The organism is Novosphingobium sp. BAM6, from assembly GCF_057784955.1.
On record NZ_JBYNTR010000007.1, the window covers coordinates 1 to 57671 of the forward strand.

At 64.2% G+C, this 57671-nt stretch carries 45 protein-coding genes (1 of these 45 running past the window's edge); 23 read left to right on the plus strand and 22 right to left on the minus strand.

The window, feature by feature from the left end; all coding sequences use genetic code 11:
- The first annotated feature begins 422 nt into the window (after window positions 1-422).
- Window positions 423-1730, plus strand: coding sequence for an MFS transporter (locus AC3EC3_RS15830; RefSeq protein ID WP_488490695.1), 1308 nt, complete (start codon window positions 423-425; stop codon window positions 1728-1730).
- A 321-nt stretch (window positions 1731-2051) separates the two neighbouring features.
- Entirely contained in the window at window positions 2052-2972 is a 921-nt protein-coding gene (locus tag AC3EC3_RS15835; protein WP_488490567.1) for an MlaA family lipoprotein, read from the plus strand.
- 39 nt (window positions 2973-3011) lie between these two features.
- On the opposite strand, the gene hutC is transcribed toward AC3EC3_RS15835, so the two are convergent.
- Both hutC and AC3EC3_RS15845 read right to left on the minus strand, forming a co-directional pair.
- On the minus strand, window positions 3012-3740 hold the full coding sequence (hutC, locus tag AC3EC3_RS15840) for a histidine utilization transcriptional repressor HutC (RefSeq protein ID WP_488490568.1): 729 nt from the start codon (window positions 3738-3740) through the stop codon (window positions 3012-3014).
- Window positions 3737-5116, minus strand: a complete 1380-nt coding sequence (locus tag AC3EC3_RS15845) for a formimidoylglutamate deiminase (protein WP_488490569.1) — start codon at window positions 5114-5116, stop codon at window positions 3737-3739. The genes hutC and AC3EC3_RS15845 overlap by 4 nt, the downstream gene beginning before the upstream one ends.
- 90 nt (window positions 5117-5206) lie before the next feature.
- Here AC3EC3_RS15845 and hutI point away from each other — a divergent pair, with 90 nt between their 5' ends.
- The 5 genes from hutI to AC3EC3_RS15870 all read left to right on the plus strand — a co-directional run bounded on the left by hutI (window position 5207) and on the right by AC3EC3_RS15870 (window position 10749).
- Window positions 5207-6400: an imidazolonepropionase gene (gene hutI / locus AC3EC3_RS15850; RefSeq protein WP_488490570.1), complete on the plus strand. Its 1194-nt coding sequence runs from the start codon at window positions 5207-5209 to the stop codon at window positions 6398-6400.
- Window positions 6397-7926 carry a histidine ammonia-lyase gene (hutH, locus tag AC3EC3_RS15855; RefSeq protein ID WP_488490571.1) on the plus strand — a complete coding sequence of 510 codons (1530 nt, stop codon included), beginning with the start codon at window positions 6397-6399 and terminating at the stop codon, window positions 7924-7926. The genes hutI and hutH overlap by 4 nt, the downstream gene beginning before the upstream one ends.
- A complete protein-coding gene (gene hutG / locus AC3EC3_RS15860; protein WP_488490572.1) occupies window positions 7923-8735 on the plus strand; it encodes an N-formylglutamate deformylase in 813 nt (270 codons plus the stop codon). Before hutH ends, hutG begins: the two co-directional genes overlap by 4 nt.
- Before the next feature lies 1 nt (window position 8736).
- Window positions 8737-10404 (plus strand): urocanate hydratase, encoded by a 1668-nt coding sequence (hutU, locus tag AC3EC3_RS15865; protein WP_488490573.1) that lies wholly within the window; start codon window positions 8737-8739, stop codon window positions 10402-10404.
- Window positions 10405-10566: 162 nt separating this feature from the next.
- Complete coding sequence (locus AC3EC3_RS15870; protein WP_488490574.1) at window positions 10567-10749, plus strand: hypothetical protein; 183 nt, start codon at window positions 10567-10569, stop codon at window positions 10747-10749.
- Between the two features lie 2 nt (window positions 10750-10751).
- On the opposite strand, the gene AC3EC3_RS15875 is transcribed toward AC3EC3_RS15870, so the two are convergent.
- From AC3EC3_RS15875 to AC3EC3_RS15895, 5 genes are all read right to left on the minus strand, one after another.
- Window positions 10752-12932, minus strand: coding sequence for a response regulator (locus tag AC3EC3_RS15875; protein ID WP_488490575.1), 2181 nt, complete (start codon window positions 12930-12932; stop codon window positions 10752-10754).
- Window positions 12933-13069: 137 nt separating this feature from the next.
- Complete coding sequence (locus AC3EC3_RS15880) at window positions 13070-13426, minus strand: gamma-glutamylcyclotransferase family protein (protein WP_488490576.1); 357 nt, start codon at window positions 13424-13426, stop codon at window positions 13070-13072.
- Window positions 13427-13429: 3 nt separating this feature from the next.
- Window positions 13430-14119 carry a M24 family metallopeptidase gene (locus tag AC3EC3_RS15885; protein WP_488490577.1) on the minus strand — a complete coding sequence of 230 codons (690 nt, stop codon included), beginning with the start codon at window positions 14117-14119 and terminating at the stop codon, window positions 13430-13432.
- Window positions 14120-14162: 43 nt separating this feature from the next.
- Complete coding sequence (locus AC3EC3_RS15890; RefSeq protein WP_488490578.1) at window positions 14163-15386, minus strand: molybdopterin molybdotransferase MoeA; 1224 nt, start codon at window positions 15384-15386, stop codon at window positions 14163-14165.
- Window positions 15387-15600: 214 nt separating this feature from the next.
- Complete coding sequence (locus tag AC3EC3_RS15895; protein WP_488490579.1) at window positions 15601-16518, minus strand: LysR family transcriptional regulator; 918 nt, start codon at window positions 16516-16518, stop codon at window positions 15601-15603.
- A gap of 117 nt (window positions 16519-16635) precedes the next feature.
- On the opposite strand from AC3EC3_RS15895, the gene AC3EC3_RS15900 reads away from it, so the two are divergent.
- The 8 genes from AC3EC3_RS15900 (at window position 16636) to AC3EC3_RS15935 (ending at window position 26781) form a co-directional block, all read left to right on the plus strand.
- Entirely contained in the window at window positions 16636-17748 is a 1113-nt protein-coding gene (locus AC3EC3_RS15900) for an alkene reductase (RefSeq protein ID WP_488490580.1), read from the plus strand.
- Window positions 17711-18790, plus strand: a complete 1080-nt coding sequence (locus tag AC3EC3_RS15905) for an alpha/beta fold hydrolase (RefSeq protein ID WP_488490581.1) — start codon at window positions 17711-17713, stop codon at window positions 18788-18790. Before AC3EC3_RS15900 ends, AC3EC3_RS15905 begins: the two co-directional genes overlap by 38 nt.
- Before the next feature lie 11 nt (window positions 18791-18801).
- A complete protein-coding gene (locus AC3EC3_RS15910) occupies window positions 18802-19170 on the plus strand; it encodes a putative quinol monooxygenase (RefSeq protein ID WP_488490582.1) in 369 nt (122 codons plus the stop codon).
- A gap of 56 nt (window positions 19171-19226) precedes the next feature.
- Complete coding sequence (locus AC3EC3_RS15915; protein WP_488490583.1) at window positions 19227-19838, plus strand: TetR/AcrR family transcriptional regulator; 612 nt, start codon at window positions 19227-19229, stop codon at window positions 19836-19838.
- A gap of 492 nt (window positions 19839-20330) precedes the next feature.
- A complete protein-coding gene (locus AC3EC3_RS15920; protein ID WP_488490584.1) occupies window positions 20331-20729 on the plus strand; it encodes a hypothetical protein in 399 nt (132 codons plus the stop codon).
- Window positions 20726-22015 carry an efflux RND transporter periplasmic adaptor subunit gene (locus AC3EC3_RS15925; RefSeq protein WP_488490585.1) on the plus strand — a complete coding sequence of 430 codons (1290 nt, stop codon included), beginning with the start codon at window positions 20726-20728 and terminating at the stop codon, window positions 22013-22015. The genes AC3EC3_RS15920 and AC3EC3_RS15925 overlap by 4 nt, the downstream gene beginning before the upstream one ends.
- Before the next feature lie 96 nt (window positions 22016-22111).
- Window positions 22112-25312, plus strand: coding sequence for an efflux RND transporter permease subunit (locus tag AC3EC3_RS15930; RefSeq protein ID WP_488490586.1), 3201 nt, complete (start codon window positions 22112-22114; stop codon window positions 25310-25312).
- A gap of 8 nt (window positions 25313-25320) precedes the next feature.
- Complete coding sequence (locus AC3EC3_RS15935; protein WP_488490587.1) at window positions 25321-26781, plus strand: efflux transporter outer membrane subunit; 1461 nt, start codon at window positions 25321-25323, stop codon at window positions 26779-26781.
- A gap of 45 nt (window positions 26782-26826) precedes the next feature.
- On the opposite strand, the gene AC3EC3_RS15940 is transcribed toward AC3EC3_RS15935, so the two are convergent.
- From AC3EC3_RS15940 to AC3EC3_RS15960, 5 genes are all read right to left on the minus strand, one after another.
- Window positions 26827-28959 carry a TonB-dependent receptor gene (locus tag AC3EC3_RS15940; protein WP_488490588.1) on the minus strand — a complete coding sequence of 711 codons (2133 nt, stop codon included), beginning with the start codon at window positions 28957-28959 and terminating at the stop codon, window positions 26827-26829.
- A 456-nt stretch (window positions 28960-29415) separates the two neighbouring features.
- Window positions 29416-30537, minus strand: coding sequence for a pyridoxal phosphate-dependent aminotransferase (locus AC3EC3_RS15945; protein WP_488490589.1), 1122 nt, complete (start codon window positions 30535-30537; stop codon window positions 29416-29418).
- A 147-nt stretch (window positions 30538-30684) separates the two neighbouring features.
- On the minus strand, window positions 30685-32934 hold the full coding sequence (locus AC3EC3_RS15950; protein ID WP_488490590.1) for a TonB-dependent receptor: 2250 nt from the start codon (window positions 32932-32934) through the stop codon (window positions 30685-30687).
- A gap of 252 nt (window positions 32935-33186) precedes the next feature.
- Window positions 33187-34896 (minus strand): M61 family metallopeptidase, encoded by a 1710-nt coding sequence (locus tag AC3EC3_RS15955; RefSeq protein ID WP_488490591.1) that lies wholly within the window; start codon window positions 34894-34896, stop codon window positions 33187-33189.
- Window positions 34897-34989: 93 nt separating this feature from the next.
- Window positions 34990-35472: an Lrp/AsnC family transcriptional regulator gene (locus AC3EC3_RS15960; RefSeq protein ID WP_488490592.1), complete on the minus strand. Its 483-nt coding sequence runs from the start codon at window positions 35470-35472 to the stop codon at window positions 34990-34992.
- 222 nt (window positions 35473-35694) lie between these two features.
- Between AC3EC3_RS15960 and AC3EC3_RS15965 the strand changes: the two genes are divergently transcribed.
- Entirely contained in the window at window positions 35695-36618 is a 924-nt protein-coding gene (locus tag AC3EC3_RS15965) for a DMT family transporter (RefSeq protein ID WP_488490593.1), read from the plus strand.
- A 6-nt stretch (window positions 36619-36624) separates the two neighbouring features.
- Here the strand turns inward: AC3EC3_RS15965 and AC3EC3_RS15970 are convergent, their stop codons facing one another.
- The gene (locus AC3EC3_RS15970) at window positions 36625-37098 is read right to left on the minus strand and encodes an Lrp/AsnC family transcriptional regulator (protein WP_488490594.1); all 474 of its coding nucleotides are present in this window, start codon (window positions 37096-37098) and stop codon (window positions 36625-36627) included.
- A 134-nt stretch (window positions 37099-37232) separates the two neighbouring features.
- Between AC3EC3_RS15970 and AC3EC3_RS15975 the strand changes: the two genes are divergently transcribed.
- Together AC3EC3_RS15975 and AC3EC3_RS15980 are read left to right on the plus strand one after the other, a co-directional pair.
- Window positions 37233-38198 carry an ornithine cyclodeaminase family protein gene (locus tag AC3EC3_RS15975; protein ID WP_488490595.1) on the plus strand — a complete coding sequence of 322 codons (966 nt, stop codon included), beginning with the start codon at window positions 37233-37235 and terminating at the stop codon, window positions 38196-38198.
- A gap of 3 nt (window positions 38199-38201) precedes the next feature.
- A complete protein-coding gene (locus AC3EC3_RS15980) occupies window positions 38202-40280 on the plus strand; it encodes an amidohydrolase family protein (RefSeq protein WP_488490596.1) in 2079 nt (692 codons plus the stop codon).
- 71 nt (window positions 40281-40351) lie between these two features.
- Here the strand turns inward: AC3EC3_RS15980 and AC3EC3_RS15985 are convergent, their stop codons facing one another.
- Both AC3EC3_RS15985 and AC3EC3_RS15990 read right to left on the minus strand, forming a co-directional pair.
- A complete protein-coding gene (locus AC3EC3_RS15985; RefSeq protein WP_488490597.1) occupies window positions 40352-41863 on the minus strand; it encodes a S10 family serine carboxypeptidase-like protein in 1512 nt (503 codons plus the stop codon).
- A gap of 35 nt (window positions 41864-41898) precedes the next feature.
- Complete coding sequence (locus AC3EC3_RS15990; protein ID WP_488490598.1) at window positions 41899-43155, minus strand: aminotransferase class V-fold PLP-dependent enzyme; 1257 nt, start codon at window positions 43153-43155, stop codon at window positions 41899-41901.
- 214 nt (window positions 43156-43369) lie between these two features.
- Here AC3EC3_RS15990 and AC3EC3_RS15995 point away from each other — a divergent pair, with 214 nt between their 5' ends.
- The 3 genes from AC3EC3_RS15995 to AC3EC3_RS16005 are packed head-to-tail and all read left to right on the plus strand — an operon-like array spanning window position 43370 to window position 47588.
- Window positions 43370-44806, plus strand: coding sequence for a S10 family serine carboxypeptidase-like protein (locus AC3EC3_RS15995; protein ID WP_488490599.1), 1437 nt, complete (start codon window positions 43370-43372; stop codon window positions 44804-44806).
- A complete protein-coding gene (locus tag AC3EC3_RS16000) occupies window positions 44806-46281 on the plus strand; it encodes a S10 family serine carboxypeptidase-like protein (RefSeq protein ID WP_488490600.1) in 1476 nt (491 codons plus the stop codon). Before AC3EC3_RS15995 ends, AC3EC3_RS16000 begins: the two co-directional genes overlap by 1 nt.
- Window positions 46278-47588, plus strand: coding sequence for an APC family permease (locus AC3EC3_RS16005; RefSeq protein WP_488490601.1), 1311 nt, complete (start codon window positions 46278-46280; stop codon window positions 47586-47588). Before AC3EC3_RS16000 ends, AC3EC3_RS16005 begins: the two co-directional genes overlap by 4 nt.
- Window positions 47589-48159: 571 nt before the next feature.
- On the opposite strand, the gene rpoD is transcribed toward AC3EC3_RS16005, so the two are convergent.
- From rpoD to AC3EC3_RS16025, 4 genes are all read right to left on the minus strand, one after another.
- Window positions 48160-50193, minus strand: coding sequence for an RNA polymerase sigma factor RpoD (gene rpoD / locus AC3EC3_RS16010; RefSeq protein ID WP_488490602.1), 2034 nt, complete (start codon window positions 50191-50193; stop codon window positions 48160-48162).
- 137 nt (window positions 50194-50330) lie between these two features.
- Window positions 50331-50534 (minus strand): hypothetical protein, encoded by a 204-nt coding sequence (locus AC3EC3_RS16015; protein ID WP_488490603.1) that lies wholly within the window; start codon window positions 50532-50534, stop codon window positions 50331-50333.
- A gap of 31 nt (window positions 50535-50565) precedes the next feature.
- Window positions 50566-51231, minus strand: coding sequence for a cold-shock protein (locus AC3EC3_RS16020; RefSeq protein WP_488490604.1), 666 nt, complete (start codon window positions 51229-51231; stop codon window positions 50566-50568).
- 34 nt (window positions 51232-51265) lie between these two features.
- On the minus strand, window positions 51266-51616 hold the full coding sequence (locus AC3EC3_RS16025) for a hypothetical protein (protein ID WP_488490605.1): 351 nt from the start codon (window positions 51614-51616) through the stop codon (window positions 51266-51268).
- A 101-nt stretch (window positions 51617-51717) separates the two neighbouring features.
- Between AC3EC3_RS16025 and AC3EC3_RS16030 the strand changes: the two genes are divergently transcribed.
- Window positions 51718-53859, plus strand: coding sequence for a prolyl oligopeptidase family serine peptidase (locus AC3EC3_RS16030; protein ID WP_488490606.1), 2142 nt, complete (start codon window positions 51718-51720; stop codon window positions 53857-53859).
- Window positions 53860-54026: 167 nt separating this feature from the next.
- The gene (locus AC3EC3_RS16035; protein WP_488490607.1) at window positions 54027-55940 is read left to right on the plus strand and encodes a CocE/NonD family hydrolase; all 1914 of its coding nucleotides are present in this window, start codon (window positions 54027-54029) and stop codon (window positions 55938-55940) included.
- Between the two features lie 99 nt (window positions 55941-56039).
- On the opposite strand, the gene AC3EC3_RS16040 is transcribed toward AC3EC3_RS16035, so the two are convergent.
- The 3 genes in view from AC3EC3_RS16040 to AC3EC3_RS16050 are tightly spaced (each overlapping or abutting the next) and all read right to left on the minus strand, a layout consistent with a single transcriptional unit that may run on beyond the window.
- Window positions 56040-56687: a tetratricopeptide repeat protein gene (locus AC3EC3_RS16040; RefSeq protein WP_488490608.1), complete on the minus strand. Its 648-nt coding sequence runs from the start codon at window positions 56685-56687 to the stop codon at window positions 56040-56042.
- Window positions 56684-57127 (minus strand): cytochrome c-type biogenesis protein, encoded by a 444-nt coding sequence (locus AC3EC3_RS16045; RefSeq protein WP_488490609.1) that lies wholly within the window; start codon window positions 57125-57127, stop codon window positions 56684-56686. Before AC3EC3_RS16045 ends, AC3EC3_RS16040 begins: the two co-directional genes overlap by 4 nt.
- Window positions 57124-57671 carry the 3' portion of a DsbE family thiol:disulfide interchange protein gene (locus AC3EC3_RS16050; RefSeq protein WP_488490610.1) on the minus strand. 25 nt of this gene lie beyond the right edge of the window, so the window shows 548 of its 573 coding nt (coding positions 26-573); the start codon falls outside the window, past its right edge — the gene reads right to left on this strand; the stop codon is at window positions 57124-57126. Before AC3EC3_RS16050 ends, AC3EC3_RS16045 begins: the two co-directional genes overlap by 4 nt.

Here is a 57671-nt window from a genome sequence, read left to right on the forward strand (position 1 = left end):
CCACTCATCCCCGACTTCAACCTCGGAGAGCATGTTGCCCGTCAGTGTCTGGCGACCGTCGCAGAAGCGTGCTCCGCTGCGGTGAGAGGCCCTCTAAGACCCATCAGTGAGTCGGTCAACACGAAAAATCAGAGAAAGTTTTCAACAGGCAGAATCTCGTAGAAAGGCGCCGCGAAGTGTCGCTTGCACGGCGAGCCGGCGACTGGAAGGCGCTTGAACGTCATGTCTTCAAATCGCCAGAACCGTTTTCTCGCGAGCCCATCGCTCTGAACGAGAGCCGCTCTGCTCATCATCACGACCCATCAACCCGGCTTGCAGCACCAAGGACTCTCCTCTCTGCCCATCAGAGTGGATTTGCGATGGAAGGAATGGCAGACCTCCTGCTCACCCAAATCACTGCAATAGCAGGATCGATAAAACCAATGCCCACGGACTTCGCCCCAACACCCCGCTCCGGTTCACGCCTGTTCTCCATTTTTGGCGGATCGATGGGTAACCTTGTCGAATGGTACGACTGGTACGTCTATTCCGCATTCACCCTCTACTTCGCAGGTGCGTTCTTTCCCCAGGATGACGCCACCGTACAATTGATGAACGCGGCGGCCATCTTCGCTGTCGGGTTTCTTATGCGACCGCTCGGCGCCTGGCTCATGGGTATCTACGCCGACCGGAAGGGACGCAAGGCCGGCCTTGCACTGTCGGTTTCGCTGATGGGCGGCGGCTCGTTGCTTGTTGCACTCACGCCAGGTTACAACACGATCGGCCCCTGGGCTTCGGCACTGCTGCTGCTTGCCCGGCTTATGCAGGGGCTTTCGGTCGGTGGTGAGTATGGTGCAAGCGCCACCTATCTTTCGGAAATGGCGCAGCATGAGCGACGGGGATTCTTTTCCAGCTTCCAGTACGTCACGCTTATTGCAGGACAGTTGGTCGCCCTGTGTGTACTGCTTCTACTACAAGCGCTGTTGAGCGAGGCACAGCTGGAAACCTGGGGCTGGCGCATTCCCTTCGCTGTGGGCAGTCTGCTCGCAATAGGCGTATTCCATATGCGGCGCTCCATGGCGGAGACACCGGACTTTGAAGCCCTGGCACAGTCGCAGATCACGGCTGAAAATAGCAGCGGCACCCAGTTGATCCGCGAGCATGCCCACCAGATCATCGTTGTTCTGGCGCTGACTGCAGGTGGCACCCTCGCGTTCTATGCCTATTCAACATACATGCAGAAGTTCCTGGTCAACAGCGCCGGATTCAGTCGCCAGAGCGCGACAGGGATCATGGCGGCAGCCTTGTTTGTCTACATGCTGCTCCAGCCGATGGCTGGATGGCTGTCCGACCAGATCGGCCGCAAGCCCCTCCTGATCGCCTTCGGCCTCATGGGCGTGACCTGCACCGTGCCCCTGTTCAGAGGATTGGAAACAACCCAGACTGCACCCCATGCCTTTCTTCTTGTCATGGCAGGGTTAGTGATCGTCACCGGCTATACCTCGATCAATGCAGTGGTGAAAGCCGAGCTGTTCCCGGCACGCATCCGCACACTCGGCGTCGCGCTACCCTATGCGCTGGCCAATACGCTGTTTGGTGGAACCGCCGAATATGTAGCCCTCCTGTTCAAAGACAAAGGGTACGAAGCTGGCTTCTACTGGTATGTCACCTTGATGATCGGCATATCCATTGCAGCGTATCTCTGGATCAGTCGGCGCAGCGCCAACCACATGCACGATAAGACGGACTGACGCCTGCGCCTGCTGAATCTCGGAATAGACCAGCGCTTCGGTATCGACACCTAGCAACCTATCGCCCATGCTTGGCGAATCCGGGGGGCAACCGCAAACAGCGGCCCGAGGCAGGAGCGAGTTCGGGTGTCGGTATCATTAATTCCTCTGGCCATCATGCTGAGCCAGCCCGGTTCACTGCCCGCAGACGAAGCGGCAGCCTCTACGGCGCCCCCTTCCCTTGCACTCGTTCTCCCGCAACCTTACCCGAAGACGCAAACTGCACCGCTTGGCAGTTCCGGCCTGCCTCAGACTTTCGCGCAGCTCACCCTTCAAGATGGGTTGCCGCCTGCACCAGCGGGAACGATATCGGGGCCGGAAGGCACTGGCGAGATCGTCGTAACGCGAAACCAGCGTCATGTCCGCGCCGATCCGCTGTCGGGCCTGAACGCGGCCAGCTTCGATGCCGTGCAGGCGGTCGACAAGGCAATCGTCGCCCCGGTTGCGGGAGGGTATGAAAAGGTCGTCCCCAAACCGGTCCGCAACGGCTTGCGCAATTTCCTGATCAATCTTGCCGAACCGGTAGTCTTCATCAACTACCTGCTCCAGTTCAAACCAGGCAAGGCGATGGAGACGGCAGGGCGCTTCGCCATCAACAGCACGATCGGGATTGCGGGCCTCTTCGACATGGCCAAGCGCAAACCTTTCCGCCTGCCCTACCGCGAGAACGGCTTCGCCAACACGTTTGCCTATCACGGCGTCAAAACCGGCGCTTACCTGTTTCTGCCGATCATCGGGCCTACCACAATCCGCGATCTGATCGGGCGCATTCTCGACCTTTCGGTGCTGCCCACCGTCATCGGCAAGCCGTTCAATACGCCCGTCTACAGCCTTGGCACAGGAACCGTGAAGGCGTTGAACGACCGTGTCGCGTTTGACGAGCAGATCGTCGCCCAGCGCGCGGCCACCGATCCCTATGTCGCCACGCGCGACTTCTATCTGAAGCGCCGACAGGCCGAAGTGAATGCCCTGCACAGCGCGGCCTGGCGCGCGCGCAAGGGCATCGCCGATCCGGTACTGCCCCCCATAGCGCCGCATGTAGACAGGAACGCCGCCCCCGGCAGCCCGGATGCTGCCCCGCAGCTTTCAATCCCCGGCTCCTCCGGCCTCACCCCGGCAGCGCCTGCCCTTGAAGCTCCCGTCTCGGGAACTCCTCAGGTATCGGCGCCCCCGGCAACAGCGCCGTCGCCCGGAACACGCTGAACGATCGCTGCGCCGTGCTGACGGGACGGCGCCACCCTGTCAGGACAGCGCGCTCTGGGCTGGCCCGAAGCGCGCCACCATATCGTAGGCCTCGCCCAGAAACAGCTGGCGAACCGTGGTGATCCGCTCTGCGCCCCGCCACGTCCGACGCTCAACACAGAGGCATGGCGCTCCCGCTGCCACCCCCAGCCATTCGGCGTCCTGCCGGGTTGCCGCGACGGCGGAAATACGCGTCTCCGCCTCTGTCCACGGCACATGCCGGAGCAGCCACGTGCCCGGCGGATCGGTTGCGAAATCGGCCTCGGCCAGCGCGGGAACGGCCAGGGCGCTGACCAGACGGAACTCGATGCACAGGGCTTTCCCGTCAGCCATGTGCAGCCCGTCGATCTCGATCAGGCTGCCTTTTCCCGCCAGAAGGACTTCCTCCTCGCCCTCTCCAGCCGGGCGGGTCCTGCGCCGGATCAACCGGTAGGCATAGCTCTGGCCGCGCTCGCGCACCTGCGCGGCGATGTCGGGCACGTCGAGCACCATGGAATGCACGCGAGGGCGCGCCACGAACGTTCCGGCCTTCTTTCGCCGGTCGATCAGCCCGGCGGTCGCCAGCGCGGACAGGGCCTTGTTCACCGTCATCCGCGAACAGCCATAGACCTGCATTACCGCCTGCTCGGTCGGCAGACGCTCGCCCGGCGCCAGGTCTCCGGCAAGGATACGCTGCTCAAAATCCGAGCGGATCCGCTCATGCAAAGGCAGGCCCGGCGGCACGGTCACGCGATCAGGGCCTCCAGCACTCGGACATAGACCTGCTCCACGCTCTCGCGAAGGCGGTGTCGCCCGTTGACAACCACTTTCTCGCCATGGCGCCATACGCAGTCAATGGCCGCGCGGCCGCCTGCAAAGACAAAGCTGTCCATAATCGCATTCCCTTCCCGGTGGGCCATGGAGGGGTGGTCAAGCCGCAGACTGACCAGATCGGCGCCATGCCCCACCGCGATCCCCCCGGCCATGCCCAGCGCTGCGCCACCGCCATCGAGCGCCGCCGCGTAGAGGTCTGCGCCGGTCGAACGCCCGCTTCCCATTGCCATGACGTTGCGTGCCCGATGCACCAGACGCTGACCATATTCGAGCAGGCGCATTTCCTCGGCGCAGTCTATGAGCACATTGGAATCGCTGCCGATCCCATAGCGACCTCCGGCGGCGAGAAAGCCCTGTGCCGGGAACAGGCCATCCCCGAGATTGGCCTCCGTTATCGGGCACAGCCCCGCAATCGCTCCGCTGCGCGCCAGTGTCAGCGTCTCTGCCTCGGTCATATGCGTGGCGTGAACAAGGCACCAGTTCGCGCCGACCTCGGCATGGGCGAGCAGCCATTCGACGGGCCGCTGGCCCGACCAGCCGAGGCAATCGGCAACTTCCTTTTCCTGTTCGGCAATATGGATGTGAACAGGACGCCCTTTCGCCAGAGCTGCGAGGTCCGCCAGCTGGTCAGGCGAAACCGCCCTGAGGCTGTGCGGCGCAACGCCGATCACCGGGTCCGGCAGACTGCGCGCGTGCGCCTCCGCACCCTCCTGCAGCCGGACATACCCATCGATATCGTTGAGGAAGCGCGCCTGCGCGAGCCCCGGCGGTCGGGCGCCAAAGCCTCCATAGCGGTAAAGGACCGGAAGCAGCGTCATGCCGATCCCGGTTTCGGCAGCCGCCGCGATGACGGCGCCGCTCATTGCCGCTGGATCGGCGTAAGGGCGCCCGTCGCGATCATGGTGAAGGTAGTGGAATTCGCCGACACGCGTGAAGCCAGTCTCCAGCATCTCGACATAGGCCATCGCGGCAAGGGCCTGCACGTCTTCGGGCGTCATGCGGTCAACGAAGCGGTACATGATCTCGCGCCAGGTCCAGAAGCTGTCGCTGGATGCCCCGCGCCGCTCGGCCAACCCTGCCATCCCGCGCTGGAAGGCATGGCTGTGCAGATTGGGCATCCCCGGCACCGCGCAAGCATGCCGCTCGTCCGAAAGGCGCGCCGACACGCCTGCCTCCACGGACGCAATCACCCCATCGCGCAAGGTCAGCCGGACGTTCCGCGCCCAGCCTTCAGACAGCAGGCAATGTTCGAAAAACAACGCACGCTGCGCTGTGCAGACCTGCTCCACCATGACTGCGCTCCCTTGTTCCGTTTTTTGTCTATACATTAAAACCGATCGATGCAATCACGGTGTCCTGCCGCCATCGCTGGGGATTCGGTCATGCATTGCGACACCATCTGGAAGGACGCGCGGCTCGCCACCATGCGGGATGGGATGGGCGCTATCGATCACGGCGTGGTCGCGTCCCGAGAAGGCCGGATCGTCTTTGCAGGCGCCGCCGAAGAGGCGCCTGCCCTCGAAGCCGAGCGGATCGTCGCCTGCGATGGACGCTGGATCACGCCCGGCCTGATCGATTGCCACACGCATCTGATCCATGGCGGACACCGGGCCAGCGAGTTCGAGATGCGCCTGAACGGCGCCTCCTACGAAGAGATCGCCCGCGCGGGCGGCGGCATCGTCTCCACCATGCGCGCCACCCGCGCCGCCAGCGAGGACGCGCTCGTCGCCTCCGCCCTGCCCCGGCTCGACGCGCTGATCGCCGAGGGCGCAACCACGGTGGAAGTGAAATCGGGCTACGGCCTCGATCTCGAAACCGAACTGAGGATGCTGCGCGCAGCCCGCCGTCTGGGCACCGAACGCGCGGTCTCCATCGCAACCACATTCCTCGGCGCCCATGCCCTGCCGCCCGAATTCGCCGGTGATGCCGATGGCTACATCGACCATATATGCAAGGTCATGCTGCCCGCCGTCGCCCGCGAAGGCCTGGCCGATGCCGTGGATGCCTTCTGTGAGGGCATCGGCTTCTCCCCGGAGCAGACCGCACGGGTGTTCGCCGCCGCCGCGCGCCACGGTCTGCCGGTCAAGCTTCATGCCGAGCAGCTGTCCAACCTCCATGGCGCCGCGCTCGCCGCAGGGCACGAGGCGCTGTCCGCCGACCACCTCGAACATCTGGACGAGGCGGGCATCGCCGCGATGGCCGCTTCGGGCACCGTCGCCACCCTGCTGCCGGGCGCCTTCTACTTCTGCCGCGAAACACAGGCGCCACCCATCGCAGCCCTGCGCGCTGCCGGTGTGCCGATGGCGCTGGCGACCGACTGCAATCCCGGCACCTCGCCGCTCACCTCGCTGCTGCTGGCGATGAACATGGGGGCGACCTTGTTCCGCCTCACCGTCAGCGAATGCCTTGCCGGTGTCACCCGCCATGCCGCGCGCGCCCTCGGGCTGGCCGATCGCGGCACGCTGGAGGCGGGCAAGCGCTGCGACCTCGCCATCTGGGACATCGATAACCCCGCCGAACTCGTCTATCGCATGGGGTTCAATCCGCTCCATGCCCGCATCTGGAGTGGAAAATGAAGACCGTCCTGCTCAGCCCCGGCCACGTGACGCTTGCCGAATGGCGCGCCGTCTATCGCGGAGCTGTGGTGCAACTCGATCCCGCCTGTGCCGACCGCATCGCGCAGAGCGCCGCCGCCGTCTCGCGCATTCTGGCCAGAGGTGAGCCGGTTTACGGGATCAATACCGGGTTCGGGAAGCTCGCCAGCGTGCGCATCGGCGACGAGGATCTGGCGACGCTTCAGCGCAATATCGTGCTCAGCCACGCGGCGGGGACGGGTGAGCCTTCGCCGGTGCCGGTGATCCGCCTGATGATGGCACTGAAGCTCGCCAGTCTGGCACAGGGCGCCTCGGGCGTGCGCCCGGAAACGGTCGCGCTGCTGGAGGCGATGCTGGACAAGGGTCTGACCCCGGTGGTGCCGAGCCAGGGCTCGGTCGGCGCCAGCGGCGATCTTGCCCCTCTCTCCCACATGGCCGCAACGATGATCGGCGTGGGCGAGGTCTTCTGGGAAGGGGAGCGGCTCGCCGCGCTGGAAGGGCTGCACAGAGCAGGCCTGAAACCGACGGAACTGGGGCCGAAAGAGGGTCTGGCGCTGCTGAACGGCACCCAGTTCTCGACTGCGAACGCTCTGGCGGGTCTGTTCGAGGCCGAACTGCTGTTCCGTTCAGCGCTCGTCACCGGCGCGCTGTCCACCGAGGCGGCGAAAGGATCGGACACCCCATTCGATCCGCGCATCCATCACCTGCGCCGCCATCGTGGGCAAATCGAGGTTGCCGAGGCGCTCCGCACGCTGATGGCGGGCAGCGCGATCCGGGCCAGCCACCTCGATCACGATGCCCGCGTACAGGACCCCTACTGCTTGCGCTGCCAGCCGCAGGTCATGGGCGCCGCGCTCGACGTGCTGCGTCAGGCCGCTGCCACGCTGGAGATCGAGGCCAACGGCGTTTCGGACAACCCGCTGATCTTCCCCGAGACCGACGAGGCATTGTCGGGCGGCAATTTCCATGCCGAGCCGGTGGCCTTCGCGGCGGACATGATCGCCATGGCGGTGTGCGAGATCGGCTCGATCGCCGAGCGCCGGATCGCGATGCTGGTCGACCCCGCCCTCTCCGGCCTGCCTGCATTCCTGACGCCGCGACCGGGGCTCAATTCCGGGTTCATGATACCGCAAGTGACCGCCGCCGCGCTGGTCAGCGAGAACAAGCAGCGCGCCTATCCGGCCAGCGTCGATTCCATCCCCACCTCCGCCAATCAGGAGGACCATGTCTCGATGGCCGCCCACGGTGCGCGCCGCCTGCTGGACATGACCGCGAATGCCGGCGCCGTGCTGGGGATCGAACTGCTCGCCGCCGCGCAAGGGTGCGATTTCCACGCCCCGCTCGCGTCCAGCACGGCACTGGAAGCCGCCCGCGCGATCTTGCGCGAACAGGTGCCGACGCTGGACGAGGACCGCCATTTCCACCCGGACATGGAAGCGGCGAACCTGCTCATCCGCTCGGGCGCGCTGATCGCCCCGGCAGCCGATATGCTTCCCGGCATCGCGTGAGCGACTGGCTGACCGTCACCGAGGGCGACGCGCCGCTGGTGATCGCCTTTCCCCACGTCGGCACGGATCTTGCCGACGTGGAGGGCCGGTTCCGCTCGCCATGGCTGGCGCGGCGCGATGCCGACTGGTGGGTGGACGATCTCTACGCCTTCGCCGCCGATATGGGCGCCACGCTGGTCAGCACCCGTATTTCGCGCAGTGTGATCGACCTCAACCGCGATCCCTCGGGCGCCTCGCTCTACCCCGGACAGGCGACGACGGAATTGTGCCCGACAACCACGTTCGACGGCGAGCCGCTCTATAAAGACAGCGCGCCCGACGAGGCCGAGATCGCCCGCCGCCGCGCGTTCTGGTTCGATCCCTATCACGCCGCGCTGGTGGCCCAGATCGCGCGACTGCGCACCCGGCATGCCCGCGTGGCCCTCTACGATGCCCACTCGATCCGCAGCCGGGTGCCGCGCCTGTTCGACGGCGAACTGCCGCTGTTCAATATCGGCACCAACGGCGGCACGACCTGCGACCCCACCCTCGCTACGAAAATTCAGGCCATCTGTGCCGCCTCGGGCGAGAGCCACGTCCTCGACGGGCGCTTCCGGGGCGGCTGGACCACCCGGCATTACGGGGCGCCCGACAAGGGCGTCCACGCCGTCCAGATGGAACTCGCCATCCGGGGCTACATGGACGAGCCCGATACGCCGACGCAGGCCAACTGGCCGCCGCCCTTCGAGCCGGCCCGCGCCGCGCCGCTCACCGAAACCCTTTCGCACATCCTGAAGGCCGCGCTGGCCTTCGCCGCCGAGGACGTCTGACATGACCCGCATCGACAACACCCGCGTCATCAAGCCCGCCACCGGCACCACGCTCTCTGCGAAAAGCTGGCTCACCGAAGCGCCCTTGCGCATGCTGATGAACAACCTCCACCCGGATGTGGCCGAGCGCCCGGAGGAGCTGGTCGTCTACGGCGGCATCGGCCGCGCCGCGCGCGACTGGGAAAGCTACGACAGGATCGTCGAGACGCTGCGCCGCCTGAACGCCGACGAGACGCTGCTGGTCCAGTCGGGCAAGCCGGTGGGCGTGTTCCGCACCCATGCCGATGCGCCGCGCGTGCTGATCGCCAACTCCAACCTCGTGCCGCACTGGGCAAACTGGGAACATTTCAACGACCTCGATAGGCGGGGTCTGGCCATGTACGGCCAGATGACCGCCGGATCGTGGATCTACATCGGCACGCAGGGCATCGTGCAGGGCACCTACGAGACCTTCGTGGAGATGGGCCGCCAGCATCATGGCGGCGACCTTTCGGGCAAATGGCTGCTGACGGCGGGTCTTGGCGGCATGGGCGGCGCGCAGCCGCTGGCGGCGGTCATGGCGGGCGCATCGTGCCTTGCGATCGAATGCCAGCCCAGCCGGATCGAGATGCGCCTGCGCACCGGCTACCTCGACACGTCGGCCAGCACCATCGAGGAGGCCATGGCGATCCTCGATCGGGCGAAGGCGGACGGCAAGCCCGTCTCGGTCGGCCTGCTGGGCAATGCGGCGGAATTGCTGCCCGAGATCTACGCGCGCGGCATCCGCCCGGACCTGCTGACCGACCAGACCAGCGCCCACGATCCGGTCAACGGCTACCTCCCGGCAGGCTGGACCGTGGCCGAATGGATCGAACGGCGAGAGCGTGAACCCGAAATCGTCGCCAAGGCCGCCAAGGCATCCATGGCGCAGCATGTCCGCGCCATGCTCGACTTTCAGGCCGCGGGCGTGCCGACCACCGATTATGGCAACAACATCCGCCAGATGGCGCTGGACGAAGGTGTGGCGAACGCGTTCGATTTTCCGGGTTTCGTCCCCGCCTATATCCGCCCCTTGTTCTGCCGGGGGATCGGGCCGTTCCGCTGGGCCGCGCTTTCGGGCGATCCCGAGGACATCTACAGGACCGACGCCAAGGTGAAGGAACTGCTGCCCGACAACGCGCACCTGCACAACTGGCTCGACATGGCGCGCGAGAAGATCCACTTCCAGGGCCTGCCCGCGCGCATCTGCTGGGTGGGTCTGGGCGATCGCCACCGCCTCGGCCTCGCCTTCAACGAGATGGTAGCCAAGGGCGAGCTGAAGGCCCCGGTCGTCATCGGTCGCGACCACCTCGACAGCGGCTCTGTCGCCTCGCCCAATCGCGAAACCGAGGCGATGCGCGACGGTTCGGACGCGGTTTCGGACTGGCCGCTGCTCAACGCCCTGCTCAACACGGCAAGCGGCGCGACATGGGTGTCGCTCCACCACGGCGGGGGTGTCGGCATGGGCTATTCGCAGCATTCGGGCATGGTGATCGTCGCGGACGGCACGCAGGAAGCCGCCGCGCGGCTCGGGCGCGTGCTGTGGAACGATCCCGCCACCGGCGTCATGCGCCATGCCGATGCGGGCTATGACATTGCCCGCAACTGCGCGATGGAAAAGGGCCTCGACCTGCCCGGCATCCTGCCCTGAGGACCATCGCGAAGACGCTGCGAGTGCTAAAGCCTCGCAGCGTCTTCGCGAAATCTGCCGTCCTCGCGACACTTTCGGACAATCGGACAAGACCTCGGCAAAGCCCTGCGACAACGCAGGTCTATTGCGCTTTCATCACTTCCTTGAAAGGCGGCACAGCGAATGGTCCGGGTTCTCAGCATGGCAGCGGCACTGGCCAGCGCAACGACGATCTTCACCGGCGTCGGAGCCAGTGCTCCGGTCGCACATCAGAGCCAAGCCACCGCCGCGCCCGCAACAGGTTCGGCGGACCGGCCTTTCGTGCTATCCAAGGTGAACGTCACCGCAACCGCGCTGCCGAACTAGGGTCAGCCTCCGGTATCGGCATCGTCGCCGTCGCGCATCGGCAGGTTCGCCAGCAAGGCACCGACGCGCCGGGCCAGATCACCGATCGCGAAGGGCTTGGTCAGAACCTGCATCCCGGTATCGAGAGCCTCGCGTCCGATCACGGAGTTCTCGGCGTAGCCGGTGATAAACAGCACCGGGAGGTCGGCATGGATCTCCCGCGCAGCGTCCGCGAGCTGGCGCCCGTTCATCCCGCCGGGCAGCCCCACATCGCTGACGAGAAGATCTATCGCCAGATCGGATCGAAGCATCCGCAGCGCTGATGCCGCATCATCGGCCTCCAGCACGGAAAAGCCCATATCCTCCAACGCCGTCACCACCAGCATGCGGATGAGCGGCTCGTCGTCGACCACCAGAACGGTACGGGCATCGGAAGCGATCTCGCCTTCCGATGCAGCATTTTCACTGACGGCGGGCGTCACGTCTGAGGATGGCAGGAACCGGGGCAGATAGATACACACCGTCGTTCCCTGCCCTTCTTCCGTATAGATGCGGGCATGACCGCCCGACTGGCGGGCAAAACCGTAGATCATCGACAGGCCCAAGCCGGTGCCCTGCCCCAGCGGCTTCGTCGTGAAGAACGGATCGAAAGCCTTGGCCGCAACATCGGCGGACATGCCCACACCCGTATCGGTCACGCAGACCGACAGGTATTGGCCTGGCGGAACATCGTGCATCTCGGCAGCGCGGGCATCGAACCATCGGTTCGCGGTCTCTATGGTGATCCTCCCGCCGTCAGGCATGGCATCGCGGGCATTGATACACAGGTTGAGCAGCGCATTCTCCAGCTGCCCCGCATCGACGAGCGCTCGCCACAGGCCCGCAGCGCCCACGCACTCCACCGTATTATGCGGCCCCACCGACCGACGGATAAGGTCCGCCATCCCGTCGATAAGGCCGTTGACGTCGGTCGGCCGGGGATCGAGCGTCTGGCGGCGCGAAAAGGCAAGCAAGCGATGGGTCAGCGCCGCCGCGCGCCGCGACGCACCCTGCGCCATGACCAGATATTTTTCGACCTCGGCAAAGCGGCCCTGCGCAAGGCGCGTGCCGATCATTTCCAACGAACCGGAAATGCCTGCCAGCAGATTGTTGAAATCATGCGCGAGGCCGCCCGTCAGTTGACCGACCGCCTCCATCTTCTGCGCCTGTCGCAGTTGTTCTTCGGCTCGCATCAGTTCCGCGCTGCGCTCCTGCACCTGCTGCTCCAGCGTTTCGGTCAGTTCGCGCAGTTCCGCCGCGACGCGATCGCGCTCCTCTTCCATCGCTCGCCGATCCTCCAGATCGATCAGCACGCCCTGAAAGCTGGCAGGCCCTCCGTTTTCGTCGACTTCAACACGGCCGACCGCTTCGACCCAGCGATACGCATCCGCCGTGCCGGCACGGTATTGATGGCGATAGGAGGTCTGTGTCTTCACCGCATCGGTAATCGCCGCCCACAGGCCTTCGCGATCGTCCTGATGGACAGATTGCAAGGCCTCGGCAATCGTCACGCCCTTGCGCCCCTGCTCGGCATCGAAACCGAACGCACCGGCGAACCCTTCGTCAACCGTCACATGGTCGCGGGGAATATCCCAGATCCAGGTTCCCACGATTGCCCCGGCGCTCATTGCCAGTTGGACGCGCTGGATATTTTCGCGAGCGACCTTCTCGCTGTCCTGCAGCGCAATCTCTGCCGCTTTGCGTGCGGTAATGTCACGGAACAGCACCGATACCTGCCGGTTGCTTTCAGGCCCGACACGCCTGGCCGATACTTCTATGACGCGCCCGGCAAGGACGAAATCGCGCTCGAAACGGAGCGGCTCGCCGGTGCGCAGCACCTGTCCATAAAGTTCCAGCCATCCCTCCGCCTCATCAGGCGCCAGTTCCCGCAAGGTCTTGCCGACGATCCCGGCAATCCCGGTATGCCGTTCATAGCCTGAGTTCGCCTCGATATGGACGTAATCACTGAGCGGTCCGAACGGCCCGTCGAAGAACTCGATTATGCAGAAGCCATCGTCGATCGCCTCGAACAAGGCCCGATAGCGGGTCTGTGCATCCTCCTTCGCAAGATCGGTATCATCCGCACGCAAGGCCCGATCGCGCCAGAGGGCCGCAAGCTTTTCCAGCTTGTCGCGGGAAAGCGTCGAAAGATCCTGCTCAGACACGTCATGAACCAATGCATTTGAGGTCGGGGAACAGCCCGATGCCCATCAACGCGCCGGCAAGCAGAAGGTGCCGATCGCTTGACGGGAAACGCATAGATCAAATTACCACATCTGGCGCCCGGCGTTTCGATACTGCGCTATTCTCCGGGATCGCCATAGACGAACGCCGTCGCGCCCGAGCGCAGCAACACAGGACGCCTCACGTAATCGACCTCATAGGCATCCGCGCTGGCAAGCTCGGCAGCGGTGATACTGAAAACCGTTCCGTCCACCGCGTCGGCAGGGTCATCGCTGCGCTCGACCATCGGGTGCCAGCGCGAACCGCTCTTGGCGATCACCTCGGGATCGCTGATCTCGATCAGCCGACTGCGCCAGCCGATCATCGCGTCGGCCCTCCCTTTCACCAGCCGTCCGAACAGCGCCTGCTGCACTTCTGGCTGGCGCAGAGTGCCATAGGAAAACAGCAGGATTTCCGAATCTTCCTGTACCGCCATCGCTCAGCTCTCCAGCAAGCGTTCGTAGAACCCGCCGAAAGTGCGGTCGCGGGAAACGAGGTGGATTTCCAGAATCCAGTGCCGCTGGCGCCCCTGCTCGTCCGGGTCGCGCATCGGCCACAGGTTCGCCGGGCTCACGCGGCGACGATCCTTGTCGCCAGGGGAGCGGGCATAGGGAAACTCACCCACCAAATGCCCCGCGATCTTGCCACCGAACAGCCAGCCCCGCACTTCGGCCTCTTCATGGGCGATCGCATAGAGCTGCGCACCGGAGATCTCCGGGTCTGCCTCAAAGCGCGCCTTCACGGCATCGAACGTCACCAGAAGATCGGCGCAAAGGCGATGCTTCTCGGGGTCATGGCCCACTGCATAGCTACGCCCGACATCGGCTTCCCAGTCTCCGAAGACGGGGCCCAGATCGAGAAACACGATATCATCCGTCTCGATCACGCGATCGGGAGCGCTCTCGCCCGCGACACACAGCGTATTGACACCTGCGCGCACGACACGGTCGTGCCAGTGTTCGGTCACGCCAAAATCGCGTGAGGCGATAGCGTAGATGTCGCGCTCCACCTCCATCTCGCTGCGCCCGGCCGCCACGATACCCGCAGCCTCGATGGCATCAAGCAAGGCAAGCCCACGCGCTTCGGCGGCGACAAGCTGGGCGAACGATTCGTCTTTGGCGTCAGTCATAGGGCCTCTTGCGCAGGTCGCTGGCCCGAACGCAAGAACCGCCTCAGAACGGCAGGCAGCGCAGCATCGCCCCCCGTCGCGCCAGCGGAGCCCCGGCACGACGCTCTACCAGCAGATCTGCCGTTGCGAGCATCATCTGCGCGGAGGCCTCCTGCCGCGCGATGATCCGCACGCCTGCTTCCGTTTCGTCCCAGTGACCGCAAAGGAACTGGTCCCGGTCGCCGCCGGGGACGGCGCTCTCCAGACTTCGCAGTGACGACCATCGCAACGCCCGGTCGTAACCTGCACCTGACAGCGCGCTCACCAACGGCGCCAGAAACAGGCGCGCCGCCGTCAGAGCTGCGGTCGGATTACCGGGCAGGCCGATCACATGCACCGTGCCGATCCGACCGTACCACACGGGTTTGGCGGGTTTCATCGCCACCCCCGCGAACAGCAGATCCAACCCCAACGGCAAGAGTGCAGTACGGGCGTGGTCGCGCCGCCCCTGCGAGGCACCACCCGCAATCACCAGCACGTCTGTCTCCGTTAACGCCTCTTCGCTCGCCAGGCGCAGCGCATTCCCGTTGTCAGGGGCGCAAGAGATGCCGCAAGGCTTGCCCCCCCATTGCCGCGCCATCAGCAGCAGCGCTTCGCTCAGACTGTCCGGAATCGCATCGTCGCACAGATACGCGTCGCCCGGTCGCGCGAGTTCATCACCGTTGCACAAAACATGGACGCGCGGCCGGCGCCATACGGTCACGCGGTCCTGGTCGGCTGCGGCGGCGACCAGCATGGTACGTGCATCGATCCGGGTGCCGGGCTTCAACAGCACCTGCCCAGAGATAAAATCGCTGCCCCGCACACGGACATGCGCCTTCCCCAGAGCGGAGGGGACGACAACCTCGCCACCCTCCACACGCACAAATTCGCGCATGACAACACGATCGGCTCCCGATGGCATGGGGGCACCGGTGGAAACAGCGATCGCCGTTCCGGAAAGAAGCGGCAAGGGCATTGCGCTTCCCGCAAAGCTCTCACCCTGCAGCGTCAGGCGAGTGGTATTACCGGAAAGATCGCCAGAGCGAACCGCGTAGCCATCCATCGCCGCACTGTCGCGCCTCGGCGAATCGATGCGTGCCACTACCGGCTCGGCCAAGGTACGGCGCCCGGCCTTGGAAAGGCGTACGGATTCCATGCCCAACGGATGCGCATTGGCGCGCAATATCGTCTGTGCGCCATCGAAATCGATGTTTGCCGCGCAGGGAATCTCTGGAACCGTTGCCATGCAATGCTTCTAACCCTGCATACTCGCCACGACCATCGCACTGATCGCAACATTGTTTTGCGACTTGGCAATTATTTGGCAATTATGCTGACGCACGTCTGTCGGGATGACAATGACCTCAAAGGCCGCGCTATGCAGGGCCTCGCGAAGCGCAGCGACACGGAGCAGGGGGCCACAGCCACTTGCACCGGTCCACCTGCCACCCCTTCGACTGTCAATTTCCAGCGACCGGAAAAGGAAAAGCGCTCTCGACCCCGCGAAGACGCGTCGCCATCGCCTCCAGGAACACCCGCAGGCGTGTCGGGATCAGCGAGCGCGAGACCATCAGCGCGCAGACTGGCGCAGGTGGGCTGCGCCACCCCGGCAGCACGCGTACCAATCGCCCGGCCTCGATATCGGCAGCGATATCAACCCATGACTTCATCGCCAGCCCTGCCCCCTCCAGCGACCAGTCGTGCCAGACCTCGCCATTGTTGCAGCGCAGGCGCGAACGAACCGGCAGCACGACCTCGCGACCGGTCCCGTCCGTCAACCGCCAATGCGTGCCGACACCCCGATGCAGGCAATCGTGATGAAGCAGATCCTCGGGAACCTGCGGCACTCCCCTCCGGTCGAGATAGGCCTGCGAGGCCACGATGACGCGGTAGCTCTCCGCCAGCTTGCGCATGGTGAGACCCGGCTGCGCAGGCTCGCCGATGCGGATGGCGACGTCGAAAGCCTCGTCGATCAATTCGGAAACGGCATCGGTCAGCACCAGTTCTATCGAAATGCCGGGATGGTCCCGCGCCAGTTCGCGGCACACCGGAGCGACATGGGCCCGGCCCAACGCAACCGGCGCACTGATGCGCAGCAGGCCCTGCACCTCCAGCCGTCCGTGCGCGAGCACCGCCTCAGCCTCATCCACTTCGGCAAGGATGCGCTGGGCCCGCTCGAACAGACGCGCGCCCTCGTCGGTCAACGCCAATCGACGCGTACTGCGCGCAATCAGCAGCGTACGGGTACGCGTCTCCAGCGCTGCCAGCCGCTTGCTGACAAGGCTAAGCGACACACCCATCCGCCGCGCTGCCGCCGACAGGCTGCCTTCGGTTGCGATCCGTACGAATGTGCGCAGTTCGGCGATGTCATCAAGCATTTATTCTCTTCGATTTGGAAAGAGTTTCTGGAAATATTCGGTCATACACCATCATCCGGAAAGACCTAGATAGGGCCCGAGCCCTTTTCTGCGACGACCTCTTTCGGAGTCCGATCCATGTCTTCCAACATGTCCTCCAAACTGTTCACCTCCGCCACGCTGGCCGAAACTGCCCTGCCCCATCGTGTCGTGATGGCGCCGATGACGCGTGCGCGCAGCACCCAGCCCGGTGACGTGCCGAACGCCATGAATGCAACCTATTACGCCCAGCGCGCTTCTGCCGCGCTGATCGTCAGCGAGGCAACGCAAATCTCCCCGCAGGGCAAAGGCTATTCCTTCACGCCGGGCCTCTACAGCGACGCACAGATCGCGGGCTGGCAGCTCGTGACCGACGCGGTCCATGCGCAAGGCGGGCGTATCTTCGCCCAGCTCTGGCATGTCGGCCGCATGTCGCACCCCGACTTTCATGACGGTGCGCTGCCCGTCGCGCCTTCCGCTGTCCCGTTCGAGGGCGAGATATGGAAAGTCGATCCCGTGACGGGCGAAGGCGCAATGGTGCCTTGCCCCACTCCGCGTGCCCTGGAAACGGTAGAAATCCGCGCCATCGTCGAGGACTATCGCAAGGCTGCGCGCAACGCGATCGCTGCGGGCTTCGACGGTATCGAACTGCACGGCGCAAACGGTTACCTGATCGACCAGTTCCTGCGCACCGGCTCGAACCTGCGCACCGACGAATACGGCGGCTCGCGACAGAACCGCCTCCGCTTCCTGCTCGAGGTCGTGAACGCCGTCGCTGACGAGATCGGGCCAGAGCGCACCGCGATCCGCCTCGCTCCGTTCCTTACCGCACGCGGCATGGCCTGCCCGGACATCCTTCCGACGCTTCTGGAAGCCGCCGATTTCCTGCAGGCGAAAGGGATCGCCTATCTGCACCTCGTCGAGGCGGACTGGGACGATGCGCCCGAGTTCACCGAGGATTTCCGCAAGGACATGCGCGCGCGCTTTCGCGGCACGATCATCGTCGCGGGCCAGTACGACATGGCGAAGGCCGACTGGGTACTCGACAACGGCTATACCGACCTGATCGCTTTCGGTCGTCCCTTCGTGGCGAACCCGGACCTGCCCGCCCGCCTGATGCAGGGCGCGGTATTGGCCGAACTCGACGGGGCCACGCTGTTCGGCGGCGGCGAGCATGGCTACACCGACTATCCCGCACTGGTCGAGGCCTGAGGGTATGCACGATCTGACCCGCCGCGCCGCGCTCGGCGCGTCGCTCACCGGTCTGGCGGCGGGGATGTTGCCGCAAGCAACATTGGCCCGGCCATCGCCCTCACAGCCGCCCTCGGACGAAGCGCTTGGCACCGGCCTCGAAGGTTGGGCCTATCCGGGGCCGGTCGCCTTTCTGCCACTGGTAATGGAAGGGCAGCCGGTCCGCATGGCCTATATGGACTTCGCGCCGACCACTGTGGCGAACGGGCGCGCCATCGTCCTGCTGCACGGCAAGAACTTCGACAGCGGCTACTGGGCAGGCCCGATAGGGTGGCTGCGCGATGCCGGTTTCCGGGTGATCGTCCCGGACCAGATCGGCTTCAACAAGTCCGCCAAGCCCGATCTTGCCTATTCGTTCGAGGCACTGGCCCGCAACACGATGGCGCTTGCCGATGCGCTTTCGCTGGGCAAGGTCACGGTTCTTGGCCACTCGACCGGCGGCGCGCTGGCGGTACGGCTCGCTGCGATCTTTCCCGAGCGAGTCGAACAACTGGTGCTGGAGGACCCGATCGGCCTCGTCGATTACCGCGCCTACATTGCCCCGCAAACGACCGAGACACTGACCGCAGCAGAGCACAAGTATACGACCGAGAGTTATCGGACCTTCATCGCGCACTTCTTCCCGGTACTCCCTCCCGCGCAGTACGAGAGCTTCGTGACCTGGCGGATGCGCGTGGCGCTTTCGGCCGAGTTCGACCGTTTCGCGCGTGCCTCTGCCCTGACGTATCAGATGATCTACCGCGAGCCGGTGCGTACACTCTACCCCCTGCTGACAATGCCGGTACTGCTGACGGCAGGTACTAAGGACCGCTCCGCCCCGCTGATCGGCTATGCCACGCCAGAGGCACGCGCCCGGATGCCTGCGATCCATGAAGCGGCACAAGCAGCGATGGGCGATCTCAAGACCGCACGCTTCGTCTCGTTCCCCGGCCTCGGCCATGTCCCGCATCTGGAAGCGCCAGAGCGCTTCCGCACCGAACTGCTCCAGTTCCTGAAAGCCTGAAGGATACCGCCTTGCGTTTGCCCCTCGTTCTCGCGACTGCCCTTTTCTCAGCGCCCGCGCTTGCCGCTTCGCCCGCTCCTGCCGAGGCTCCCGTCCGTGCCATCGTCAATGTCGACCTGATGCCCAGCGACGAAGTGCCCGGTGCGGCGCTGCTCAAAGCCTATGTCGCGCAAAGCCGCCACGATTCCGATGTACTCTCCATCGCGCTGATTACGCAGGATGGGTCGGCCAACCACTTCATTCTCGACGAGACGTTCGCCAGCCGCAGCGCCTATGACCGCTTCGTTGCCTCATCCGCCGTGCGCAGCTTCCGGCAGACCCTGTTCCCCCACCTCGGCAGCCCATGGGACGAGCGTTCGGGCGTCGACGTTTCGGAATAAATCAGGGCAGGAGCGCTCTGGACGAATCCCTTTTGCCTCACTATGTACCGATCGGTATGAAATGTTCTCCCTCTCTTGCCCACCGTGGCCGTCCGCGGGAATTCGATCCCGACACGGCGCTGGCGGCGGCCCTGCGCGTCTTCTGGCGCAATGGTTACGAGGGAGCCTCGCTCTCGGAACTGACCGAGGCAATGGGCATCGGCAAGCCCAGCCTTTACGCCTGTTTCGGCAACAAGGAAGCCCTGTTTCGCAAGGCGCTCGACCTCTACGAGCGGGAAAAGCTGGCCTATATGCGCAGCGCCATGGATGCGCCGAGCGCGCGCGGCGTTGCCGAGAAGCTGCTCTACGGCGCAGTCGAGACGTATGCGGGCGACGACGAACAGCAGGGCTGGCTCGGCTCGATGGGCATCTCCGCCTCGACACCCGAAGCCGACTCGATCCGCGCCGATCTGGCCGCCCGCCGCGCCTCGTCTGACCTCGCGATCGCCGAACGCTTCGAGCAGGCGCGCAGGGATGGCGATCTGAATGACGGGATCGATCCGGCCTGCCTCGCACAATGCCTGATGACCCAGCTTCAGGGGCTGGTCGTCAAGGCCCGAACCGGCGTCCCGCGTGAGGAACTGACGAAGATCGTCGGCACCTTTCTGGATATGTGGCCCAGCCGATAAAGAGGCTGACAAGCGGCCCTGTCCCGCAACGTCTTGAAGTGCCCCTAAGAAAAATTTTCGTTCATTCGGGGTTCACCCCTTGAAAACGGACTTCTGAACCAAATCTTACCGATCGGTACAGAAAGCGCTTGACCGCCTTTCCGCATCGCAATATATACCGATCAGTACACAACGCAATCCCGATTCCCAACCGACTTCTTTCAGGGAGGCCCGGTCCATATGAAATACACCTGTCGCCGGGTCTGACCGGCACCGCCACGGCACCCTTGGCAAGGGACACCGGCCACACGCCTGTGTCTGACGCGAAGACGCGCCCGATCTGACACATCCAGAGCAGTTGCCGCGCGGCCCGTAACAGGTCTGCCGCGTGTGGTCGGCTGCACCCCATTTCCACCCATCCCGGCGGTCCCTCCCACCGGGAGACGCCTCGACGCGCGCCCTCTTCCCCCCGTTCCCCGGGGCGCGCGCCGGGGCCAACAGGGAGCAAGCCTCATGGCCTTCATCGATTTCAACCTTGCCGCTTCGGTCGCATCGGCCGCCCCTATTGCCATCCCCGCCAGCGTGCCGGGTTCGGTCACATCGCTGACCGATCTGGAACGCCGCGTCGTCGAACTGGCGCGCGATGATACACTCGCCTCGCTGCTGCCTCCGCGCAAGCGCTCGTGGATCGAACGCTTCGTGTTCGGCCCCACGCCGCCTGCCAAGACGCTGGCGAACGAGAAGCTGGAGGCGCTGCGGCGGCTGGCCGTGCAGGCCTGGCACAAGGGCTACACGCTTCCGGCCTCGGCGATGCGCGACGCGTACAAGGCCGGTTTCAGCGACGCCCAGGTGGGCGCCGTCATCGACATCATCGGGCGCACCCGCGCCCCGTTCCGGAGAATCGCCGCGTGAATTTCCCAGCAACCCTCCCAGAGGCCGCCCCAAAGGCAGCTGAACCCGAAACCTCGGCGGGCTTCGCCGAAACGCCCCGTGGTTCGCGCAAGCGCACCGCCGCGATTGCCGCCATCGCCATCGTCCTTGCAGGCGGCATCGCCTGGAAAGTGATGAGCCACGCGCCCGCCGATGCCGCCGCAATGCCGCCTGCACTGGTCTCCGTCTCGCACCCGCTGGTCAAGCAGGTGACCGAGTGGGACGACTATGTGGGCCGTTTCGCGCCCAGCAAGACGGTGGAAGTGCGTCCGCGCGTTTCGGGCGCGATCACGCAGGTCCTGTTCCGCGATGGCGACATCGTGCAGGCAGGCCAGCCGCTGTTCGTGGTCGATCCGCGCCCCTACCGCGCGGCCCTTGCCGAGGCGCAGGCGGATGCCGCATCGGCGCGCAGCACGCTGGCGCTGGCCCGTTCGGACTACAGCCGCGTCGCCGGCCTCAGCGGTGACGAGGCGATGGCCGCCAGCGAGGTCGACCAGCGTCGCACCCGCGTACAGGCTGCCGTTGCCGCGCTCGCCGCGGCCGAGGCCCGCGTGCGCAGCCGCCAGCTCGACGTCGACTTCACCACGGTCCGCGCGCCCATCGCGGGCCGTATCTCGGATCGCCGCGTCGATGCGGGCAATCTCGTTTCGGGTGACAACGGCACCGCCGCGACGCTGCTGACCACGATCAACGCGGTCAGCCCGATCTACTTCACCTTCGATGCGTCCGAAGCACTGTTCCTCAAGACCCAGCGCGACAAGGCAGCAGGCGAAAAGTCCGACAATGTGCAGGTCCGCCTGCAGGACGAGACCGCCTATCGCTGGAACGGCCATCTCGACTTCACCGACAACCGCCTCGACCCCGGCTCGGGCACGATCCGTATCCGCGCCGTGTTCGACAATCCCGAGGGCTTCCTGACGCCGGGCATGTTCGGCAACATGCGCCTCGCCGACAGCGGCAAGGTTTCGGCCATGCTGGTGCCGGACGAGGCAGTGCAGTCCGATCAGGCTCGCAAGGTGGTGCTGACGGTCGCCAAGGACGGCACCGTCACCGCCAAGCAGGTGCAGCTCGGGCCGCTGGTCGATGGCCTTCGCGTCATCACCTCAGGCCTGACACCGGCTGACGATGTGGTCGTCTCGAACTACCAGTCGGCCATCGCGGGCGCCAAGGTGCAGGTCAAGGCGGGCGCCATCAAGGCCGATCCGGCGGCAGTGCAGGGCGCGAACGGCCCGAGCGAGCCGGTCGCCGCGCAGGCCACCATCGGCTGACCGTTTAGCGGGGCGACAGCGCCGCGCGTGCCGACATTTTCGATATAACCGCTCCCGGCCCTTCCGCCGGGAGCCACCCTGCAAAGGGGCACTCCCATGCGATTTTCCCGGTTCTTCATCGACCGGCCGATTTTCGCGGGCGTCATCGCGGTGGTCATCACCGTGGTGGGTCTGCTCGCCTATTTCGCGCTGCCGGTCAGCCAGTATCCCGACATCATCCCGCCCACCGTCACGGTGACGGCGCAGTATCCCGGCGCCAGCGCCGAGACCGTGGCCGACACCGTAGCCGCGCCGATCGAGCAGGAAATCAACGGCGTAGACAACATGCTCTACGTCAGTTCGCAATCGACCGGCGACGGCAAGGTGACGATCACCGTTACCTTCAAGATCGGCACCGACCTCGATGCCGCGCAGGTTCTCGTACAGAACCGCGTCGCCATCGCAGAGCCGCGCCTTCCCGATGCGGTGCGCGCGATGGGCGTCGTCACCAAGAAGAGTTCGCCCGACTTCCTGATGGTGGTCAACCTGCAATCGCCTGACGGCACGTATGATCGCGACTACATCTCGAACTATGCACTCACCCAAGTGAAGGACCGCCTTGCTCGTCTGAACGGCGTGGGCGACGTGCAACTGTTCGGCTCGCGCGACTATGGCATGCGCGTGTGGATCGACCCGAACAAGGCCGCCGCGATGAACCTCACCGCAGGGGAAATCGTTGCCGCCCTGCGCGCGCAGAACGTGCAGGTTTCCTCGGGCGCCATCGGTGCGCCGCCGTTCGACAAGGGCAATGCCTATCAGGTCGGCGTCGAGATGCAGGGTCGCCTGACCACCCCGCAGCAGTTCGGCGACATCGTGATCCGCACCGATGCGCAGGGCCGTCAGGTCCGCGTGCATGACGTGGCGCGCGTGGAACTGGGCGCGCAGGACTACACCACCAACACCTACCTCTCGGGCAAGCCGACCGTCGTGATCGCGGTGCTGCAACGTCCGGGCTCGAACGCGCTCGACGCCGCCAAGGCTGTGCGCGCCGAGATGGACGATGCCGCCAAGGCCTTCCCCAAGGGGCTTGAATACTCCGTCATCTACAACCCCACCGAATTCATCGGCCAGTCGATCGACGCAGTCTATCACACGCTGTTCGAGGCGGTGGTGCTGGTCGTGCTCGTGATCCTGGTGTTCCTCCAGAACTGGCGCGCGGCGGTGATCCCGATCGTCGCGATCCCGGTCTCGCTGGTGGGCACCGCGATCGTGCTGCTGGCGGTGGGCTATTCGCTCAACAACCTGTCGCTTTTCGGGCTCGTGCTCGCCATCGGCATCGTCGTCGACGACGCGATCGTCGTGGTCGAGAACGTCGAACGCTACATCGAGGAGGGGATGACGCCGCTGGCGGCAGCTCGCCGCTCGATGGACGAAGTGACCGGCGCCCTGATCGCCATTGCGCTGGTACTGTGCGCCGTGTTCGTGCCGACGCTGCTCATTCCGGGCATGTCGGGACAGTTCTACAAGCAGTTCGCCGTCACCATCTCGACCGCGACGGTCATCTCGCTGATCCTCTCGCTCACGCTGTCGCCCGCGCTGGCCGCGCTGCTGCTGCGCGAGAAGCACACCCTGCCTGCCGGTGCCCCGCGCTGGAAACAGGTGGTGCAGAAGGGCGCAGACCGCTTCAACCACGGGTTCGAGCGCCTGAGCGCGCGCTATTCGCGCCTGACTTTCGCGCTCGTCACCCGTCCCTTGCGGATGATGGCGACGTATGCCGCGCTCATCATGGCCACCATCGGCCTGTTCTGGGCAACGCCGACCGGCTTCATCCCGCAGCAGGATCAGGGCTACTTCCTCGCCGCGATCTTCCTGCCGCCAGGCTCGTCGCTCAACCGCACGGACGAGGTGACGCGTGAAGTCGCCAAGCGTATCCTGCCGATCAAGGGCCTGCGCGGCGCGGTGATGTTCGCCGGTTTCCATGGCCCTTCGCAGACGCAGTCGCCCGATGCAGCCGCGATCTACTTCCCGTACAAGAGCTTTGCCGAGCGCAAGAAGCTGGGCGTCACCGATGCCGGAATCATGGCGCAGGCCGCCGAAGCGATGAAGGGCTATGACAAGGCACAGGTCCTGCTGATCCCGCCGCCGACCATCAACGGTATCGTCCCGCCGGGCGGCTATCGCATGATCGTGGAGGATAACGACGGGCGGGGTCTCGCCGAACTCCAGAAGGCGGCAGGCGCGCTGATCGCCAAGGCCAACCAGTCGCCCGAACTGCATCAGGTCTATACCCTGTTCAACATGAACACCCCGCGCGTCTATGCCGACGTGGACCGCCGCAAGGCAGACATGCTGGGCATCTCGCCGTCCAAGGTGTTCGAGGCGATGCAGACCTATCTCGGCTCGACCTACATCAACGACTTCAACCTGCTGGGCCGCACCTATCGCGTGACGGCACAGGCCGACGCGCCCTATCGCGGCTCGACGGCGGACATCGCCAACCTCAAGACCCGCTCGGACACCGGCGCAATGGTGCCGATCGGCTCGGTAGCGACGTTCAAGGACGAGACCGGCCCCTATCGCGTGGTGCGCTACAACCTGCACCCGGCGATCGAGGTCGATGGCAGCTATGGCCCGGGCTACTCTTCGGGTCAGGCGCTCTCCACCATGGAGAAGCTGGCCGACGAGACGCTGCCCGCAGGCTATGGCCACGAATGGACAGGTATCGCCTACCAGCAGTCGCATGCCGGTAATTCGGGCGGGATCGTGTTCGGCATGGCGGTGCTGTTCGTGTTCCTTGTTCTGGCTGCCCAGTACGAGAGCCTGACGCTACCGCTGGCGATCATCCTGATCGTGCCGATGTGTCTGTTCGCCGCCATGCTCGGCGTGAACATCCGGGGGATGGACAACAATATCCTCACCCAGATCGGTCTCGTCGTGCTGATCGCGCTTGCTGCGAAGAACGCGATCCTCGTGGTCGAGTTCGCCAAGCAGGCCGAGGAGGAGCGCGGTCTCTCGCCCATCGAAGCCGCCGTGGAAGCAGCCCGAATCCGCCTCCGCCCGATCCTGATGACCTCGTTCGCCTTCATCCTCGGCGCTGTGCCGCTGGTGATCGCGGAAGGCGCCGGTGCCGAACTGCGACAGGCACTGGGTACGGCAGTGTTCTTCGGAATGCTGGGCGTCACCGGGTTCGGCCTGCTGTTCACTCCCACCTTCTACGTCGTCTGCCGCAAGCTGGCGCTGCATTTCGCCAGAAACGGGGCCAGCAACAAGGCGCGTGCCGGAAAGCACGGCTCCACCGCGCTGCAGCCGGCGGAATGAAAGGACGCATGATGTCCCATACTCTCAAGACTTCGCTGGCGGCATTCCTTGCCGCCAGCGCCTCCGCCCTGACCCTGGCGGGCTGCGCGGTCGGCCCGAACTACAAGGCCCCCGCCCCGCCGCCTGCCGCCACCGCAGCCTTCCTCGGTGCGAGCGATCCCTCGGTCGCCACCACCGCGCCCGATGATACCTGGTGGAAGCTCTACGACGATCCCGTGCTCAACGGTCTCGTCGCAGATGCACTGGCCGCAAACACAGATGTTCGCGTCGCCGTCGCCCGCATCGAGAAGGCCCGCGCTGCCCTGCGCGGCTCGAAGAACGATGCCCTGCCCCAGACCGGCATCGACGCGTCGGGCGGCTATGGCCGCGCCTCGCAGAGCCAGTCGCTTCCCGGCTATGACCGCGAGGGCCGTCGCACCGATGGCGAGTTCACGGTCAATTACGAGCTGGACCTGTTCGGCCGCGTGAAGCGTGAGATCGAAGCCTCGCACGCCGATCTCGCCGCTGCGCAGGAAGATGCCGATGCGGTGCGCGTCACCGTAGTGGCCGATACCGTACGCGCCTATGTCGATGCCACCAGTTCGGCCGAGCAGATCGCCGTGGCGCAAAGCACGCTCGGCCTGCTCGACCGGTCGGAGCGGATCACCGATGCGCGGTTCCAGCGCGGGCTCAACCAGAAGCTCGACGTGATCCGCGTGACGCAACTGCGCGAAGAGCAGGCGGCCTCGATCCCGACATTGCAGGCCACCCGCGATGCCGCGCTGTTCCGGCTGGCAACGCTGACCGGACGCACGCCGCAGGATCTGCCTGAGGCCGTGCGCACCCGCCAGACCACGCCCGACGTCTCGCAACCAATCCCGATCGGTGACGGACGCGCGCTGCTGGCGCGTCGCCCCGACGTCAAGGCGGCGGAACGGCGTCTGGCAGGCGATACCGCGCGCATCGGCGTGGCGACGGCAGACCTCTATCCGCGCATCACGCTGGGCGGATCGATCGGCTCGACGACGCTCGGCGCGGGCAACGTGCTGGGCGGCGGGGCGCTGCGCTGGCTGCTGGGACCGATGATCTCGTGGGCCTTCCCCAATCAGGAAGCGATCCGCGCGCGCATCGGTGGTGCCAAGGCCGACACCCAGGCCGATCTCGCCACGTTCGACGGCACTGTGCTCAAAGCGCTGGAGGAGACCGAAACGGCGCTTTCGGCCTATCGCAACGCCCTGCTGCGCGAAGACCGCCTGAACGCGGCACGCGATGCCGCCGAACGGGCGGCCAATGTCAGCGAAGCGCGCCAGCGTCGCGGCGAGATCGACTCGCTCGATGTGCTCGACGCGCAGCGCACGCTGGCAAACTCGGAAGCCTCGTTCGCGCAAGGGCGCCGCGATGTGGCGATGGCGCAGGTCGATCTGTTCCGCGCCCTCGGCGGTTCGTGGCAGGGGCAGACCGCCCCGAGCGCACAGACGGCAGAGCGGTAAGCATCAAGGGCGGGGCTGCCAAGGCAGTCCCGCCCGCTCCGGTATTCAATAGGAAATCCGGATCGTCCCGCCGATGGTGCGCGGACTGCCGATGTAGCCGAACACCGAACCATAATCGCCTTCGCGAAGGCTCAGGTAATAGCTTTTGTCGAAAAGGTTGTTCACCCAGACGGATGCATCGATCACGTGCTTGTCGACCTGACGAGTGACACCCAGCGACATGTTGACGAGGCCGTAGGCCGGAATTTTGGCCGAGGGTGAATCGTCCACCGTGGAATAGGTACTGCTGCGCCAGGAATAGCGCGCGGTGTAATACAGGCTGGTAGTCTTCGAGACCGGTGTTTCGTACCGCGCATTCACGTTCGCCGTGTAACGCGGCGCGCGGAACACCGGCTTGCCGGTCAGATCGCAAGACGCCGGCGGCGAAGCCCCCAACGTAACCTCCGGGGCACAGCGTGCATCTGAGTAATCCAGATATTTCATGTCATTGAGCATGAAATAAGGCGAAAGAGTCAAGCCAAACGAAGAGGTCCATATCGCAGAGGCTTCCACACCACGTCCCCGATATTCGCCTGCGTTGAGCAGATAAGTCGATTGCGACGCTACATCATACCCCTGCGTCTGGAAATCGTGGACCCAGGATTCAAACAGATCGACTTTGGCTGAAAGACCGATCTGCGGCACGTCCTTCTGAAGGCCGAGTTCGATCGTCTGCGTGGTCTCGGGCTTCAGGATCAGCGAGTCCGTGCCCGCCTTGCTCACCGCGCCGGACGAGATGTTCATCGCCCCGGCTTTCTCAGCATAGGCCCCTGCAAGATAGATCAGCGTATTGGCATCCGGTCGGTAATTGAGGTTGAGCATGGCCGAAGGCAAACCCTTGGTCTGGCTGATCACACCGGAATCGAAGGGGCTCTTGTTGAGCCGGACGAAGCTGCCACGCTTGTAGTCAATTGATTCCCGAACGCCTGCCTTGAGGTCCAGCTTGGGCAGGATATGGAACGTGCCCTGCGCAAAGACGCCGTAGAAATCGTCATGCAGCTTGCCGTATCGCAGGACATCGAGCCCGGTATAGCTCGAACTGCCGTACCATGCGGCGGCATCCGCACCGTAGCGCGAGTGCGCCATGCTGTTGGTACGCTCACCTGAATAGGATACGCCCATCGCCAGATCGCCCCACTTCCAGTGCGGGGTATCCAGACGGAACTCCTGATAGAACGTCTTGTCACGCACGCGCCAGCCACTGTCGTGATAGACATCGATGCTCTGACCATCGGACGCACTGGGGTCGTTGGACAGGAAACGGATGGAACTGATCGAGGAGAATTTCCACCCGCCCGCAAGGTCGATGAATATCTGCGGCGAAATTCCGTAGGACTGAACCGTGAAGTAGTTCTGGTCGTCCAGATCGACCTTGCGCCCATACACATTGACATTGCCGGTCTGCGAAGAGTGCAGATCATAAAGGTCGACACCACCGATCGTCAGGGTCTTGTAAAGTACCGGCGTGGACGTGCTGTGTTCGTGGCTGTAGTCGGCGATCAGCTTGGCCTTCACGGTATCGGAAGGATGCCAGACCAACTGCGCACGCACGCCGTTCCCGGAACTGCCGTTAACCCAGTCACCATTGGCGACGTTACGCACATTGCCGGTCAATCCCGTGTGCATGTAGCTGATACCGGCATAGAGATTATCGGTGATCTTGCCCGACACAGCGGCACTGGCGCGCAGATAGCCGTAACTGCCGTAAGAGAACGAACTGCTGGCCGTGAGGTCAGGCCCCGGTTCACGGGTATGAATATCGATGACCCCGCCGGTCACGTTGGCGGAATAGAGCGTGCCCTGCGTCGCTCCATTGTAGACATCGATGGATGCCACATCGTTGAATCCGGAAGACAGCATGCCGGGGCGGGCAAGATAGACGCCATCAAGGAACAGCCCCACGCTGCTGGGCATGCCGATATTGACCTCGCCACCGGTCTGGCCACCGCCATCGCCATTGCCACGTATGCTGAGCGTGGTGTTGAACGGATCGCCCTCGTCCACATTGAGACTGGGGGCTACCTGCTGGAGATCGCTGAGGCTGTCGATCCGCTGATCCTCCAGGAATTTGCCATCTACGTGATAGCCGGATGTCGGCGGTCGCTGCGCATCGCCTTTGTCAACGGTCCCCTTGACCACGATGTCGCTTTTGCCGGATCTCGGATCACTGCCGGCGTCATCGCCAGATGCGGCAGTCTCGCTCGCAAACGCGGGTGTTGCGGCCAATGTTAAGACCAGAGCAAGGGCGGATAACGAAGCCCCGGATACACGAACATTACGGAGACGACAGAGACGCGCGGCAATCGACATAATAACCCCTATAACCTATCTGTTAGGTAGGGTATCGATCCGAGAAACGCCGTGGAAGATAGTTTTCCTATCCATACCAACGGTTTTGCATCTTGCCGCACGTGGGCGAAAAGATCTCAAAGGCGTTCAAAGACGAATGACTAGCCCACCTCACGAGGCCGTGAGGCAGCGCAAAAATGCTCGCTTCCAGAAGGTTTACCCGGCTTCACCGAATAAACCCCTCTCAGTGTTTGTTCCGCCGCCTTTTCTGAGTCATCTGACGAATATAGCTGATTAGAAAACCCTCTAACCGCAAGACAAACTTCTATAGCGCATAAGACCATCGGTAAGAGCCTGCAAACCGTAGTCGACATCTGCCGGTGCTCGCGCAAAACCGATACGGATATGACCTGCACGACCGAAGTATTCACCCGGCGCCACGATCACTCCACAGCGATCTGCCAACCATTCGGAAAAGGCGTTGGTATCCTCAATCCCCACTACACGCGGAAACGCGATACAGGCACCATCGGGCAAGTCTCCCTCGACGAGACCTTCGGCTCGCCAATGCGCATGATAGGATTCGATGATCGGGCGGGCGCGACGCATGATGCCGTCGCGATAATCGTCAAAGACGCCGCGCTGCTCCAGCACCAGCGCAGCCAGTGCATGACCCAGCGTGGAAATGCCGAACTCGGTCTCATCGGCCAATGACCGGATACGCGCAACGATCTCGGCCCGCGCAACGATCCAGCCGCAGCGCAGCGTGCTGAGGCCGTAAGTCTTGGTCAGACTGGAAATGCTGATCGCATTGGGTGAGACCTGCACGGCGGGCTGGGTCCGTTCCGCCTCGGTGGCGTAATCTGCATAGACCTCATCAACCACCAGCAGAACGCCGTAAGTTTCCGCGATACGGGCGAGCGCAGGGATCTCCGGCGTCGCCATGCCTGACGGGTTGTGCAGGTTGGAAACCACGATCAGCTTGGTGTCGGGTCTGATCTGTGCCGCGACGGCATCGGGATCGATGGTGAAGCCCGGCCCGCTACGCTCGAAGCGATCCACCGCAATGCCCAGCGTTTGCGCCAACGTATGAAAGATATCGAAAGCCGGGTTCTCGACGAGAATGCGCTCTCCCGGCTTTACCAACGCGCGATAGATCAGCGACAGCGCGCCGGTGGCACCGGTCGTACACAGCACCTGCCCCTCGCCGACGTCATAGCGCTGCTGCAATTCCCCCACGACAAACGGGTTCCCCCCCGCAAACGCACTGGCATAGCGCGAGGTGATATCGCCCTCGAAACCTTCTCGCACGAGGTTCTGCAGCAGGTCGATCGGTTCGGGCACCGAACTGTCGAACAGGCTGATCAGCAGGTTGCGCTCCGCCTTCACGCGCCGGATGACGCTTCTCACCCAGTTTGCGTAAGACATTGCAGGCCTGCCCGGCTCGCTGTTCGGCATGTTGTTTCCTGCACTCGCCACGTTATCGGGCTTTCGTTGGTTTCGACGGTAATCGTTCTTGGCGAACGAAGACGGCCCGGTGCCCCCCAAGAGGAATCGGACCGTGCTGGTGGTTGTTTAGAAGTCCTTGCCGATCGACAGGCCGATCGTGCGCGGCTGGATCACACCGGCGGCATACGTGCCGGTGCGGGTGATGGTATCCCGTGCGCTACCCGAAACGAAGCCGAGCTTGTCGGTCAGGTTGCGGACGTAGAGCGAGTAGGTCCAGCCGTTGTTCTCGATACCCGCACGCAGCGAGTACGTGGTGAAGGCGGGCATCTCGAAGCGCACGGCAGAAGCGCTGCGCGTGAAGTCCGAATAGCGGTTACCCACATAGGCCATCGTGCCGCCGATATAGGCATTGACGTTGCCGGGCAGCACGAAGCGCTGTTCCAGATCGATCGAGCCTGCATACTTGGCCGAATAGGGCAGGCGATCGCCCTTGAGGCCATAAAGCGTGGCGACATCGACATCCTCACGCAGCGTCGCGTCGGTGAAGGTGAACGTGCCGGTCGCGCTCATGCCCTGCCAGGGGGTGAGCGTGGTGCTGGCCTCGACGCCGCGGCTGCGCGCCTTGCCGCCGTTGCCGGTGAACGAGAAACCGCTGTCGTCGGTCTGCGAAAGCTGGATCTTGCTCCACTCGATATCGAACACCGAGAGGTCGACCGACAGCAGGTGATCGACGATCTGGCCCTTCAGGCCAAGGTCGTAGTTGGTCGTGCGGTCAGGGCCAAAGGTCCGGTTGGCAGACGTCACCGGCACCAGGTTCGGACCGCCCGGACGATAGCCGCTGGCAACGCGGGCGTAGACCATCAGGTTGTCGTTGATGTGGTAGCTGGGGCTGACCAGGAAGGTGAAGGCATGATCCTTCGACTTCGCCGCCGAGGTATCGACGGTATCGTCGGCATAGCCTTCCAGAATGCCGCCCAGGCTCTCAAGGCTCGACTGGCGGTTGATCGCGTAACGTCCGCCGACCTGCAGCGAAAGCTTGTCGGTGAAGTGATAGGTCAGGTCCGCATAGCCCGCGAACTCGCGATAGGTATCGGGGTCGGTCGCGGTATACAGCGGGTTGTAGAGGCCGTTGCCCAAGATATCGATGGCCGCGCCGGTGTTGTAATCCGCCGCATAGATGGTCTGGTAGGTGCTGTTATCCTCATGCGTGAAAAACCCGCCGAGCTGCCAGTCGATCGGCCCCGAACCGTTCGAGGACAGGCGGACCTCCTGCGTCCACTTCTTCGAATAGGCATTGTTGGCGATGGTCACGCCGGTGCCACTGGTATCGTCCATGAAGTACGACAGATAGCGCCCGAAGGTCTGGCTGACGTCCTGCGGCCCCACGAAGCTGATGCGGCTGTAAGAGGTAATCGAGGTCAGCGTGGCAAAGCCCATGTCATAGGCGGCGCGCAGGCTGTAGAGGCGCACCTTCTTGTCACCAAGGCCGGTACCCGCCACGCGGCTGTGCTCGTAGTTGCCGTAGACCGGGGTGCCGTAGACATCGACGTCCATGTCCGAGACGTTGTTGGTCTTGCGGTTCTGGAGCAGCGCGGTCGCCAGCAGCGAGAAGTCGGACGTGGGCTTCCAGAGCGCGGTGATCTTGCCGCCGTAAGCATGGCCGTTGTTCACGTCCTTGGCGCCCGAAGTGGCATCGTCCACCCAACCGGCATCGCTGCGGTAGTAGCCACTAGCGCGTACTGCCAGCGTCGACGTGATCGGCACGTTCACCGCACCGCGGGTCGCCCAACCGAGCCCACCATGGTCAATCGCTTCGCCATTGGCCGAAACCGTACCGCTGAACTTGGTGGGATCGGGCATGATCGATACGTACTTGATCAGGCCGCCAAGGCTGCTGGCGCCGTAGAGCGTACCCTGCGGCCCGCGCAGCACTTCCACCTGCGAGACGTCGGACGGATCGATCTCGGCCGAGACCTGATCGCCCAAACCTGCGCCGGTGCTGGAGCCCAGTGGCACGTCGTCGAGCACCATCGCCACGGTCGGATTGTTGCCCGACCCGGTGGTAATGCCGCGCACCACAAAGGTCGACCGGCCATTGCCCGCCGAATAGACGCTGAGGCCGGGCAGCTTGGTGAAGTAATCGCGCAGCTGCGCGTCGTTCTCGCGCGTCAGGGTGTCTGCGGAAACCACCGAAACCGGGATCGGCACATCGATCAGGCGCTCGTCGCGCTTCTGCGCCGTCACCACGATCTCGTCACCGGACTTCGCCTCAGCAGCAGCAGCGGGGGCTGCATCGTCGGCAAAGGCGGGCGTCGCCGCAGCGGTCATACAGGTGGCGAGTAGCAAGGCGCGAAGCGAGCGAGCATTGTAGATCATGATATTCCCCGATTGACTGCGGCTTTGCAGCGGCCCCTACCGCCCACGCCTTTGATGGCGACAGCATAGTCCGGGCTCCGGGGATATTTATGCCTAGTGCGGCACCAAAGGTGTCATTCTAAGCATAGCGCATGCTCAATCAGCCACTGAGAATAAAAATAGCACCCGCCTAGGCAAGAGAACGTAATTTTCAATCCAATGATTCCGGTATGCGCGCATCATTACATGTGTGCACTCAAGTCTTGCCAGACCTCAGTGGGCCGCAACCCACTGGTACGCCATGACCGTTCTCCCGCGAGGCTGATAGCGCAGGGAAAACGTCTGCCCGTCTCGGCGCACATCCAGCGTCAGCCAAGCCGTCTGATCGCCCTGGAGCTTGTCCTGCGGGAACGTGTTGACGATCTCATCGCCATCGCGAAGCCCTGCCTTCTGCGCCTCGGAGCCAGCGATCAGGCCGTGCACGATACGCGGATGGGCGGTGAGCGAGGCCGGGTCAAAGCCCAGATCGAACCGACGCAGCGGCACCTGTATCCGCCGGAACTGCGGCCCGAAGGCGTCGGACGGCGGCAGTTGCACGCCACCGGCCAGCATCGCATCCAGACCTGCGACACCCTTCTCGCCCAGATCCGCCTTCAGCAGCGATCGATAAAGCGCCTCGTTCATCGGCTTGCCCGCGCGCCGAGCGGCCAGCATCGTACGCACGATATCGTCGAGCGAGCGCCTGCCCTTCGAGGCCGCGCGGATCTGCGCGTTGACCACGGCGAAGTAGAGCGAGCCGCGATCGTAAGGCAGCACCCGGATACGCGTATCGCGCCAGAACCCCGCTGGAATCTCGGCATTGGGCGTCGCGATCTGGGCGTTGGTGTAATAGCGCGCCGCCGTCTCGTTCAGGTCGGCGAGGAAATCCTTGGTCGAGATCATGCCGGCGCGATAGGGCAAGGCCCGCTGGTAGTAGACCGCCAGCCCCTCGCCGAACCATGAGCGGTCAAGCCCGTCCGGCGCGTCCATTGATCCGTCCAGCGAATTGACCCAACTGTGCAGCATCTCGTGGGCCAGCAGCGAGCGCAGGTCGGCGGGCGTGGAAGTCTGGTTGAACGTGAACGCGAAGCTGTCGACCAGACCGATGCCGCTACCGGGGTTCTTGGCGTTGGTCCGTCCGAACACGCCGAAACTGGGCGGCGTATAGCCGAAGAAACGACCATAGAAGCGATGCAGACCACCCGCCCAATGCATCGTCGGCGCCATGTCGAACGGCGGCTTGCCCTGCCAGACGCCGAAGAACCCATCGCTCGCCGGGCCGAAACTGCCGGGATGCCCGCCCATGACATAGATCGAGCCCAGCCGCTCTGGCATCAGCGCCTCATGGCTCCAGGCATCGCCCATGCCGATACTGGAGGCACTGACACCGTGGGCTGCGCTGCCAGAATCGTAACGGGAGAAATCCCAGCTCACACGCAGCCGCCGCGCGACATGATCGACCGGCACCAGCAGGAATGCGTTCGACGCCGCCGAAAAAGTGCCGCCCTCGGTCCGCATCTCGTACTGCGGCAAGGCGAGCGGCGGCGCATCGGCATGGATCGGCACCCGGTATTCCACGCGGATAGCCCCGTTCACCGGACGGCCGGCGATCCAGCGCCGCAACGTGTTCGAACCGTCCTGCACCTCATCCCGGCTAGTGACCGCCAGCGCGCCTGCCGCATCCGAAAAGCGCAGGTCCGTCAGGTCATTCGCGCTCGTCACCAGCGTATTGGCGATCACTGGCAACGCGAAGACCGCCTGACCCGCCGTCGCATGCTCTCCCTCGACGGCGATCGAGACATCGACATAGGGAATGTCCCCTTCCCCATCCGGCGCGGCGGGCGCAAGGCGAACCGCCATTTCGGGTGCAGGGGCCTGCGCACCGGTCAGCAACAAAAGCGCAGGCGCAAGGCAGCAGGCGAGCGAGGCATGGCGTGTCGTCATGTCGTACAGACTAATGAGGGAGTCGCGCAAAATCCGCCGTCTTCTGGCATATCCCGATCCGCACTTGCGCATTCTTTATGCGCATCAGCTCTATCAATGCGCAAACCGGACGGGAAGCCGCGTCGTACTCTTGAGGTCTTCCAGTATGATGCTTGACCGGGCAGTGGCAACTTCAGGCGCGGTCAGCAGTTCGCGGGTCAGCAAGGTGTTGAAGCTGGACAGATCACGCGTCGCGACCTTGAGGATGATATCCGCCTCGCCCGTCAACGACTGGCACTCCAGCACCTCGTCCATTTGCGCGATGCGCTGCTCGAAGCGCTCCAGCCAGTCCGGTTCGTGCGAACGCAGCGTGATCAGCACATAAGCCATCACCCCAACGCCCATCCTGGGCGCATCCAGCACCGCCGCGACCCGCGCGATGTAGCCCGCACCGCGCAACTGCGCCATGCGACGCGAACATTGCGAGGGGGAGAGATGCACCTGCCGGCTCATCTCCACCGGGCCGATATCTCCCTGACCTTGCCAGACGTCGAGAATCCGCAGGTCGAAACGATCAAGTTCGCGATTCATAGTCATGTCGTGCATGGATCGTGTCGCAGTGTCGATCCAGATGCATCAATATTGCATGAAAGAACATATTTTCGCGAACAATGCACAGACATTGTACCCCCGCGCGCTTAGATGGATCTGCAGCAAATACAGGGCGGAGAGCCCTTCGTGTCGCCGCTGCCCGAGGGCCGTCGCGGCGTGGCGGCCCTCCACCCTTTCCTTCTGCACAATCAGCCGAAAGAACCCCGCATGAGCGTTGCGCACGCCGCGCCCGAAATCGCCCGTCGCCGAGCGACCAACTTGTCGATCTGGAACAGCCCCTATCTTCTGCTCACGCTGGCGGCATGTCTGTGGGCGAGCAATTTCGTGCTGGGCCGGGCGCTGCCGCATTCGCTGGTGCCCGTCAGCCTCTCGTTCTGGCGCTGGGCTCTAGCCATGCCGATCGCACTACCCTTTGCCCTGCCGCACCTGAAGCGCGACTGGCCGAAAATCCGGCGCGGCTGGCCCGTACTCTTGCTGCTCGCCGCGCTTGGGCTCGCAGGCAGCAACACGCTGGCCTATCTTGCGCTTCGCCAGACCACCGCGACATCCGCGCTGCTGGTCCAGTCCGCCATGCCGGTGACGATCGCCGCCTGCGGCTTCGCACTGTTTCGTGACCGGCTGAACCAGCGCCAGCTGTTCGCCATGGCGCTTGCGTTCTGCGGCGTACTGGCCGTCATCCTCGCGAAGCCCGGCGCGTCAGGTGCGCTCAACCTCGGCACGATTCTGGCTGCTGCCGCCATGCTGTCTCAGGCGCTTTACGCAACGCTGCTGCGCCGACGCCCCAGGCTCCATCCGGCCAGCTTCCTGTTCCTGACCTTCGCCGGCGCAGCGCTGATCATGCTGCCGTTCCAACTCGCCACCGGAAGCCCGCTACCGCTGCACGACCAGCAAGGCCTGAGTGCGCTTGCCTATCTGGCGCTTGGCCCTTCGGTGCTGGCGTTCTTTCTGTTCAATCGCGGCGTAGCGCTGATCGGATCAGGACGCGCGGGTCTGTTTTTCTATCTAATGCCAGTATTCGGCACCGTATTTGCGACCGTCCTGCTGGGCGAGCGGATCAGCGTGGCGGAGATCGGCGGCTTCGCGCTGGTCGGCGTGGGGTTCATGCTTTCAAAACGGGCAGAGCGCCCCTGAAACCGATCAGAGAGAGGGCAGAGGCAACCGGTGCGTGCACTTCATCTCCGATAGCGTGGCGGTGGAACGGATGTCCTCCACCCCCGGCAGGCGGAGCAGCGTGCGGAAGGTGAAGTTCTGATACCACGCCATGCTCGGCGCCAGAACCTTCAGCATCACGTCCATTTCGCCGAACAGCGTGTACGCCTCGGTGATCTCGGGAATATCCTCGATCGCGCGCATAAATTTTTCGCGGTTCTCGTCGCTCAGGCGACCGATCTTGAGCTGGGCGAAGATGTACATGCTCTCGCCGAACTTCTCACGGTCCAGGATCGCCACTTGCGTCTTGACGTAGCCTTCCTCCTTCAGCCGCTGCATCCGCCGCCAGCAGGGCGACTGCGACAGGCCGACGCGGTCGGCGATCTCGCTGGAGGATTCCGAAGCGTCGATCTGCAGACGGTCGAGGATCTTGATATCGAGACGATCGAGTTCGACAGCCATGGTTATGCACACTCTTGCAGGAATTTGGATCAGGATTGTTTTAGATCAGCTTCTTCGCATCCGATCAACATGCTTTCGCGCGCAGGAACGACCTAATATCGCACTGATACAATCGGCAACCCTGAGGACTGCATATGCACCGTGACGACCTGGCGATCTTCGACAGCGAAGCGGTACGCGCGCATCTGACCTACCCCGATTGCATCGCAGTGCTGCGCGAGGCGATGCAGGCGCTGTCCGCCGGAACGACGCGCCAGTTGCTGCGCACGATGATCTCACTGGGCACCGGGCGCACCTTCGCGCAGATGCCCGGTGCGCTGGGCGATCACGACTATTTCGGCACCAAGACGATCAGCGTCTTCGCCGATCCGCAGCGCCCCGGCCTGCGCCGCCATCGCGGTCTGGTGGTGCTGTTCGAGCCCGAGGAAGGCCGCCCCGTCGCCGTCGCCGATGCCGAGGAAATCACCCATATCCGCACCGCCGCCGCGACCGCGCTTGCCACCGATGCGCTGGCGCGGCCCGACGCGAAAACGCTGCTGATCGTCGGCACCGGCGGGCAGGCGCATACCCATCTGGAAAGCCTGCCGCTGGTCCGCCGGTTCGAGCGCGTGCTGATCTGGGGCCGCTCACCCGAAAAGGCCGCCGCACTGGCGAACGAGTACGCCCACCTCAACGCGCAGGCCGTTACCGATCTGGAAGCCGCGACCCGCGCCGCCGACGTGATCTGCACGCTGACCACTGCCTCCGAGCCCGTGATCTTCGGCGACTGGGTGCAACCGGGCGCCCACGTCAATCTGGTAGGTTCAAGCGGCCCCGGTCCGGTCGAGGCCGACAGCGCGTTGGTGGTGAAGTCGCGCTACATCGCCGACAGCCGCGCCTCCGCGCTCGACGCCGCCGCCGAATTCCTCGTGGCGCGCGAGGCCGGGCTGGTCAACGATGCGCATATCGTCGCGGAAATCGGCGAAGTCCTGCTTGGCCGTGTGCCGGGGCGCACCTCGGCGCAGGAGATCACGCTCTACAAGTCGCTCGGGCATTCGGTGCAGGATCTTGCCTCCGCTGCCCATATCTACCGTTCGCATCTTGCCAGCAAGGACGCCTGATCCGTGCCACCCTTTCGCGCCCTCCTCGCCGCCTCCACCCTGCTAACCGCGCCTATCATCGCGCACGCAGCCCCCGTTCACGAACGCCTTTCCGTCGTCGCCAACGGCGAAAAAGTAGGCTTCGTCGATGCTGTCCACGATGGCCAGCACGTCACCATCCATTACGACGTCAAGGACAACGGACGTGGCCCGACCATGGACGAAGCCATCGACCTTGGCGGCGATGGCCTGCCGCAACGCTGGACGCTCGACGGCAAGGCGACCTTCGGCGGTGACGTGCATGAAAGCTTCGCCCGCACCGGTAATTCCGTGCACTGGAGCGACAGCTCCGGCCCGCGCGATGTGACCGTCGGCGGCCCGGCGCTCTACATCGGCCAGTCGGCCAGCCCGTGGGCGCTGGGCCTCTATGCCCGCGCGCTGCTGAAGCAGCCGGGGCACAGCCTGCCCGCGCTGCCGGGCGGCACGCTCCATGTCGAGGCGATGGGCGCGCAGACCATCGGCAGGGCCAGCTACAACGCCTATGCGATCAGCGGCATCGACCTTTCGCCGCAGCTGATCCTGCTCGACAAGGCCGGCGCGCTGTTCGCCGTGCTCGACGGCACCGAGACCACCGTGCGCGAGGGCCACGAGGCCGAGGTTCCGGCGCTCTCCGACCTTGCCACGCGACTGACCGCGCAGCGCTATGCCGCGCTCCAGAAGCAGTTCGCGCATCATATCGATGCGCCAGTGCGCATCCACAACGTGCGCGTGTTCGATCCGGTGACGAAGGCACTGGGCCAGCCGGTCTCGGTGGTCTTCGCCAACGGGCGGATCACCGGCATCCAGCCGCTCGACGCACCGGCCACCCCCGGCGAGGCGACCATTGAGGGCAACGGCGGTACGCTGATGGCCGGGCTGCATGACATGCACGCGCACATCAATCTTGAATCCGCGATGCTCTATATCGCCGCCGGTGTCACCGAAGTGCGCGACATGGGCAACGACAACAGCTTCCTGCCCGACCTGATGCACCGCATCGATAGCGGCGAAGTGGCAGGCCCGCGCATCCTGCCCAACGGCTTCCTCGAAGGCCGCAGCCCCTATTCGGCGCGCCTGGGCATCGTCGTCGACAGTCAGGAGCATGCGCTGGAGGCGGTGCGCTGGTACGCCGCGCGCGGGTACTGGCAGATCAAGATCTACAACTCGATGAACCCGGACTGGGTGCCGGCGATTACGAAGGAGGCGCACAGCCTCGGCATGACCGTAACCGGGCACATCCCGGCGTTCACCAACGCCGATGCGATGATCGCGGCGGGCTATGACGAGGTGACGCACGCCAACCAGCTCATGCTCGGCTGGGTGCTCAAGCCCGGCGAGGATACCCGCACGCCGCTGCGCCTCACCGCGATGAAGCGCACCGCCGATCTCGACCTGAATTCCCCGCGCGTGCAGAAGACCGTCGACATGATGGTGACGGGTAGAATCGCCCACGATCCCACTGCCGTCACGCTGGAACTGCTGATGGAAGGGCGCGACGGCAAGCCGAACCCGGCGGTCGCGGAATATATCGACCATCTTCCGATCGGCCTCCAGCGCCGCCGCATGCAGGCCATTGCCCCGATCCACGGCCCCGAGGACGCCGCCGCCTATGACGGCGCGATGGAGAAGGTGCGCGAGACGATAAAGATGCTGCACGATCGCGGCATCCGCCTGATGCCCGGCACCGACGACCAGACCGGCCTTTCGGTCCACCGCGAGCTGGAGATCTACCACGAGGCGGGCATTCCCAACGGCGAAGTCCTGCGGATGGGCACGCTGGGGCCGGAGCAGTACATGGGCCGCGATCAGGAACTGGGCTCGATCGCACGCGGCAAGATCGCCGACTTCATCCTGCTGCCGGGCGATCCCACACAGTCGCTCAGCGAGTTGCACCGCATCGCCATGGTGGTGAAGGACGGGACGATCTACTTCCCGTCCGAGATCTATCCCGCGTTCGGGGTCAAGCCCTTCGCCGATGCCCCGAAGATCACGCTGCCCCCGGCCGGTCCCAAGCCCAAGGTCGGTGCCGGTCCCGCGCACGATTCCTTCGACGAGTACCTCTGAGGCCTATACTTCCCGGGGGGGACGCCCCGGCTCCTGCGTGACCAGTCGAGCCGGGGCGCTTTTCCCTTACCTCACTTCTTCTCAGTGACCACTTGCGCCACGAAGGCGTGCAGATCGCGACTGAGCGAGGCCAGCGCGGTCTCGTCCTCGAAAGTGGAATGGCCCGAGGCGTAGCGGTGCATGGCCATCCGATTAGCGGGCACGCCGTTCTGCTCCAGCGCGAACTGACCGGCATAGACCGGCGTCGTCACATCGAAGTAGCCCCCGGCAGCGAACAGGCGCAGCGTCGGCTTCTCGGCCATCGCCGCCTTCAGATAGGGCGCGAAAGACACCGCCTGATAGCTGCCGCCATACTCCTTGTCCCAGTTCCACTTGAAGTTGATGCCCAGGTTCAGATTCCGGTAGGGACTGGGCACGGTGTAACCGAGTTCGTCCTTCAGATAGGTCTCGACCGCGTTGGCAGACCCCGAACCGAACGCCATCGAGGGGTCGTCGAACGGCGGGCGCAGGTTGCTTTGCGACAGCGCACGGGTGACACGGGCATCTAGCTGACCAGTGCGTTCGCCCTTCGCGGCAAGCAGCGTCAGCATGAACTGGCGCTTGTCGAGGTGCAGGTCGGCCGCTTCCAGCGTCGCCGCCGGAATGCCGATCAGCGTCGACATCTGCTGCGCCACCCGTGCCTTCTCGGAAGCAGGCAGCGACGGCCCCTGCATCAGCGCCGAGGCGTAGTCCGTCTGGGCGAAGTGCAGCGCCTGTGCGAACTGCTGCTCCACCGTGCGCCCGTCCCGGTCGATGGCATTGTGATACCACGCGACGGCAGAAAGCGTGGGCAACAGCGTGGCATCGGCGATCACCGGGCCATCGGTGTCGCCAATCGCCAGCGAGAGAAGCACAACGCCATCGGGTAGCCAGGTCTTGGCCTTCATATTCTCGTTGAGGATCGCCAGCGCGCGCGAGGTGCCATAGCTTTCGCCCACCAGCAGCACCGGCGAGGCAGTGCGGCCATGCGCCTTGAGCCAGCGCGAGATGATGAGTGAAACGCCGCGCGCATCGCCGCCAACGCCGAAGTAGGACGAGGCATCCTTGCCTTTGATCGGCATAGAGGCACCGGTTCCCACCGGGTCGATGAACACCAGATCGGCGCTGTCGAGCAGGGTGAAGCGGTTGTCCTCCATGTGCCCGGCCCCATCCTTGCCGACTATCCGACGCGGCCCAAAAGCCTGCAGGTGCAGCGGCGAGGACGAGGCACCGGGGCCGCCGTTGAACACGAACAGCACCGGGCGCTTCGCTTCATCCTTCACGTCATCGGCGACATACGCATAGCTCACCCCTTCGGCCACCGGCGTGCCATCGGCTCCCGGCATCGGCGTCTCGGTGACGATGGCGTGATAGGCCAGCTTGCGGCCATTGAGCGTGATCGCGTGGGCCGTCGTCACCTGACGGTCACTGGCAGCATCGCGCGGGACCATCGGCTCCATCGCCTGAAGGAAAGCAGGGGACATCGGCGCATTGCCTTCGTCCTGCGCCATCAGGGCAGTGGGAGCGGCGGCGAGCAGCAGCGCGGGGATCAGGGCAAGGCGCATTATCGGTCCTTTGGCAGAAATCGGACGGTAAGGAATCAGGCGGGCGGCAGCACATCGAGCAGACGCTCGATATCGGCCATGTCGTTGAAGACGGAAGGGCTCACCCGGAAGCGGTTCTTCGAAACGGTGATCTGTACGCCAGCAGCTTTCAAGGGTGCAGCAATCCGTCCGCGCGCGTTTTCCAGCACACAGGTGATCAGCGGCGTGCGGCTGTCGGGCGGCGTCACCACGCTGTAGCCCTTCTGCGCCAGTCCGGCATGCAGCCGCGCCATCAGCGGGCGGCGCGCTCCCGTCAGCCGGTCCACGCCGATCTTCACCAGATGGTCGAGCGAATAGTCGAGCGCGGCCAGGATCGTGTGCGGGAACGTCCCCCCGGCGAACAGGCCTTCCATGTCCTTGCGCGGGGTTACGTCGGCAATCGGATAGCGCGGATCATGGGCGGGCGCATCGAGCGGGTAGACGTGCGGGTCGAACCCGTCGAGCTGGTAATAGCCGAAACGCGTGCGGTTCAGCCGGTCATGCAGATCGGCGCGGACGTAGAGAAAGCCCAGCCCGAAATCGCCCATCAGCCATTTATAGCTGGCGCAGGCGGCGAAATCGACATTGGTGGCGCGCACATCCACCGGCACCGCCCCTGCGGCATGGACGATATCGGCATAGACCAGCGCGCCCTTCGCATGGGCGATCTCGCAAACCCGCTTCAAGTCATGCTCGAAGCCGTTGTAGGTGGAGACCAGCGAGAGCACGACCAGCGTGGTGCCGGGCGTAATCGCCTTCTCCATGTCCTCGATGGCGATGCGCGTGCCATCCTTGTCCGTTCGGGGGCGCACCCAGGCGACATCGACGCCTTTCCGGGCCAGTTCCTCGTAGAGATAGAAAGAGCCGAAGAAGTGCAGCGTATCGGTGACGATCCGGCTCTTGCGCGGTACGCCGACGCCGCCGTTCAGCCCCAGCGCGTCGATGATCGCCTGCTCGCCCGCCGTGGTGCTCTGGACCAGCGCGATCTCGGCGGGCTCGGCGTTGATAAGCCGCGCGAAATTGCCCTTCACCCGCATCTCGACATCGTCGGTCGGCCAATAGCCGTTCATCGTCCCGCGCTGTTCGAGATAGGCCTGCACAGCCGCCTGCGCGCCGAGCGGCACCGGGTGCATCGTTCCGGAATCGAGATAGGTGCCGTGAAGCGGGGCGAAACTCGCCTTGTCGGGCAGTGCAGGCAGGCTCGCCGCCGCTTCCGCCGCGCTCGCCAGCAGCGGCCTTGCCGCAATCGTCGCCGCACCGGCGCCTACCAGCATGGTCCTTCGTGTCAGTGCCGTCGCCACCATCGCCTCGATCTATTATCCTTCGTCAGGCGCACTCTAGCCCGACAGGCCCGAATAGTTTTTGCGGTTTTTTCCAAAGATCGCACATAAACGCAGGCGAACGGGCCATATCCCAAACCGGCTATCACCAACTGCGCATAAAAATGCCGCTCCATCCGCTCTATTGGAATGGCACGGAGGATTTCTCATGCTGAGACTGGCAGTATCATGCGCCGCACTGGCCGCAGGCACCCTGTTCATGCCTGCCGGTGCCGAGGCGAACACCCTGTGCGCGCCCGATTCCGTCGAGACGCATCACAGCGCCGTGATCGCGGGCAGGCCTATGCCCTATGTCGCCTGCGTCGGCAGCCTTCCGGTGCGCAATCTGGACGGTGTAGCCACCGCGCAGATCACTTACACCGCCTATCTGGTGCCCCTCCGCAAGACCGGCGCACCGCGTCCGCTCAGCTTCGTGTGGAACGGCGGCCCCGGTGCCGATTCCAGCACGCTGCAGTTTCACGCCGTCGGCCCCAAGGTCTTCCGGGACGGCAAGCTGGTGGACAATTCCGCCAGCCCGCTCGCGACCAGCGACCTCGTGTTCGTCGACCCCGTCGGCACCGGTTTCAGCACAGCGCAGAGCCCTGACAAGGCCAGCGCCTTCTTCGGCACCCGCGCCGATATCGCCTCGGTTTCCGGCTTCGTGTCGGACTGGCGCGCGGCCTATCATCGCCAGAGCAGCCTGCTCAACCTTGTCGGCGAAAGCTTCGGCACATGGCGCGCCTCGGGCGTGGCAGAAGCGCTGGTGGACAAGGGCATCGCCGTCAGCGGCGTCGCGCTGATTTCGGGCGGCATTCCGCTGGGCGAAGACCCGCATCCCGAACGCCGCCGCGCCGTCTCGCTGGTCAACCGCACGGCCACCGCCTTCGCGCTCGGCCGTCTGGCGCCCGACCTGATGAAGGACCGCGCCCGCACGCTGGCGCAGGCGCAGCACTGGGCCAAGACCGTTTACGTCCCCGCCCTCGCGAACCCCGACGCACTGAGCGATACACAACGCGCCGCCGTAATCGCCAGCCTCGCGCGCTATCAGGGCCTTGCTCCGGACACGATCGATGCGAAGACGCTATGGGTCTCCCCGCGTGCCTTCCGCAAGGGGCTACTGCCCGGCAAGATGCTCGACGTGTTCGACATGCGCCGCACGGACGAGCCGGACGAAAGCGCCCAGCAGGCCGCCGTACTCGCCTATTATCGCCACGACCTGAACTATGCGCAGGGGCATTATGCCGGGATCGACGCCTCCGCGTCCGATGCGGGGAAAGACTGGCAATACGATCAGTCTCCCGTGACGCCACAATCGCTGGCCCGCGCGATGGCAGGTGAAGGTCCGCCCAGCGCCTCGCAGCCGTGGATCGAGCGCGCGATGCAAAAGGCCCCCCACCTGCGGACCTGGGTCGCGGCGGGGCTCTACGATTCGCTGAACAGTTGCATCGGCAATACGATGACCGTAGCCGAACTGCCGCCCGGCATCGGCGCGCGGTTCACGCTGCGCTGCTACGAAGGCGGCCACATGATGTACGCGGACCCGACGCAGACCTTGCGCTTCGGGAACGATCTTGCCGCCTTCCTGCGCGGCTCGGGAGCCAAGTGATGAAGACCGCAAGCCTCAAGATCGCACTGGTGGCGATGACCCTCGCCGCGAGCACCGCTACCGCCTATGCGCAGACGCCCGAAATCAAGGCGCGCCATGCCGAAAGCGTGACGATCCACGGCCACCGCATCGCGCTCATGGCCGAGGCTGGCGTGGTGCCGGTCGCCAGCAAGCCGGGCCATGACGATGCCACCGCCGGGTACATCTCCTATGTGCGCAGCGATGCGGGCAGGCAGGCCGCTACGCGCCCCGTGCTGTTCGTGTTCAACGGCGGCCCCGGCGCGGCTTCGGCCTATCTCAACATGGGCGCGCTCGGCCCGGTCCGCGCGCATGTGCCGCAGGATCCCACCGCGCCGATCCCGGCCAGTGCGACGCTGGAGGCCAACACCGAAACCCCGCTCGACATCGCCGATCTGGTGTTCCTCGACCCGCCCGGCACCGGCTTTTCGAGCCTGTCCACCAGTGCCGATGCCTCCTTCTATCACTCGGTCGCAGGCGATGCCGATGCCGTGGCGCAACTCGCCCGAAACTGGCTGGCGGCGCACGGGCGCAGCAAGGCACCAATCTATATCCTCGGCGAAAGCTACGGCACGATCCGCGCCGCCGCGATGGTCGATGCCCTGCATACGCAGGATGCCGCGCTGAACATTCGCGGCGTCGTGCTGCTGGGGCAGGCGCTCAACATGATCGAGACCTCGCAGCGCCCCGACAACGTGGTGACCTATCCGGTCGCACTGCCCACGCTGGCCGCGATCGCCTGCTACCACCACAAGCGTGCGGAGCCCTGCACGCCGGAAGGCAGCGCCAGCGAGGCCAAGGCCTACGAGCCGACCTATCTCGATGCGCTCTATGCCGGGCAGAACCTGCCTTCCGCACAGCGCGAAGCGGTGGCGGTGAAGCTGGAAGCGCTGACCGGCATTTCCAGCGCCTATTACCTCGCCCATGACCTGCGCATCTCGAAGGAGAAGTTCCGCGTCGAGCTGCTGCGCACTGAAGGAAAGGTGCTGGGCCGCTACGATGCCCGCTACACCGCGTCGCGCGCCGCAAACGCAGGCGAAGTGGTCGGCCCCGATGCGTTCTCTGCGGTGTCGAACCTCTACGGCAAGGCCATCTCCGAACAGCTGGCGCAGATGGGCATCAAGGATACGTCCGACTACAAGGTGATCGTGCCCGTAGAGGACGACTGGATCTATGGCGCCGGAGACAGCCCCTTCAACGACTGGCCGTTCATGGCCCGTCTGGAAAAGGCGATGGCCGCAAAACCCGGCATGCGCCTGTTCGTGGGCACAGGCTATTATGACCTCACCACCACCATCGGCGCGGCGGATTATCTGTTCGCACAAAGCGGACTGGCCCCGGCACAGTACCGCAACGAGCGCTATGCCGCAGGCCATGTCGGCTATTCCGACGATACCAGCTGGCACAAGTTGATGACGGATCTTCGCGCGTTCATCACGGCGGACAGCGCCCGATGAGCGAGGCCGCACACGGCACCCCGGCGCTGAAGAAGGGTATCGACCTGTGGGGCGTGGTCGCGCTCGGTGTCGGCACCGCGGTCGGCGTGTCGATCTTCTCCGCCATTGCGCCTGCCGCGCAGATGGCAGGCCCGGCAATGCTGCTCTCAGCGCTGATCGCAGCGCTGCCGATGTACCTGATCGCGGTGAGCTATGCCTTCCTCGGTTCGGCCTGCCCGGTATCCGGCGCCTCGTTCGCCTGGCCCGCGCGGTTTCTCCACCCTTCCGTAGGCTTTGCCATCGGCTGGGCGCGGATCGTCGCCAATGTGGGCGCCATCGTCGTGCTGGCACTGGTGCTGGTGAAGTACGCCTCGATGATGGTCGCCCTGCCCACCAAGCCGACGATGCTGGCGGTGCTGCTGCTGGCCCTTCTCGCCAACCTGTTCGGGGTGGAGATCGCCGCGCGCATCCAGAAGGTTCTGCTGGCGGGCATGATCGTGCTGTTCGCGGTATTCGTCGTCTGGGGCGGCAGCACGGCGATCGATCCGGCGCGCCTGCAACCGCTGTTCCCCCACGGCATCAGCGGCATGATCACCGCGACGCCGCTGCTGATGGGGCTGTTCTTCGGCATCGAGGCCGCGACGGAAGCAGGCGCCGAAGTGGCCGACAGTCGCCGCACGATCCCGCTTGGCATTGCGTTGTCGATCGGCTCGGCCACGGTGATCTATCTGGCGGTGGGCTTTGTCGCGCTGGGTATTCTGGGCGGCGATGCCCTGGGCGCCAGCGACGCGCCGATCCTGGAGGCCGCGCGCCACTTCATGGGGCCGATGGCGGTGCCGGTGATCGCGATTGCGGCAGTGCTCTCGATCGGCAAGTCGCTCAACGCCCTGTTCGCGATGTTCAGCCGCAGTCTTTACGCGATGGCGCTGGCAGGCGCCCTGCCCGTCCCGCTCGCGCAGGTGCATCCGAAGTGGAAGACGCCGCATATTGCGTTGATCGCGGTGTTTGCGCTCGGCTGTCTTGGCCTGTTCATGCCGATGCAGCTGACGTTCCTGTTCCTGGCGGTCAACATCCCCAATCTGGCCAAGTATGCCAGCGTCTGCCTGTCCGCCGCGCGCGTAACCGAACGACACCCGGATCTCTACGACGCCGCGAGCTTCAAGTTTTCACGCCGGGCGATGCGACTGCTGTCTTATACCGGAGCCCTGTGCGCCATCGCGCTGATCTTCGTAGGGCTGGAAGCGGATTGGCGCCCTTACGCGCTGTTGGCCGGGTGGCTTGCCATCGGCGCCATCTATTACACGATAGGTCGCATAACCAGAAAATGATCTTCCCTTTCTATAGGGAACTTTTCCAGTCCCCCTTTTCTCAAGTCTATCTGATGACCTCTGCGTGCTCGTGCTTTGTACAAGAGAGGCCAGATTTTCATCGTCGATAAGCGATCTGGGCACCCGAACGCGCGTTCCGGCTGCATTGTTGGCATTGCCGGACCAGTCCCCGATTTCATGCTTTTCCTTCGTCCGGGCAAGATGGCCGCTTGCGACCGCCGTATTGTCCTGAACGGGAGGGAAGGCAGAGAAAACCGCCCTGCACCTCGATCGGTAAATGCGCATTGCCTGACCATGGCTCATGGCCGGATCGGGGGAACGCTTTCAGCCCCACCGAACCCCACTCGGTTCACGACCCGAAGCTGTCATCAACGGAAAACAGGTATTTTCCGGCCCCCTGTGGGGGCAGGCGTTGCACCGGTCATGGGCGCAACACTGCCATTTTTGCGCCCAGCCTGCGCGATCCCTGCGCCAGGACGATGCATACATACCAGCCAGACGGCGCGCCGTGCCTGACGACGCGCCGGCAGTGACCGGTCACGATCCGCTATAGGTGAACCAGCCGCCTAGCCTAGTCGAGGAACGCGCGCATGATGCGTGAACGGCTCGGATGCTTGAGCTTACGCAGCGCCTTCGCCTCGATCTGACGGATACGCTCGCGAGTCACCGAAAACTGCTGACCGACTTCCTCCAGCGTGTGATCGGTGTTCATGCCGATGCCGAAGCGCATGCGCAGCACGCGCTCCTCACGAGGCGTCAGCGATGACAGCGTGCGGGTGATCATTTCCTTCAGGTTGGCCTGGATCGCCGCATCCACCGGGATGACGGCGTTCTCGTCCTGAATGAAATTGCCGAGGCTGCTATCTTCCTCGTCACCGATCGGTGTTTCGAGCGAGATCGGCTCCTTGGCGATTTTCAGAACCCGCTTCACCTTCTCGAGCGGCATCGAGAGCTTTTCCGCCATTTCCTCCGGCGTCGGCTCGCGGCCCTTGTCATGGAGGAACAGACGGCTGGTACGCACCAGCTTGTTGATCGTCTCGATCATGTGCACCGGGATACGGATGGTGCGCGCCTGATCGGCAATTGAACGCGTGATCGCCTGACGGATCCACCAGGTAGCATACGTCGAGAACTTGTAGCCGCGGCGGTACTGGAACTTGTCAACCGCCTTCATCAGGCCGATGTTGCCTTCCTGGATGAGATCCAAGAACTGGAGGCCTCGGTTGGTGTACTTCTTGGCGATCGAGATCACCAGACGCAGGTTCGCCTCGACCATTTCCTTCTTGGCAATGCGCGCCTCGCGCTCCGCCTTCTGGACCATGTTGACGATCCGGCGGAACTCGGGGAGCGCCATGCCGGTAGCGGTGGCGATGTCCGATACTTCCAGACGAATGCGTTCGGCAGGTTCAGCCTCGTTCTCCGCGAAGGCAGCCCACTTCTTGTCCGTTCTGGAAACTTCGGCGACCCAGGTATCGTCCAGTTCCCGGCCCGTGTAGGCCTCCAGGAAATCGGCACGCTTCACCTTGTGGCGCTCGGCCAGACGCAGCATCTGGCCGCCCAGCGTCGTCAGACGACGGTTGAAGGAATAAAGGTTGTCGACCAGATACTCGATCTTGGTCGCGTGGAACTGAACCGATTCCACCTGCGCGGTCAGATCCTCGCGCAGCTGCTGATACTGGTCTTCCTTGGCCGCCGGGAAGTCGATACCCAGCGCGAGAGCATCAAGACGCTCGCGCTGCAACTTCTCGAAGGTCCGGAACAGTTCGGTGATCAGCGCGAACTTCTCCAGCGCTTCCGGCGTAAGCGCAGCTTCCATCTGCCCGAGGGAGAGGGTGTTGTCCTCTTCATCCTCTTCGACCCTGCGCTTGGGAATCGGGTTGCCGTCTTCGTCGAGTTCCTCCGAGTTATCCTCGCCGGAATCGTCGTCATCCTTGAAAGAAGGGCCTGCGGTGGCAGCGGAAATCTCACCGTTGTCGTCGCCGTCTTCGCCCAGATTCTCGGGCTGCGGTTCCTTGGAAAGCATCGCGTCGAGATCGAGAATCTCGCGCAGCAGCATGTCGCCGTTGTTGAGTGCTTCGGACCAGCCGATGATCGCATGGAAAGTCATGGGGCTCTCGCAAAGGCCCATGATCATCATGTCCCGGCCAGCTTCGATGCGCTTGGCGATAGCCGCCTCGCCCTCGCGGCTGAGCATCTCGGCGGCACCCATTTCCTGCAGGTACATGCGTACCGGGTCATCGGAACGCCCCAGAGTGTCGGACTTGCGCGTCTCGCCAGGACGACGCCGGGAATTACCTTCGTCGAACTCGGCATCAGAACCGGAATCATCGTCGCGGCCGTCTACAGCTTCGACGCCGTCTTCCTGCTCGCCGTCCTCGTCATCCTCATCGTCGTTTTCGATGATCTTGACGCCCATTTCCGAGATCGCGGCCATGATGTCCTCGATCTGGTCGGTGGTCATCTGGTCCTGCGGCAGCGCGGCATTCAGTTCCTTGACCGTGACGACGCCCTGACTTTTGGCGCGCGCGATGAACCGCTGGACCGAGCCTTTGTCCAGGTCAAGAAGAGGAGAGTCGTTGTCGCTGCTGCGATCGTCGTTAGTCATGCAATCCGTTGTTATCTTATTACGCCTTGCCATGACGATAGCACGTCAGCAGCAAGACCGGGTTTTCAAATCATCCGCCTGACAAGGCCGCTGAAGGGCAGCCGGTCTGGCAAGACGAACTACCTCTGCTGTGGGATCTAAGTGATCTGGCCGATCATCAGTTCCAGAAGAAAGCTGATCAGCCTTTCAGCAGGATGTGCAGCACTCTCGACGGCGATATCCACATCCTTGCCCCGACGGTAGCCTGTCGAAGGTGGGCCTGGATCCAGGCTGTTGCAATAAGGCGGGATTTTTCCGTCCCCGTTCGCGCGGCGATCGAGGAAAGCCGGAACTGAGGCCATGACCACCAGCGGCGGCCATGGCCAAGGCCCGTCAGCGCTGGACCAGATTCACGGCAGATGACTTGCCGCGACGATCAATCTCGATCTCGAATTCAAGCTGATCACCTTCAGAAAGGCCATGCAGCCCCGCACGCTCGACAGCGCTGATGTGCACGAAGGCGTCAGGCTGACCGTCATCGCGCACGATGAAGCCAAAGCCCTTGGATCCATTGAAGAACTTGACCGTGCCGGTAGCCTTCTCGCCCGTCGACTGGCGCGGAGCAGGAGCCCGCTCGCGACGTTCGGCAACGATGACTTCGCCAACGATGGTCAGTTCGGACGCGGACACCTTGCCATTGCGCTCGACCAGCTGGAATTCCAGCTGCTGACCTTCCGCCAGCGTTTCAAGACCAGCAGACTGCACGGCGCTGATGTGCACGAAAGCATCGTCCCCGCCATCTTCCAGCTGGATGAAGCCGAAACCCTTGTCGGGGTTGAAGAACTTGACCGTTCCACGCCCCTGACCGACGACATTGCCTGGGCCGCCGCGCGAACCGCCGCCGCCAAAACCGCCACCGCGCGAGCCACCGAAGCCACCACGCTGGCCGCCGCCGAAGCGATCGCCACCGCCAAAGCGGTCGTTACCACCACCCCAGCGATCGTCACCACCGCCGAACCGGTCGCGACCACCGCCGCGATTTCCCCTGTCGAATGCCATCTTTTCAAGTACCTTAAGCTACGCCCGAAGAAACCTAATCCTCGCGAGTGAACGTAGCACGCAAGGCCGCATAACCCGTTTCCGGATGCAGGGAAATCGGGCCATAGCAGCGCAACGCCCCTTTGGCGACCAGAGTTCTGTGAATAGCTCGATATATGACACGCAGGGGCCTAATCAACGCCAGCGGTACAAATGATTGCGATTTCGGTTGCACCAGCGCGCTGCGCGATCCGGCGAATCCGAGCATATCGTGAATTCGCCAACCTGCCAGGTTCAGGTTCACGTGCAGGTTGGAACAGATCGACTCATTCACGACCTTGCAGACCTTGAATGGGTTGCCCGGCTGCAGATCTTCCGTTTCATGGCGTTTGCGACCATTCCCCATTGCTTTCCCCTGATCCTGCCTGGGCGCAAATGCGGAATGGCTCTACACAAGGTCGATCGAACACGGCATCGTGAAGGCCCTTTGGCGGGAGATTCATACAGATGCGTTTGACCCTGATAGCTGTACTGGCGCTGGCCGCCGCCTCCTCTCCCTTGGCAGCGCAAGCGCAGACCTCGGGAAATGGCGAAGCTACAGCGAAGCCACAGGATGACGCCGACCCCTTCCTGTGGCTGGAGCAGGTGGATTCGCCCCAGGCCATGGACTGGGTGAACACGCACAACGCCACCACCACGCAGCGCCTTCAGGCCGATCCGCATTACCAGACCTTCTACGATCAGGCGCTGGCGCTGGCCGGAGCCAAGGATCGCATTCCCGCACCCAGCTTCCTGCATGGCGCGATCTTCAATTTCTGGCAGGATCAGGACCATCTGCGCGGGATCTGGCGCAAGACTTCGCTGGCGGACTATCGCACCGAAACCCCGCACTGGACGACCGTGCTCGACATCGATGCGCTGGGCAAGGTCGATGGCAAGAGCTGGGTGATGAAGGGCATCGACTGCCTCGAACCCGAAGAGAACCGCTGCCTCGTCTCGCTGTCGGACGGCGGCGAGGACGCAGTGGAGATCCGCGAATTCGATCTCGACACCAACAGTTTCGTCAAGGACGGCTTCCATCTGCCGCGCGGCAAGCATCGCGTGGCGTGGGAGGACCGCGACCACCTGCTGGTCGCCACCGACTGGACGCCGCAGGACCTGACCCCTTCGGGCTATCCCTTCGTGGTCAAGCGCCTGACACGCGGACAGCCTCTGTCCTCTGCACAGGAAGTCTACCGCGGCGATCCGCAGGATGGCGGCTATGGCGTTACTCCGGCCGTCCTCCACGATGGCAAAGGCAACCATCTCGCCGTGATCGAACGCCCGCTCGACACCTTCCGCCACCAGACGTTCGTGCTGACCGCGCGCGGGGCCGAGCGCCTTGCCATTCCGGACAAGGCCTCTGTCGTCGCCCTCGTCGCAGGCCGGGTGATCGTGCAGCTCGATCAGGACTGGAGCACCGGCGGCAAGAGCTTCGGCTCGGGCTCGCTGGTCGAGCTCGCCCTTCCCTCCGTACTGGCCGCGCCTGCGAAACTGCAGGCCAAGCTCATCTGGGCGCCCAGTCCGCGCGATGCGCTGAACGGCATCACCTCCACCCGTGACACGCTGCTGGTCAGCACGCTGGAGAACGTGCGCGGTCGCGCGCTGGTCTTCACGCCGACCGCAAGCGGCTGGAAGACATCGCAACTGCCCCTGCCGGATAATCTCTCGGTCGATTACGGCGCGACCGACGAACAGTCGGACATGGCCTTCGTCAGCACCAGCGGCTTCCTCGATCCCTCGACGCTCTACCTGGCGCACACCGCGCAGGGTACGCTCGCCAAGGCCAAGGCCCTGCCGCCCAAGTTCGATGCCTCGCGCGATGTGGTGGAGCAGCTGGAAGCAACCTCCAGCGACGGCACAAAAATCCCGTACTTCGTCGTCCACCGCAAGGACATCCCCTACGATGGCACCACGCCGACGATCATGACCGCCTATGGCGGCTTCCAGGTCAGCGAGACGCCCTATTACTCCAGCACCACCGGCAAGCTGTGGCTGGAGAACGGCGGCGCCTTCGTGCTCGCCAACATTCGCGGCGGCGGCGAGTTCGGGCCCAAGTGGCACGAGGCCGGGCTCGCCACGAAACGCCAGATCATCTACAACGATTTCGCCGCCGTGGCGAAAGACCTCATCACCCGCAAGATCACCTCGCCGCGCCGCCTCGGGATCGAGGGCGGATCGAACGGCGGACTGCTGATGGGCGTCGAATTCGTCCAGCACCCTGACTTGTGGAATGCGGTGCTGATCGAGGTGCCGCTGCTCGACATGATCCGCATCTCGAAGATCGCGGCGGGCGCCTCGTGGCAGGGCGAATATGGCGATGTGAACGCCGACCCGGCCGTGCGCGCGTTCTGGGAGAAGACCTCGCCCTACCAGAACCTGAAGATCGGGCCGAAATACCCCGAGCCCTTCATCTTCACCACCACCAAGGACGATCGCGTCGGCCCGCAGCACGCGCGCAAGTTCGCCGCGAAGATGGAGAGCCTCAAGCTGCCGTTCTACTACTATGAGAACACCGAAGGCGGCCACGGCGCGGGCGCTGACATCAAGCAATCGGCGCGCACGACAGCGCTGACGATGACCTACATGTGGCAAAAGCTGATGAACTGATCGTTGATCAATCCCTTGAGCGCCTGCGGAGAATGATCTTCTTCGCAGGCGCTCCCCTCTGCCTTCTTCTGTTCATGCACTATGGCAATGGCGTTGGCACGCCAGCAAACAGTCGAATTGCCATCTCTCGCTTGACCGCATGCGCGACCCGGTTCACCTTCGCTCGCATGATACAACATATCTCCCGCGCACTTGCCTGTAGCGCCGCCGCCATCGCGCTTTCTCTTCCCGTCTATGGTGCTTTTGCGGCACCCCAGAGCGATACGCTCGATACCATGGCGAACGAGAAGGTCGGCACCTATGACTGGGTACGCCCTCAGGCCGATTTCGTGCGCCGCGTGGTGGATATTCCGATGCGCGACGGGGTAAAGCTGCACACCGTCATCATCTTCCGCAAGGGGCTGACCGACGCGCCCATGCTGCTGACGCGCACGCCGTACGACGCAGAAGCCGCCGCCAGCGGAAACCGCAGCCAGAACATCGACGAGGTCGTACGCTATTCCGACCGCCTCTTCGTGGACAATGGCTATATCCGCGTGTTCCAGGACATTCGCGGGCAGCACATGTCCCAGGGCGACTACGTGATGAACCGCCCCCTGCGCGGCGAATTCAACAAGACGAAGACCGACCACGCAACCGACACCTATGACACCATCGACTGGCTGGTGAAGAACGTGAAGGAAAGCAACGGCAAGGTCGGGATGATCGGCTCTTCCTACGAAGGCTTTACCGCGCTGATGGGCACGGTCGATCCGCACCCCGCGCTGAAAGCCACGGTCCCGCAAAGCCCGATGGTCGACGGCTGGATGGGCGACGACTGGTTCCACAACGGCGCGTTCCGCACATTCGGGTACGATTACGATCTGGAACAGACCGTCGGCAAGGGCGGCGGCGCGGTGCCGCGCGGCACGGGCGAGGACTATAGCGCCTACCTCGAAGCGGGCTCTGCCTACGATTATGCGGAAAAATACGGGCTGCTGGATATCCCGGCGATCCGCAAGGTGCTCGAACACCCCGCCTACGACGCCTGGTGGCAGTATCAGGCGGTCGACAAGCAATTGGGCAAGCGTCCTCTCACCGTCCCCATGCTGCTGGTCGTGGGCGAATGGGATCAGGAAGACAGCTATGGCGCCCCGGCCGTCTACAAGGCGCTGGAGCCCAAGGATACCAACAACGACATGGTCAGTCTGGCGATCGGTCCGTGGCGTCATTCCGGCGTCAACTATATCGGGCGCTCGCTCGGCGATCTGCAATTCGAAGGCGACACGGCCCAGCAGTTCCGCGAGCGCTACGAACTGCCCTTCCTCGATTGCCACCTCAAGAGCAATCCGCCCGCCTGCCATACACCGCCCGTCATCACCTACTCGACCGGGGCGGACAAATGGGAGGTCTCGCAGAAATGGCCTGACGGCAACTATACCCCGCTCTACCTGGCAGACGGCTTCGGCCTGTCCTGGGGCAAGCCGGTAACCGCCGGGCAGGACAGCTACGTCTCCGATCCTGCCAAGCCTGTCCCGATGCTGCCGCGCCCGATCCATATGGACGGCGACGAATGGAAGACCTGGCTGGTGCAGGATCAGCGCTTTGCCGACAGCCGGACTGACGTGCTGAGCTATTCCACGGGCACACTGACCAAGCCCGTCCACATCAAGGGCGCCCCCAAGGTGGACCTGCACGCCTTCACCAGCGGGCAGGACAGCGACTATGTAGTCAAGCTGATCGATGTCTACCCGGCAGAGGATTCGGCGCACCCCGACATGGCGGGCTACGAACTGCCGATGGGGATCGAGATCTTCCGCGGCCGCTACGTTCACGGCTTCGCCACGCCCGCACCGCTGGAACCGGGCAAGAGCTACAACTTCAAGTGGTCGCTTCCCAACGTCGATCACGTCTTCCTGCCCGGCCACAAGATCATGGTGCAGGTCCAGTCGAGCCTCTTCCCGCTCTACGACCGCAACCCGCAGAAATGGGTGCCCTCGATCATGAAGGCCAAACCGGAAGACTATGTGAAGGCGACAGAGACGGTGCAGCATGGCGGAGAAACCGCAAGCGCCGTCTGGCTGCCCGTTGCACAGGAGTAGATCGCAGCACGAAGCGAGAGAGCCTCCGCTGATCCCGCGATGGCAGCAGGGTGATTTTTCGGAATCACCCTGCCCCAAGATACACGGCTTGCCCCATTGTCAGTTTTCGGGTTGCGCGGGGGGCTGTTCGGTAATGGTGCTTTCGACGTGGGCGAGCTGGAGCTGGACGAGGGGTTTCCAGGAGGCATCCTTGGGGGCGTGGGCGAGGAGATCGGCCCAGATCTTCGCGGCTTGCGGCAGTTTTCCCGAGGTAGCGAGGGCGAGGGCTGTAAAGAACGGTGGGCCCGGCGCCTTGGGATCGGCCTGTGCGGCGCGGCGATAGGCGTAGAAGGCGGCGGGCGAGGGATAGCCGTGGGCGTGCATCAGCAGGGCATTGCCCAGCGCCAGCCAGGCCTCGCTGTTCTTGGGGTCTTCCTCGATGGCGCCGCGCAGAATGCCGGCTGCGCTGGCATAGTCGCCGTTGCGGGCCAGCGCGTCGGAGACGATCACCCAGCGGTTGAGCGGCGGGATCGTGCTGTTCGTCACCTTGCGGCGCAGATCGACCAGCAGCCCCGGATTGTCGGCATCGGCCTGCACGGGGCCCGTAGGATGGCCCGCAAGATCGGGCCGCCCCTGCATCGCATAGCCTGCCAAGCCCACCGCCAGCGCCGCCGCCAGCGTGCCGTATGCGCTGCGCGGCACCCGCAAGCGCCAGACCGTAAGGCCGAAGGTCGCGCCTGCAAGGATCAGAACTGCCAGCCAGATCATGATGCTCTCCTGCCCAGACGCGTGCGGGCTATCAGTGTGCCCAGAACCACCAGCAACACCGGCAGCGCATAGAGCGGCCAGCCTGCGCCATCGAGCGGCGGGGCATAGCTGACGTAATCGCCATAGCGCCCGATCAGCCAGCTGCGGATCTGTGCGGGCGTCTGTCCTTGCGCGATGCGCTCGCGCACCAGCGAGCGCATCGCGCCTGCGATCGGGGCATTGGAATCGGCGATCGACTGCCCCTGACACTGCAGACAGCGCAGCGTTGCCATCAGCGTGCTGGCCTTGGCCTCCTGCTGCGGATCATCGAGCTGGCGCCAGGCATAGGGCGCGGTCCCCTGAAGCTCCTGCGCGAGCGAGGGCGCGGCCAGTCCGAGCGCTGCGGTGATCGCCATCGAGGCAGCCATCAAGGCAGGCATCAAGGTCGGCAGGCGCCTCATCGTCCGGCCTCGCGGATCTGTGCCAGCATCTCGGGCATGTCCTCAGGCCGGATCTCGCCGATATGCTGGTAGCGGATCACGCCCCGGCCATCGACGATATAGCTTTCCGGCACGCCCGAGGAGCCGAGCGCAAGCTGCACCTGCCCGCTGTCGTCGCGCCCGATCGTCTCGAACGGGTTACCGTTGACGGCGAGGAACTTCGCCAGATCGTCAGGCTCGTCACGCACCGCGATGCCGACGAGGGACACGCCTGCGGCACGCAAGGCTGCCAGCTGCGGCGCTTCCACCCGGCACGGCAGACACCACGAAGCGAAGACGTTCACCACATGCACACGGCCATCGGCAAGCGCGCGGCTGTCGAGACCTGTGTTTGCGCCCGGCCCATTCGGCAAGCCCGCAGGCAGCGAGAACGCGGGCATCGGCTTGCCAACCATCGCGCTGCGCACCGCCGTATCCTGCGGGCGCAGCAGCGCCGCCAGCGCCAGCGCGGCAACCGCAGCGAACAAAGCCAGCGGCAGCCAGATCATCCAGTTCGAGACGCGAG

Bases quoted from the DNA above. Each gene is read 5' to 3' on its own strand.
- AC3EC3_RS15830 (WP_488490695.1), top strand. From the start codon at position 423: ATGCCCACGGACTTCGCCCCAACACCCCGCTCCGGTTCACGCCTGTTC.
- AC3EC3_RS15845 (WP_488490569.1), bottom strand. From the start codon at position 5,116: ATGGTGGAGCAGGTCTGCACAGCGCAGCGTGCGTTGTTTTTCGAACAT.
- hutI (WP_488490570.1), top strand. From the start codon at position 5,207: ATGCATTGCGACACCATCTGGAAGGACGCGCGGCTCGCCACCATGCGG.
- hutH (WP_488490571.1), top strand. From the start codon at position 6,397: ATGAAGACCGTCCTGCTCAGCCCCGGCCACGTGACGCTTGCCGAATGG.
- hutU (WP_488490573.1), top strand. From the start codon at position 8,737: ATGACCCGCATCGACAACACCCGCGTCATCAAGCCCGCCACCGGCACC.
- AC3EC3_RS15870 (WP_488490574.1), top strand. From the start codon at position 10,567: ATGGTCCGGGTTCTCAGCATGGCAGCGGCACTGGCCAGCGCAACGACG.
- AC3EC3_RS15880 (WP_488490576.1), bottom strand. From the start codon at position 13,426: ATGGCGGTACAGGAAGATTCGGAAATCCTGCTGTTTTCCTATGGCACT.
- AC3EC3_RS15885 (WP_488490577.1), bottom strand. From the start codon at position 14,119: ATGACTGACGCCAAAGACGAATCGTTCGCCCAGCTTGTCGCCGCCGAA.
- AC3EC3_RS15890 (WP_488490578.1), bottom strand. From the start codon at position 15,386: ATGGCAACGGTTCCAGAGATTCCCTGCGCGGCAAACATCGATTTCGAT.
- AC3EC3_RS15895 (WP_488490579.1), bottom strand. From the start codon at position 16,518: ATGCTTGATGACATCGCCGAACTGCGCACATTCGTACGGATCGCAACC.
- AC3EC3_RS15900 (WP_488490580.1), top strand. From the start codon at position 16,636: ATGTCTTCCAACATGTCCTCCAAACTGTTCACCTCCGCCACGCTGGCC.
- AC3EC3_RS15905 (WP_488490581.1), top strand. From the start codon at position 17,711: ATGGCTACACCGACTATCCCGCACTGGTCGAGGCCTGAGGGTATGCAC.
- AC3EC3_RS15915 (WP_488490583.1), top strand. From the start codon at position 19,227: ATGAAATGTTCTCCCTCTCTTGCCCACCGTGGCCGTCCGCGGGAATTC.
- AC3EC3_RS15920 (WP_488490584.1), top strand. From the start codon at position 20,331: ATGGCCTTCATCGATTTCAACCTTGCCGCTTCGGTCGCATCGGCCGCC.
- AC3EC3_RS15930 (WP_488490586.1), top strand. From the start codon at position 22,112: ATGCGATTTTCCCGGTTCTTCATCGACCGGCCGATTTTCGCGGGCGTC.
- AC3EC3_RS15935 (WP_488490587.1), top strand. From the start codon at position 25,321: ATGATGTCCCATACTCTCAAGACTTCGCTGGCGGCATTCCTTGCCGCC.
- AC3EC3_RS15945 (WP_488490589.1), bottom strand. From the start codon at position 30,537: ATGTCTTACGCAAACTGGGTGAGAAGCGTCATCCGGCGCGTGAAGGCG.
- AC3EC3_RS15950 (WP_488490590.1), bottom strand. From the start codon at position 32,934: ATGATCTACAATGCTCGCTCGCTTCGCGCCTTGCTACTCGCCACCTGT.
- AC3EC3_RS15955 (WP_488490591.1), bottom strand. From the start codon at position 34,896: ATGACGACACGCCATGCCTCGCTCGCCTGCTGCCTTGCGCCTGCGCTT.
- AC3EC3_RS15960 (WP_488490592.1), bottom strand. From the start codon at position 35,472: ATGACTATGAATCGCGAACTTGATCGTTTCGACCTGCGGATTCTCGAC.
- AC3EC3_RS15965 (WP_488490593.1), top strand. From the start codon at position 35,695: ATGAGCGTTGCGCACGCCGCGCCCGAAATCGCCCGTCGCCGAGCGACC.
- AC3EC3_RS15970 (WP_488490594.1), bottom strand. From the start codon at position 37,098: ATGGCTGTCGAACTCGATCGTCTCGATATCAAGATCCTCGACCGTCTG.
- AC3EC3_RS15975 (WP_488490595.1), top strand. From the start codon at position 37,233: ATGCACCGTGACGACCTGGCGATCTTCGACAGCGAAGCGGTACGCGCG.
- AC3EC3_RS15985 (WP_488490597.1), bottom strand. From the start codon at position 41,863: ATGCGCCTTGCCCTGATCCCCGCGCTGCTGCTCGCCGCCGCTCCCACT.
- AC3EC3_RS15990 (WP_488490598.1), bottom strand. From the start codon at position 43,155: ATGCTGGTAGGCGCCGGTGCGGCGACGATTGCGGCAAGGCCGCTGCTG.
- AC3EC3_RS15995 (WP_488490599.1), top strand. From the start codon at position 43,370: ATGCTGAGACTGGCAGTATCATGCGCCGCACTGGCCGCAGGCACCCTG.
- AC3EC3_RS16000 (WP_488490600.1), top strand. From the start codon at position 44,806: ATGAAGACCGCAAGCCTCAAGATCGCACTGGTGGCGATGACCCTCGCC.
- AC3EC3_RS16005 (WP_488490601.1), top strand. From the start codon at position 46,278: ATGAGCGAGGCCGCACACGGCACCCCGGCGCTGAAGAAGGGTATCGAC.
- rpoD (WP_488490602.1), bottom strand. From the start codon at position 50,193: ATGACTAACGACGATCGCAGCAGCGACAACGACTCTCCTCTTCTTGAC.
- AC3EC3_RS16015 (WP_488490603.1), bottom strand. From the start codon at position 50,534: ATGGCCTCAGTTCCGGCTTTCCTCGATCGCCGCGCGAACGGGGACGGA.
- AC3EC3_RS16020 (WP_488490604.1), bottom strand. From the start codon at position 51,231: ATGGCATTCGACAGGGGAAATCGCGGCGGTGGTCGCGACCGGTTCGGC.
- AC3EC3_RS16025 (WP_488490605.1), bottom strand. From the start codon at position 51,616: ATGGGGAATGGTCGCAAACGCCATGAAACGGAAGATCTGCAGCCGGGC.
- AC3EC3_RS16030 (WP_488490606.1), top strand. From the start codon at position 51,718: ATGCGTTTGACCCTGATAGCTGTACTGGCGCTGGCCGCCGCCTCCTCT.
- AC3EC3_RS16035 (WP_488490607.1), top strand. From the start codon at position 54,027: ATGATACAACATATCTCCCGCGCACTTGCCTGTAGCGCCGCCGCCATC.
- AC3EC3_RS16040 (WP_488490608.1), bottom strand. From the start codon at position 56,687: ATGATCTGGCTGGCAGTTCTGATCCTTGCAGGCGCGACCTTCGGCCTT.
- AC3EC3_RS16045 (WP_488490609.1), bottom strand. From the start codon at position 57,127: ATGAGGCGCCTGCCGACCTTGATGCCTGCCTTGATGGCTGCCTCGATG.